This is a genomic window from Nonomuraea sp. NPDC023979, from assembly GCF_040639085.1.
GTDB classification, from domain to species: domain Bacteria; phylum Actinomycetota; class Actinomycetes; order Streptosporangiales; family Streptosporangiaceae; genus Nonomuraea; species Nonomuraea ceibae.
This window is the reverse complement of the sequence record NZ_JBEZZG010000025.1, coordinates 57,672-115,342: the sequence shown is the minus strand read 5'-3', so window position 1 is coordinate 115,342 and position 57,671 is coordinate 57,672. Positions and strand designations below refer to the sequence as shown.

General features: G+C 74.2%; 44 protein-coding genes (2 of these 44 cut by a window edge). 24 read left to right on the top strand and 20 right to left on the bottom strand.

The window, feature by feature from the left end; genetic code table 11:
- Together AB0G11_RS34015 and AB0G11_RS34010 are read left to right on the top strand one after the other, a co-directional pair.
- On the top strand, positions 1 to 3,198 hold the 3' portion of the coding sequence (locus tag AB0G11_RS34015; protein ID WP_357590808.1) for an SMC family ATPase. 561 nt of this gene lie to the left of the window's left edge; the window shows 3,198 of its 3,759 coding nt (coding positions 562-3,759); its start codon lies beyond the left edge, outside the window; it ends in the stop codon at positions 3,196 to 3,198.
- Between the two features lie 69 nt (positions 3,199 to 3,267).
- Positions 3,268 to 4,554, top strand: a complete 1,287-nt coding sequence (locus AB0G11_RS34010) for an MFS transporter (RefSeq protein WP_219519581.1) — start codon at positions 3,268 to 3,270, stop codon at positions 4,552 to 4,554.
- Between the two features lie 50 nt (positions 4,555 to 4,604).
- Here AB0G11_RS34010 and AB0G11_RS34005 read toward each other — a convergent pair whose 3' ends face one another.
- From AB0G11_RS34005 to AB0G11_RS33995, 3 genes are all read right to left on the bottom strand, one after another.
- The gene (locus AB0G11_RS34005; protein ID WP_357590806.1) at positions 4,605 to 7,604 is read right to left on the bottom strand and encodes a chromosome partitioning protein ParA; all 3,000 of its coding nucleotides are present in this window, start codon (positions 7,602 to 7,604) and stop codon (positions 4,605 to 4,607) included.
- A 93-nt stretch (positions 7,605 to 7,697) separates the two neighbouring features.
- Positions 7,698 to 9,359 carry a hypothetical protein gene (locus AB0G11_RS34000; RefSeq protein WP_357590804.1) on the bottom strand — a complete coding sequence of 554 codons (1,662 nt, stop codon included), beginning with the start codon at positions 9,357 to 9,359 and terminating at the stop codon, positions 7,698 to 7,700.
- Positions 9,360 to 9,808: 449 nt separating this feature from the next.
- Positions 9,809 to 11,008: a hypothetical protein gene (locus tag AB0G11_RS33995; protein WP_308126077.1), complete on the bottom strand. Its 1,200-nt coding sequence runs from the start codon at positions 11,006 to 11,008 to the stop codon at positions 9,809 to 9,811.
- 130 nt (positions 11,009 to 11,138) lie between these two features.
- On the opposite strand from AB0G11_RS33995, the gene AB0G11_RS33990 reads away from it, so the two are divergent.
- From AB0G11_RS33990 to AB0G11_RS33970, 5 genes are read left to right on the top strand one after another with little or no spacing between them, the layout of a single operon-like run.
- On the top strand, positions 11,139 to 13,268 hold the full coding sequence (locus AB0G11_RS33990) for a hypothetical protein (protein WP_357590802.1): 2,130 nt from the start codon (positions 11,139 to 11,141) through the stop codon (positions 13,266 to 13,268).
- Between the two features lie 13 nt (positions 13,269 to 13,281).
- Entirely contained in the window at positions 13,282 to 14,259 is a 978-nt protein-coding gene (locus tag AB0G11_RS33985) for a MoxR family ATPase (protein WP_246646357.1), read from the top strand.
- Positions 14,259 to 15,338 carry a DUF58 domain-containing protein gene (locus AB0G11_RS33980; protein ID WP_219511696.1) on the top strand — a complete coding sequence of 360 codons (1,080 nt, stop codon included), beginning with the start codon at positions 14,259 to 14,261 and terminating at the stop codon, positions 15,336 to 15,338. The genes AB0G11_RS33985 and AB0G11_RS33980 overlap by 1 nt, the downstream gene beginning before the upstream one ends.
- Positions 15,335 to 17,392, top strand: a complete 2,058-nt coding sequence (locus tag AB0G11_RS33975) for a DUF3488 and transglutaminase-like domain-containing protein (protein WP_357590800.1) — start codon at positions 15,335 to 15,337, stop codon at positions 17,390 to 17,392. The genes AB0G11_RS33980 and AB0G11_RS33975 overlap by 4 nt, the downstream gene beginning before the upstream one ends.
- 5 nt (positions 17,393 to 17,397) lie before the next feature.
- Positions 17,398 to 18,351, top strand: a complete 954-nt coding sequence (locus AB0G11_RS33970; RefSeq protein WP_357590798.1) for a winged helix DNA-binding domain-containing protein — start codon at positions 17,398 to 17,400, stop codon at positions 18,349 to 18,351.
- On the opposite strand, the gene AB0G11_RS33965 is transcribed toward AB0G11_RS33970, so the two are convergent.
- Both AB0G11_RS33965 and AB0G11_RS33960 read right to left on the bottom strand, forming a co-directional pair.
- Complete coding sequence (locus AB0G11_RS33965; RefSeq protein WP_219511702.1) at positions 18,348 to 19,931, bottom strand: serine/threonine-protein kinase; 1,584 nt, start codon at positions 19,929 to 19,931, stop codon at positions 18,348 to 18,350. The genes AB0G11_RS33970 and AB0G11_RS33965 overlap by 4 nt on opposite strands.
- A 46-nt stretch (positions 19,932 to 19,977) precedes the next feature.
- Complete coding sequence (locus tag AB0G11_RS33960) at positions 19,978 to 20,676, bottom strand: M50 family metallopeptidase (RefSeq protein ID WP_219511704.1); 699 nt, start codon at positions 20,674 to 20,676, stop codon at positions 19,978 to 19,980.
- A 34-nt stretch (positions 20,677 to 20,710) separates the two neighbouring features.
- On the opposite strand from AB0G11_RS33960, the gene AB0G11_RS33955 reads away from it, so the two are divergent.
- Genes AB0G11_RS33955 through AB0G11_RS33945 form a run of 3 tightly spaced genes read left to right on the top strand, consistent with a single transcriptional unit; the run spans position 20,711 to position 23,191 of the window.
- A complete protein-coding gene (locus tag AB0G11_RS33955; protein ID WP_357590796.1) occupies positions 20,711 to 21,589 on the top strand; it encodes an amidohydrolase family protein in 879 nt (292 codons plus the stop codon).
- Between the two features lie 7 nt (positions 21,590 to 21,596).
- On the top strand, positions 21,597 to 22,067 hold the full coding sequence (locus AB0G11_RS33950) for a nuclear transport factor 2 family protein (RefSeq protein ID WP_308126079.1): 471 nt from the start codon (positions 21,597 to 21,599) through the stop codon (positions 22,065 to 22,067).
- A gap of 8 nt (positions 22,068 to 22,075) precedes the next feature.
- On the top strand, positions 22,076 to 23,191 hold the full coding sequence (locus AB0G11_RS33945; RefSeq protein ID WP_219511708.1) for a magnesium and cobalt transport protein CorA: 1,116 nt from the start codon (positions 22,076 to 22,078) through the stop codon (positions 23,189 to 23,191).
- A gap of 24 nt (positions 23,192 to 23,215) precedes the next feature.
- Here the strand turns inward: AB0G11_RS33945 and AB0G11_RS33940 are convergent, their stop codons facing one another.
- Positions 23,216 to 23,968, bottom strand: coding sequence for an IclR family transcriptional regulator (locus AB0G11_RS33940; RefSeq protein ID WP_357590794.1), 753 nt, complete (start codon positions 23,966 to 23,968; stop codon positions 23,216 to 23,218).
- A gap of 86 nt (positions 23,969 to 24,054) precedes the next feature.
- On the opposite strand from AB0G11_RS33940, the gene AB0G11_RS33935 reads away from it, so the two are divergent.
- Positions 24,055 to 24,879 (top strand): fumarylacetoacetate hydrolase family protein, encoded by an 825-nt coding sequence (locus AB0G11_RS33935; protein WP_219511711.1) that lies wholly within the window; start codon positions 24,055 to 24,057, stop codon positions 24,877 to 24,879.
- Between the two features lie 43 nt (positions 24,880 to 24,922).
- Here the strand turns inward: AB0G11_RS33935 and AB0G11_RS33930 are convergent, their stop codons facing one another.
- Complete coding sequence (locus tag AB0G11_RS33930; RefSeq protein WP_357590792.1) at positions 24,923 to 26,119, bottom strand: MFS transporter; 1,197 nt, start codon at positions 26,117 to 26,119, stop codon at positions 24,923 to 24,925.
- 53 nt (positions 26,120 to 26,172) lie between these two features.
- Complete coding sequence (locus AB0G11_RS33925) at positions 26,173 to 28,392, bottom strand: thiamine pyrophosphate-dependent enzyme (RefSeq protein ID WP_357590790.1); 2,220 nt, start codon at positions 28,390 to 28,392, stop codon at positions 26,173 to 26,175.
- Between the two features lie 198 nt (positions 28,393 to 28,590).
- Between AB0G11_RS33925 and AB0G11_RS33920 the strand changes: the two genes are divergently transcribed.
- The gene (locus AB0G11_RS33920; RefSeq protein WP_357590789.1) at positions 28,591 to 29,934 is read left to right on the top strand and encodes a hypothetical protein; all 1,344 of its coding nucleotides are present in this window, start codon (positions 28,591 to 28,593) and stop codon (positions 29,932 to 29,934) included.
- Positions 29,935 to 30,010: 76 nt separating this feature from the next.
- On the opposite strand, the gene AB0G11_RS33915 is transcribed toward AB0G11_RS33920, so the two are convergent.
- Positions 30,011 to 30,607: a TetR/AcrR family transcriptional regulator gene (locus tag AB0G11_RS33915; protein ID WP_219511721.1), complete on the bottom strand. Its 597-nt coding sequence runs from the start codon at positions 30,605 to 30,607 to the stop codon at positions 30,011 to 30,013.
- A gap of 64 nt (positions 30,608 to 30,671) precedes the next feature.
- Between AB0G11_RS33915 and AB0G11_RS33910 the strand changes: the two genes are divergently transcribed.
- Genes AB0G11_RS33910 through AB0G11_RS33885 form a run of 6 tightly spaced genes read left to right on the top strand, consistent with a single transcriptional unit; the run spans position 30,672 to position 39,683 of the window.
- Positions 30,672 to 32,240 carry a carboxyl transferase domain-containing protein gene (locus tag AB0G11_RS33910; protein WP_357590787.1) on the top strand — a complete coding sequence of 523 codons (1,569 nt, stop codon included), beginning with the start codon at positions 30,672 to 30,674 and terminating at the stop codon, positions 32,238 to 32,240.
- A gap of 2 nt (positions 32,241 to 32,242) precedes the next feature.
- Positions 32,243 to 34,201, top strand: coding sequence for a biotin carboxylase N-terminal domain-containing protein (locus AB0G11_RS33905; RefSeq protein ID WP_357590785.1), 1,959 nt, complete (start codon positions 32,243 to 32,245; stop codon positions 34,199 to 34,201).
- The gene (locus AB0G11_RS33900) at positions 34,198 to 35,109 is read left to right on the top strand and encodes a hydroxymethylglutaryl-CoA lyase (protein ID WP_219511726.1); all 912 of its coding nucleotides are present in this window, start codon (positions 34,198 to 34,200) and stop codon (positions 35,107 to 35,109) included. Before AB0G11_RS33905 ends, AB0G11_RS33900 begins: the two co-directional genes overlap by 4 nt.
- Before the next feature lie 2 nt (positions 35,110 to 35,111).
- Positions 35,112 to 36,248: an acyl-CoA dehydrogenase family protein gene (locus tag AB0G11_RS33895; RefSeq protein WP_219511735.1), complete on the top strand. Its 1,137-nt coding sequence runs from the start codon at positions 35,112 to 35,114 to the stop codon at positions 36,246 to 36,248.
- A gap of 57 nt (positions 36,249 to 36,305) precedes the next feature.
- Positions 36,306 to 36,740 (top strand): GNAT family N-acetyltransferase, encoded by a 435-nt coding sequence (locus AB0G11_RS33890; RefSeq protein ID WP_219511737.1) that lies wholly within the window; start codon positions 36,306 to 36,308, stop codon positions 36,738 to 36,740.
- Between the two features lie 57 nt (positions 36,741 to 36,797).
- The gene (locus tag AB0G11_RS33885) at positions 36,798 to 39,683 is read left to right on the top strand and encodes an AAA family ATPase (protein WP_357590783.1); all 2,886 of its coding nucleotides are present in this window, start codon (positions 36,798 to 36,800) and stop codon (positions 39,681 to 39,683) included.
- Positions 39,684 to 39,704: 21 nt separating this feature from the next.
- Here AB0G11_RS33885 and AB0G11_RS33880 read toward each other — a convergent pair whose 3' ends face one another.
- From AB0G11_RS33880 to AB0G11_RS33865, 4 genes are all read right to left on the bottom strand, one after another.
- Entirely contained in the window at positions 39,705 to 42,098 is a 2,394-nt protein-coding gene (locus AB0G11_RS33880; protein WP_357590781.1) for a hypothetical protein, read from the bottom strand.
- A 71-nt stretch (positions 42,099 to 42,169) separates the two neighbouring features.
- Positions 42,170 to 43,111, bottom strand: coding sequence for a PfkB family carbohydrate kinase (locus tag AB0G11_RS33875; RefSeq protein ID WP_308126080.1), 942 nt, complete (start codon positions 43,109 to 43,111; stop codon positions 42,170 to 42,172).
- Positions 43,096 to 44,022 carry a pseudouridine-5'-phosphate glycosidase gene (locus tag AB0G11_RS33870; RefSeq protein WP_357590779.1) on the bottom strand — a complete coding sequence of 309 codons (927 nt, stop codon included), beginning with the start codon at positions 44,020 to 44,022 and terminating at the stop codon, positions 43,096 to 43,098. Before AB0G11_RS33870 ends, AB0G11_RS33875 begins: the two co-directional genes overlap by 16 nt.
- Positions 44,023 to 44,141: 119 nt before the next feature.
- The gene (locus AB0G11_RS33865; protein WP_357590777.1) at positions 44,142 to 45,065 is read right to left on the bottom strand and encodes a putative sulfate exporter family transporter; all 924 of its coding nucleotides are present in this window, start codon (positions 45,063 to 45,065) and stop codon (positions 44,142 to 44,144) included.
- 463 nt (positions 45,066 to 45,528) lie between these two features.
- Here AB0G11_RS33865 and AB0G11_RS33860 point away from each other — a divergent pair, with 463 nt between their 5' ends.
- The 4 genes from AB0G11_RS33860 (at position 45,529) to AB0G11_RS33845 (ending at position 50,709) form a co-directional block, all read left to right on the top strand.
- Entirely contained in the window at positions 45,529 to 46,419 is an 891-nt protein-coding gene (locus tag AB0G11_RS33860; RefSeq protein ID WP_357590775.1) for a LysR family transcriptional regulator, read from the top strand.
- Between the two features lie 544 nt (positions 46,420 to 46,963).
- Entirely contained in the window at positions 46,964 to 48,466 is a 1,503-nt protein-coding gene (locus AB0G11_RS33855) for an NAD(P)/FAD-dependent oxidoreductase (protein WP_357590773.1), read from the top strand.
- 180 nt (positions 48,467 to 48,646) lie between these two features.
- Positions 48,647 to 49,342, top strand: coding sequence for a response regulator transcription factor (locus tag AB0G11_RS33850; RefSeq protein WP_357590771.1), 696 nt, complete (start codon positions 48,647 to 48,649; stop codon positions 49,340 to 49,342).
- A complete protein-coding gene (locus tag AB0G11_RS33845) occupies positions 49,339 to 50,709 on the top strand; it encodes a HAMP domain-containing sensor histidine kinase (RefSeq protein WP_357590769.1) in 1,371 nt (456 codons plus the stop codon). The genes AB0G11_RS33850 and AB0G11_RS33845 overlap by 4 nt, the downstream gene beginning before the upstream one ends.
- 80 nt (positions 50,710 to 50,789) lie before the next feature.
- On the opposite strand, the gene AB0G11_RS33840 is transcribed toward AB0G11_RS33845, so the two are convergent.
- Positions 50,790 to 51,185 (bottom strand): hypothetical protein, encoded by a 396-nt coding sequence (locus AB0G11_RS33840; protein WP_357590767.1) that lies wholly within the window; start codon positions 51,183 to 51,185, stop codon positions 50,790 to 50,792.
- Positions 51,186 to 51,221: 36 nt separating this feature from the next.
- Here AB0G11_RS33840 and AB0G11_RS33835 point away from each other — a divergent pair, with 36 nt between their 5' ends.
- Entirely contained in the window at positions 51,222 to 51,692 is a 471-nt protein-coding gene (locus AB0G11_RS33835) for a MarR family transcriptional regulator (RefSeq protein ID WP_357590765.1), read from the top strand.
- 31 nt (positions 51,693 to 51,723) lie between these two features.
- Here the strand turns inward: AB0G11_RS33835 and AB0G11_RS33830 are convergent, their stop codons facing one another.
- The 5 genes from AB0G11_RS33830 to AB0G11_RS33810 form a co-directional block, all read right to left on the bottom strand.
- Positions 51,724 to 51,990, bottom strand: coding sequence for a hypothetical protein (locus AB0G11_RS33830; RefSeq protein WP_219507468.1), 267 nt, complete (start codon positions 51,988 to 51,990; stop codon positions 51,724 to 51,726).
- Positions 51,991 to 52,059: 69 nt separating this feature from the next.
- Entirely contained in the window at positions 52,060 to 52,911 is an 852-nt protein-coding gene (locus AB0G11_RS33825; RefSeq protein ID WP_219507467.1) for a helix-turn-helix transcriptional regulator, read from the bottom strand.
- 128 nt (positions 52,912 to 53,039) lie between these two features.
- Positions 53,040 to 53,249 (bottom strand): hypothetical protein, encoded by a 210-nt coding sequence (locus AB0G11_RS33820; protein WP_357590763.1) that lies wholly within the window; start codon positions 53,247 to 53,249, stop codon positions 53,040 to 53,042.
- A gap of 103 nt (positions 53,250 to 53,352) precedes the next feature.
- Positions 53,353 to 54,369, bottom strand: a complete 1,017-nt coding sequence (locus AB0G11_RS33815; protein WP_357590761.1) for a phosphotransferase family protein — start codon at positions 54,367 to 54,369, stop codon at positions 53,353 to 53,355.
- 61 nt (positions 54,370 to 54,430) lie between these two features.
- A complete protein-coding gene (locus AB0G11_RS33810; RefSeq protein WP_357590759.1) occupies positions 54,431 to 55,237 on the bottom strand; it encodes a GNAT family N-acetyltransferase in 807 nt (268 codons plus the stop codon).
- 67 nt (positions 55,238 to 55,304) lie between these two features.
- Between AB0G11_RS33810 and AB0G11_RS33805 the strand changes: the two genes are divergently transcribed.
- Entirely contained in the window at positions 55,305 to 56,180 is an 876-nt protein-coding gene (locus AB0G11_RS33805; RefSeq protein ID WP_357590757.1) for an ROK family protein, read from the top strand.
- Between the two features lie 33 nt (positions 56,181 to 56,213).
- Here AB0G11_RS33805 and AB0G11_RS33800 read toward each other — a convergent pair whose 3' ends face one another.
- On the bottom strand, positions 56,214 to 57,671 hold the 3' portion of the coding sequence (locus tag AB0G11_RS33800) for an acyclic terpene utilization AtuA family protein (protein WP_357590755.1). 261 nt of this gene lie beyond the right edge of the window; only the last 1,458 of its 1,719 coding nucleotides appear in the window; its start codon lies beyond the right edge, outside the window; the stop codon is at positions 56,214 to 56,216.

Here is a 57,671-nt window from a genome sequence, read left to right as displayed (position 1 = left end):
GCCGAGACCTGGCTGGCCGACCACCGCAAACGCGCCTGGCGCGACCAGCAGGACCTGCGCCGGCAGGTCGACTACGCCGTCCAACGCCTCGCCGAGGCCGCCACCGACCTGGCCCTCCCCTCGCCGTCCACCGAGGACCATGCGGCCCAGCTCGCCTCCTCCACCGGCGGCCACTCCGGGGCGTCCCCGGAGGACGCGGGCCGGGAGACGGCGCTGCCCGGACCCGAGGACGATCCGGTCGAGTGGGCCGGGGCGCTGCTGGCCGCCGCCCAGGCCGCCGTGCTGACCACCGCCGAACGGCATGCCGAGGCCGAACGGGCATGGCGTTCCGCGGGCGCGCGCTTCGAGGAGGCGTCCGCCCTCGCCGCCCGGCAACGCCGCCACGCCGAAGCCCTCACCCTGCGCCGCACCCTGGACGAACGCGCCGAGGAACGCGCCGAGCTCCAGGCGATCCTCGACGACGCCGCCCGCGCCGACCGCGTCGTCCCCCTGATCACCGCCGCCCGGCACCGCGCGGAGGCCGCCACCAAGGCCGCCACCCTGGCCGCCGACGCCCTGACCCGCGCCCACCCGCTCCTCCCACCCCCGAGCGCAACCCCCGCTGCGGGCAGCCATGCTGTCGCCGGGCCGCAGGTCGAGTGGCTTGCCGGGCTGGAGAGGCAGCGGCGGGCCGAGAGCGCCCGCCTGTCGGAGCTGCTCACCGAAGAGGCCCGCCTGCTGGTCGTACGCCGTGACCTGGGCAGGGTCGAAACCGAGCTGGCCACCCTCGAACGCGACGACGAGGCCACCATCGCCCGCCTGGCCGAGCTGCCGCACCTCCTTCAGCAGGCCGAGACGCAGCTCGCCCGCGCCCGCGCCGACGCCGCCCGGATCCCCGCCGTGGAGGCCGTACGGGATGCCGCCGCCGACCTGATCGAGGTCGACGGCAAGCTGGCCCGCGCGGCGGCGGAGCTCGACGACCTGGCCGAGCGGGAGGCCGAGGTGGCCGCCGCCGAGGCGGAGCTGCCCGCCCGGGTCGCCGAGGCCGCCGCGAGGCTCGACGGCGTACGGGCCGAGGCGGCGGCGATCCCGGCGGCCTCGGCGGCGCTCGACGCGGCGAGGGCGGCGCTGGCGGCGGCCCGGCGGCGTGACGCACTCGCGGCGGAGCTGGAGTCGGCGTCGGCGCACCACCAGACGCTGGTCGACCGGGCCCAGGGGCTGCGCGAACGATGGCTCGACATCCGGCAGGCGCGCATCGAGGGCATGGCGGCCGAGCTGGCCCGTGACCTGTCCGACGGGCTGCCGTGCGCCGTGTGCGGCTCCGACCATCACCCGCATCCGGCGTCCCCCACGGAGGCCGCCCCCTCGCCGGACGACGAGCTGGCCGCCGAACGCGAGCACGAGGCGGCGCTCGCCGACCGGGAGGCGGCCGAGCGGACGCTGGCGTCGCTGGAGTCCCGCCTGGCCGACGCCGAGGACGCCACCGGCGGGCTCGACGCCGCCGAGGCGGAGGCCGCGGCGGCACGGGCCGAGGACGAGCTGGCCCGCCTGCACGCGATCGCCGACCGCGAGCCCGCGCTGGCCGCCGAGCTGGAACGCATCGAGGCCGAACGCGACACGGTCAGGGACCGGGCCCGGGAGATCGGCGAGGCCCTGGCGGCGCACCGCTCCCACACCACCCACCTGCACGCCGAACGCACCCGCCTCCGCACCCGCCTGGCCACCATCCACCCACCCCTCGAACCCCCCGCGCCCATCCCCACCGAAACGACGGCGACCGACACCCACGACGGGCTCACCGTGCCTTCTTCGGAAGCGGAGGCGCACGAAGGGGCCGCGCCCTCTACGGAAGCCGAGGCGTACGAAGCGGTCGATTCGCCGACGCTCTCCTCGGAAGCAGAAGCAGAAGCAGAAGCAGAAGCGGAAGCGGAAGCGGAAGCGTTCGAAGGGGTCGAGCTCGATGCCGTGCGGGTGTTGGAGTGGGCCCAGGCGGAGTTGGGGCGGCTGCGGGCGGCCGCTGCGCGGGAGGGGGAGCTGGCCGGGGCGGTGGCCGGGCTGGCGCGGGAGCGGGAGGCGTTGCAGGAGGACGCCCGGCGGGTGGCCGCGAGGCTGGCGGCCGGCCGGACACGGCAGGAGGAGCTGAGCGCCGACGCGGCCAGGCTGGCGGCGCGGCTGGACGAGGCGCGCGGCGGCGACGAGACGATCACCGCCCGCCTGTCGAGGCTGAACGACGAGGCGGAGCTGCTGCGGGAGGGGTGGGAGGCGACGCGGGCGGCGGCCGTGGCGGAGGGGGAGCGGTCCCGGGCGGCCGAGGCGGCGGAGGAGGCGGCGCGCGAGGCGGGGTTCGCGGACGCGGCGGACGCGGAGGCGGCGGCGCGCGGCGCCGCCGAGCGCGAGGAGAAGGCCGAGACGCTGCGCCGGCTCGACGCGGAGCACGCCGCGGTGACGAGCACGCTGGAGGACCCGGAGCTGGTGGCCGCGGCGGCGCGGCCGGCGCCGGACCTGGCGGGGCTGGCGGCGGCGCGGGACGAGGCGGAGCGCGTCCACACGGAGCTGGCATCGGCCCGGGACCGCGCCGGGGCCAGGCACGCGCGGCTGCGGGAGCTGAAGGCGGAGCTGGAGGGCTGCGTGGCGCGGTGGCGGCCGGCGGCCGACCGGCACCGGCTGGCCGAGCGGATGGCGTCGCTGGCCATCGGCACGTCCAGCGACAACCAGTGGAGCATGAGCCTGTCCTCCTACGTGCTGGGTGAGCGGCTGCGGCAGGTGGCCGACGCGGCGAACGAGCGGCTCGACCACATGTCCGGCGGCCGCTACCTGCTGCGCCACGACCTGGCGAAGACCGCGGGGTCGCGGGCGCGCTCGGGCGGTGGGCTGGGGCTGCGGGTGTACGACGGGTGGACCGGGGTGGAGCGTGACCCGGCGACGCTGTCGGGCGGCGAGAGCTTCATCACCTCGCTGGCGCTGGCGCTGGGGCTCGCGGACGTGGTGACCGCAGAGGCGGGCGGCGCGGAGATCGGCACGCTCTTCGTCGACGAGGGGTTCGGCACCCTGGACGAGGACACGCTCGACGGCGTGCTCGACATCCTCGACGGGCTGCGGGACGGCGGCCGGGCGGTCGGCATCATCAGCCATGTGGCCGAGCTGCGCACCCGCATCCCCGCTCAGCTCAGGGTCGCCAAGACCCGCACCGGTTCGACGCTGTCCGTCGTGGGGGGATAGTCACGAATCAGCAGGTGGTAGCGTTCACGTACCACTTCACAAGATGTAAGACCACATAGTGAGACGTACATGACGCAATCCCCCCGAAGTGAGGCCCCCAGCCGGACCCGGATCGCGGCCGCCAGCCTGGCCGGCACCGCCATCGAGTTCTACGACTTCTACATCTACGGCACGGCGGCGGCGCTGGTGCTGAACACCGCGTTCTTCCCCGAGATGGATCCGCTGGCCGGGAGCCTGGCCGCGTTCTCGACGTTCGCGGTGGCGTTCATCTCCCGGCCGCTCGGGTCGGCGCTGTTCGGGCACTGGGGCGACCGGATCGGGCGCAAGTCCATGCTGGTCGTGTCGCTGCTGGTCATGGGGCTGTCCACGATCGTCATCGGGCTGCTGCCCGGCTACACGGCCATCGGCGTCGCCGCGCCGGTGCTGCTGGTGCTGCTGCGGTTCACGCAGGGCATCGGGCTCGGCGGCGAGTGGGGCGGCGCGGCGCTGCTGGCCACCGAGCACGCGCCGCCCGGCAAGCGCGGCCTGTACGCGATGTTCCCGCAGCTCGGGCCGTCGGTCGGGTTCATCGCGGCCAACGGCCTGTTCCTGATCCTCGGCGCGACGCTCACCGACGAGCAGTTCGGCTCGTGGGGGTGGCGGGTGCCGTTCGTGGCGAGCCTGCTGCTCGTGGTCGTCGGGCTGTACGTGCGGCTGAAGATCTCCGAGACGCCGGTCTTCCAGGCGGCGATGGACGAACGGCGGATCGCCAAGGTGCCGTTCGCCGGCCTCATGCGCCACCAGTGGCGGCGCGTCCTGCTCGGCGCCGGCGCGATGGTGATCGCGTACACGCTGTTCTACACGGCCACCACCTACTGCCTGGCGTACGGCACCGGCACGCTGGAGATCCCGCGCACGACCATGCTGGCGCTGACGATGATCGGCGTGGTGTTCATGGCGGCGGGCACCGTGGTGTCGTCGATCGTGTCGGACCGGCTCGGCCGCCGCCGCACGCTCATCACCGGCACGTCCGTGGCGATCGCGTGGGGGCTGGTGATGTTCCCGCTGATGGAGACCCGGTCGGTGCCGCTCGTCGGCGTGGCGCTGGCGGGCGCGCTGGCGCTCATGGGCCTGGTGTTCGGGCCGATGGGCGCCTACCTGCCGGAGCTGTTCCGCACCGAGTTCCGCTACAGCGGCGCCTCGGTCGCCTACAGCCTGGGCGGCGTGCTCGGCGGCGCGGTGCCGCCGCTGGTGGCGACCAGCATGCAGGCGAGCGGCGTCGGCGTGTTCGGCGTCGGCGTGTACGTCTCGGCGATGGCCGTGCTTAGCCTGCTCTGCCTGATCGCCCTGCCCGAGACCGGCGACGAGACCCTGTAGACCCCGGGAGACCCGGTCGCGTAGACCCCGGGAGACCCGGTCGCGGGCCGCTACACCGGCCCGCCGACCGGCTGGGCCGGCCGCTCCACGTAGGCGGCCAGCGCCCGCACCCGCTCGGCGTGCTCGTCGTGGCCGACGATCACCGGCGGCTCGTTGTACGGCATCGCGTCGGACGAGCGCCGCAGCTTGATGTACTGGCCGCAGGCGTCGATCGCGTACGGCTCCATGTCGTCCTGCAGCGCGCCGATCACCGTGATCCCGTACGTCTCGCCGATCCGCCGGAACAGCGCCACCGCCTCCCGGCGATGCTCCTTGCCCAGGTTGCGGCCCAGCTCGTCGAGCACCAGGCATAGGTGGCCGCCGCCGGAGGAGGCGATCGCCGCCGCGCACACCAGCTTGACCGCCTTCTCGTCCATGAGCGCGGTGTTGGCCCGCCGGTTGTACGGGACGAAGCCCTGCCCCTCGCCGCGCCGCCACTTCGGCGTCACCCGCCACTGCCAGCGCTGCTCCGGATCGGCCGGCGCGGGCGGCACCGGGAACTCCAGCGTCGCGCCGTAGCCGCCGTAGGAGGTGTCGAGCTTCTCGAACTCCTCCGCCACCCGCTGCAACCGCGCCTTGATCGCCGCCGTCAGCGCCGCCCGGTGCACCGCCGTCGACTGCGCCGCCTCCTCCGCGCCCTTGTCGGCCGCCGCCAGGTCACGCTGGCGGGACACGATCTGTGCCTCGATCTGCCGCCGCTGGTGCTTCTCGTACTCCTCCTGACCCCGCAGATAGGACGCCAAAGCACCGCACACCGCCGCGAACGTCGCCTGCTCGCGCGCCGTGCTGCCGCCCCGCTCGTCCAGCAGGAACCGCAGCTCCTCCGGGATCTCCGCGTCCTCCTCCGGGAACGTGTCACGCAACGCCTGGTCGAACTGCCGCTCCGCGGCCCGCCACCACTCGTCGGCGGTGCGGCCCCGCTCCTCCTCGGGCAGCGCCCGCACCCACTCGCCGGCCGTCTCGACGGTGCCGCCCCACTCGGCGGCCAGCGCGTCGAGCCGCAGCGCCTCCCGCTCGCCGCCGACCCGCGCCTCCTGCTCGCGGGCCTGCGCCCGCTCCGCCTCGTGCCGCTGCCGCCTGCCCTCCAGCCGCTCGATCTCCATGTCGCGGGTGCGGGCCCGGAAGTCGAGCGAGGACGCCTGCCGCTCGGCCTCGGCGACCTGCGGCGTCAGCTCCTCCAGCGCCGCCGTCAGCTCGCCCAGCCTGGCCCGCCGCTCCGCCAGCCGCCCTTCGAGCTCACCGAGCCGCACACCGGCCTTCGCCCCGTCGAGCCGCCGCTGCGCCTGCGCGACCGTCTCCTCCGCGTCGTGCACCGCCTGCGCGGCCGTCTCCTGTACGTCCATCGCCCGGTTCAGCCGCTGACCGGCGGCCTTGATGCGCGCCTCCCGGCCCGTCGCCACCCCGTCGAACGCCCCCACCACGCTCACCCCGGCGGCGCTGACCAGCACCGAACCGGGCAGACCGGACAGCGCCTCGGCGGCCTCGCCCAGCTTGGCGGCGTCGACGACCACCGCGTGCTCGCCCGGCCAGCCGCGCAGCTCGTCCACCCGCAGCGAGCCGCGGGCCTGCTCGGCCACGTCCAGCGCGTCCAGCAGGCCCGTCGCGCCCACGCCCGCCGCCGCCAGCGCGTCGAGCTGCGCGGCGGCCGGGCCGCCCTCGGCGTCGTCCAGCGCCGCCCGGGCCGAGGCCACCTCCTGGTCGGCCACGCCCAGCGCCTTGAGCGCCTCGTTCAGCCGCAGCCGCGCCGCCGCCAGCTCCCGCTCCGCCGCCGGCACGTCACGCCCGTCGGCGAAGCGCCGCGCCTCCTCCAGCGCCGGGATCATCCCGCGCAGCTCGTCGGCCGAGTTCTCCGCCACGGCCCGGTCGGCGTCGAGCTTGGCCGCCCGCGCCTGCAACGCCGCCAGCTCCCTGCGCGCCTCCGTCACGCCCCGGTCCAGCGAGTCGTCCTTCAGCGTCGCGATCTCCGCCTTCACCAGCGCGATCGCCTCCGCCGCCGCCTCGCCGGCCGCCCGATGCCGCGTCAGCTCACCGGCCAGCGCCTCGTCCTTCGCGGCGGCGTCGGCGAGCTTGCGCGCCTGACGACCCCGCCAGCACCGCAACGCCTCGGCCAGCCGTACGCGCGCCTGGTCGCGCCGGTCGAACGTGGCCAGCAACGCCTTCGACTCCGCCTCGAACTCCGCCAGCCGCTCACCCGCCAGCACCGCCCGCACCCGCTTGGCGTGCTCGTCGCGCCGCGCCTCCCGCTCCTGCTCCAGCTCGGCGTCCAGCCCCGTCAGCGCCGCGATCGCCTCGAACACCCGCTCCGGCGAGATCTCGTTCAGCGGCTGCGACAGCAGGTTCGTCGCCACCTTGCTGCGCACGCTCGTCGACAGGAACGACACGCACCGCACCCGGTCGCCGTACAGCACCTTCGTCAGGTCACGCGCCACCACGTCCCGCCGCCCCGCCGACCGCGGCAGCGAACCCCACAGCTCGTCGGCCCGCGCCACCCGCTCCGCCTCCGACGCCGCCGCGGCCAGATGCACCCCGGCCCGCCACCGGATCTCCAGATGCGGAGCCTCCTGGTTGACCCGCAACCAGACCGTCACCGGCCCGCTGGAGTCGTCCGGCACCTCGAACAGCTCCCCGTCGTCCCCCGTCGCCGCCACCGGCTCGGCCGGAGCCGCGAACTCCCGCATCCCCGGCGGCCCGAACACGCCCACGATGTAGCCGTGATCGGCGCTCGCCCACTGCCGCGCCCCGGCCCCGCTGGCCAGCTCCGCGTTGAACAGCAGCTCCGACACCGCCTTCGCCCCCGACGCGAACCGCCACTGCTCGTCACCCAGCAGCGCCGTGATCGAGGCGATGAACGAGGACTTGCCCGCCCCGTTGGAGTCCTTCGGGCCCGCCCCCGCCACCACGATCAGCGTTCCCGGCACCGTCGGCACCGGATGGGTCGACAGGCGGGAGATGTTGACCGCTTGCACAGCGACCAGCACGCGATCCCCGACGACGTTCTCCACCTGCGCCACTTCAGCTCCCCGTAACCTTCCATGCGTCCTGATCCGCGTTCTGATCTGCGTCCTGACCCACGGCCCCGCTCGTCCGGCGGGCCGTCCCGCTCGTCACCTGGCCGTCCTCCGAGCCCGTACGGCCGCCGCCAGCGGGGTGTCGGGGCCCGCGGCCAGGATCAGCTCCTCCTGCAGCCGCCGCCGCGCCGCCGGGGTGAGCCGGTGGAACTGCGGGCCAGGAACGTAACCGCCCGCCTCCTCACCGGCCTTCACCTGCGTCAGCAGCCCGGCGTGCCGCAACGTCCGCAACGCCGACTCCAGCTCGCCGATCGGCAACTGGGTGTGGCGGCGCAGCTCGTCCACCGGCGTCGGGTGCGGCGACAGCCACGAGTCCTCCGGCAGCAGGCCCTCGGCGCGCGGGATCGCCACCGAGTGCACCAGCACCAGCGTCAGCACCGCCCGCTCACTCTCCCCGAGCCCCTGCCCCGGCCCTTGGGCCCCGCTCCTGCCACCTCCGGCGTGCGCGGGCCGATCCGACCGCCGTCCGTCCACGCCCGGCTCCGACGGCTCGGCGTCGGCGGGCTGCTCCGCGGCGGGGGCGCGGTGCAGCGCGGCGATCTCGTCGTCATAGCCCGAGATCCAGCGCTCACGATGCTGGACCAGCACGCGACCCCGCCGGGCCAGCATCGCCGCCAGGGTGTGGCGCAACGCCGGGTCGCGCAGAGCGGCGAACCTCGCCTCCTGCACAGGCTCGGCGGCATGCTCCACCACCATGAACGCGGCCACCAGCTCGGCCCGCCGCCGCTCGTCATAGGCGTCCAGCAGATCGCCGAACTCGGCCACCCCCGCCTCCACCCGCCCCCCCGCCCCGGCAACCCCCTCCACCAGAGAGCCCTCCGCCCTAAGCCGCACGTCCTGCGCAGGCTGGGCGTCGGGCACGGGCTGGGCGTCCTGCGCGGGTTGCTCGTCCTGCGGAGGCTGCGGGTCCTGCGCGGGTTGTCCGGCCTGCGGAGGCTCAGCGTCCCGCCCGACCGGCGGGGACTGCCCGGCCCGCGGGGCCTGCGCGTCCCGGTCGGCCTGGACCGGGTGCTCGTCCTGCGGTTGTGTGTCCCGTACGGGCTGGTGGTCCTGTGGGGGGTGCCCGTCCTGCACCGCGTCCGGCTGCCCGGGCGGGGGCGGGTCGTGGGGCTCGGTCGTTTCGGGGGCGGCGTGACCCGGGGCGGGGGTGGACGGTGTCCGCGCTGGTGGGGCCGTCGATTGCGGAACCGCTATCGACGGCGGCGCAGGGCGGGCGGCGGCGACGAGGTCGGCGTCGGCTACGACCGTGAGGGCCCGGCGTTCCGGCTCGGGGATGCGGCGGACCAGCTCCTGGAGGACGGCGTGGGACTCCACCGGCCACAGGGCGCAGCGTGGCCCCAGGGAGACGATGCCGTCGGACATCGACACCCAGGCCGAGTCGTGCAGGCGGCGCAGCGCGCCGATCGCCCAGTTGCGCATCAGGTCGTCGGTGCGGCCGATCAGCGCGCGGTAGGTGTCGAGCACGCGCTCCAGCGGCGCCGGGTCGCCCGGCCACGGGTCGGTCGTGTGGTCGCTCCAGCAGCACTTGAGCACGGCGGCGAGGACGCGGCGGGTCTCACCGGAGCGCTCCACGGGCATGGGCGGGACCTGGTGCTCCTCCAGCAGCGACGGCGTGACCCCGTCGGGCCATACGGGGAGCGCCTGGCCGGTGGAGTCGGGCCTGGTCAGCCGGGTCATCCCGGCGGGGGCCGCCTCCATAGCGCCCAACGTCAGCGGTCCCTCGACCCTGGCCCGGGCGTGTGCCACCGCACCGGCTGTCACCTGCGACGCTGCCTTCAAGGCCGTGCCCCCAGCCCGGCGCCCCTCCCGAGGGAACGATCCGGCCGGCGCGCGGCGGCCGTCCTTGGAGGAGGGCCCGGACAGCGTACGGCCTCCGTCCGGGGAGGACGATCCGGGCGTCGTACGGCGCGCGTCCGACCGGGACGGGCCGGAGGCCGGAGGGCGCGCGTCCGACGGGGACGGGCCGGTGGACGGAGGGCCGGCCTCTTCGGGGGAAGGCGAGAGCGGCGTACGGCGCGCGTCCGCTGGGGACGGGCCGGACGCGGAAGGGCGGGCCTCGGCGGCGGTGGGCGCGGAAGGCGTGCGGTCCGCGGCCGGGGAGGGCGGGTCCGACGGTGGGTGGTCGGCAGGGGGCCGGGGCGGGGTGGTCATGGGGTGCGCTCCAGGTGGCCGTGGGAGAGCCAGGCGGGCTCGCGGGACGGGTCGATGGTGAGGCCGTCGGACCAGGCCAGCCGGTAGGGCAGTTCGGGACGCAGGTCGATGCTCGTCAGGTCGGCCAGCAGGCGCCGGGCCGAGGGCCAGTCGGAGTCGATGACGTCGGCCAGCGCGACCCGGGAGGCGCCGCCGAGCAGGGACTCGGCCAGGGCGGTCAGGCGTTCGGCGGCGGCCGTGGGTGAGGAGTCGAGCGAGCCTTCGGGGCCGGGGTCGGGCAGGGTGGAGCGCGGGGGAGTGGGCTGGGCGGGGGCGGGGCGCGGGGCCTCGTCGACGGCGCGGGCGATGGCGGCGGGGTCGTGCCAGGGCGCGGGGGCGTCGAAGAGGAAGCCGTCGAGCACGGCGGCGAGCCGCTCCCTGGACGCCGTCTGGGCGAAGGTGCGCCACGTCTCGGTGGGCAGGAGCGTGAGGTTGCGGGTGGTGCCGGCGGAGTCGGCGAGCCGGCCGGCGGCGCGGCGGGAGGCGTCGCTGTAGGAGTAGATGGCGGCGCGCAGGTCGGTGCAGACGCGGTCGAGCTCGGGCCAGCGGGTGAGGATGGTGCCGTGGAGGCTCTGGGCGCGGTGCGCGATCTCCTCGGTGCCCCACAGCTTGGGGGCCTGCTCGCGCAGCTCCTCGATGGTGCCGGTGGTGAGCGTGATCAGCTCCAGCGCCCACAGGCGGAAGGCGCGGGCGAGGTTGACGGCGCTCTGCCGGGCTTCCTCCATGGTGGTGCGCGGGTCGGCGACGTTGAGGTCTTCGAGGGCGAGCAGCCGGTGCATCTCCGACTGGCCGCCGTCGTCCATCATGCGCCTGATGAACATGAGCCCGACGACGCTGGTGAACGACGCGCGGTAGCGCAGCTGGTTGGGTTTGGGGAAGACCTCGCGGATGGCGCCGAGCCCCTTGAGGACGCGCAGCCGGTTGTCGAACTGGTCGGCCGGGTGGGCGCGGCAGGCGAAGCGCATCTGGTCGTGCGTGAGCCATTCCTCGCCGGCTTCGGCGAACGCGGCGAACAGCGTCTCGGCGATGTCGACGAGCGCGGGGTCGTCGACCACGGCCCCGCTGTCGCGGGCCAGGGCCGCGAACATGCGGCGGTAGGTCGACAGCACTGCCTCGTCGGTGAGCGCGGAGTCGAGGGTCAGGGGCTGCTCTGGCACGCGCACTAAGGTACGGCCTCGCGCCGACATTCCTTGCCCGCATGCGCGTGCTACCGGGGCACGCTAGGGTGACCCCTGATACATACGGGGGCAAACGCACAGTAATCAGTACGACGGAGTGAGTAATCGCATGCGCGTACTCCGAGGCGATCGGGCGACGGCTCTGATCGCGGGGGCGGCGGCGGTCATCCTGGCTGGGGCGGCGGCGTTCTTCGGTGTGGGCGTGTCGAGCGCCAACCCGAAGCTGGCCGACGTCGGAGCCTGGCTCTGGACCGCCGCGCGAGGCAAGATCGTGCACGTCAACGGCCTCTCGGGGGAGGTCGACGGCTATCTCGACGACAAGGCGGGCAAGCAGCTCAAGGTTGTCCAGGACGGCTCGCACGTGCTGCTGGTCGACGAGCGCACCGGCTACGTGAGCCGGATCGAGCCCAGCCAGCTCACCGTCACGCAGTCACGCGACTTCGGCGCGGCCGGCGTGCAGCTCGCGCTGTCGGGCGACACCGGTTACGCGGTGAACCCGAAGGGCGAGGTCCAGCGGATCGACCCGCTCACTCTCAACACCGTGGGCGCGCCGCTCGCGCTGCCCGGCCCGCTGGGCGCGGCCCGCATCGACGGCGCCGGCACGCTGTGGGTGCCCGTCACCGCCAAGGGCGAGGTGGTGCCGGTGTCCGGCGGCGTGGCCCGTACGCCGGTGAAGGTCGGCGAGCCCGGCGAGGAGCTGGCCGTCACCATCGCGGGCTCGGTCCCGCTGATCGTCAATACGCGCGCCGCCACGGCCACGCTCGTCGGCGCCGACGGCGGCGTGGGCGAAATCCTGTTGCCGAAGGAGGTCGCGCAGGCGGCCGAGGGCGGCGTGCTCACCCCGGCCGGCACCGAGGGCCCGCTGGTGCCGGTGCTGACGGCGGGCGACTCGGGGCTGCTCGTGGTGATCGACACCGCGTCCAACTCGGTGCTCACCACCCGGTTCGAGGCGTCCGACCCGGCCGCGCTCGGCGTGCCGCAGGTGCTCGGCTCCAAGGTGTACGTGCCGGACCGCAGCAGCGGCGCCCTGATCGTCTGGGACAGCGCGGACGGCGGCCGGCCCACCACCCTCCAGGTGGCGCAGGGCCCCGGCGAGGTGGACGTGTTCGTCAAGGACGGGCTGCTCTGGGCCAATGACGAGAACGGCGACAAGGCCATCGTCATCGACCCGGAAGGCCGCAAGCACGACATCGACAAGGACGACTCCGACGTCCCGGGCCCGACGAACACGCCCAGGCCCAAGACGCCGAAGCCGGAGCCCACGCAGACCCAGGAGCAGGAGCAGCCCGCCACGTCCGAGCCGGACCCGCGTCCCACCCGGACGGAGGAGGTGGAGGCCGAGCCGGACCCGGAGCCGACCCGTACGAGGACCAGGAAGCCGGTCGCGACGCCCACGCCGACCCCCACGCCGTCCGCGACGCCGCCCGGCAAGCCGGGGGCCGTGACCGCCAGGACCGGGCCGGGCCGGGTGGACATCAGTTTCAGCCCGTCCGCGGGCGGCGAGGTGGAGCGCTACACGCTGAAGGTGGACGGCGGCGACGGCAGCGTCACGCCGCAGCAGGTGGACGCGGGCGGGCCGTTCCGGTTCGAGTTCACCGGGGGCGACTGCGCGGGCGAGTACACGTTCACCGTCGTCGCGCACTGGTCCGGCGGCGAGGTCGCGTCCGACCCGAGCGCCGGGGTCAAGCCGTGCGTGGCGCCTGGCCCGCCGTCGGGCTTCGCCGCCAAGGCCAAGAACCGGGGCGCCGACCTGAGCTGGAGCGCCCCGGAGAACGCCGGCCAGGACGTCACGTACGTGCTGTCGGGCGCGGCGGACAAGGACGGCATCAGCGGCACCTCGTACGGGGTCGAGGGCCTGAAGAACAACCAGAAGCACACGTTCACGCTGAAGGCGAAGAACGCGGCGGGGGAGAGCCAGGAGGCCGTCACCGCCGAGGTGGACCTGGCCTACCCGAGGCACGCCTACCAGAACGCCTACAACGACGAGACCAACACCAAGATCAATTCGTGTGCCACAGGGAACTGCCAGATCGGCCAGATCGACCGGGGGAAGTACCTCAGCCTGACCGTGATCTGCCAGGTCAAGGGCATGTCGGTCAGCGAGAAGCAGTCCGGGGAGACCAGCGACATCTGGAACAGGATCGAGTGGAACGGCGGCGTCGGCTACATCAGCGACACCCTGATGAAGACGCCGCGCGGCGGCTTCCCGGCGGCCCCGCTCTACGAGTGCACCGACTGAGAAGGGGACTCGGTTGACGCATTACAGCCATGAGCAGCCCGCGCAGCTCGCCGGCCAGTTCGCGCAGCGCTTCCAGCTGCTCGCGACCAACATCGAGCACGTCATCCGCGGCAAGCGCGAGGCCGTCGAGCTGGCGCTGATCTGCCTGTTCGCCGAGGGGCACCTGCTCATCGAGGACGTGCCGGGCACCGGCAAGACGACGCTGGCCCGGTCGATCGCGGCCAGCGTGGACGCCGAGTGGCGGCGCGTCCAGTTCACGCCCGACCTGCTGCCCAGCGACATCACCGGCGTGTCGATCTTCAACCAGGCGCACCAGAAGTTCGAGTTCCACCAGGGGCCGGTGTTCGCCAACATCGTGCTCGCCGACGAGATCAACCGCGCCTCGCCGAAGACGCAGGCGGCGCTGCTGGAGGTCATGGAGGAGCGCCGCGTCACCGTGGACGCCGAGCCGCACCCGGTGCCCCGGCCGTTCCTGGTGGTCGCCACGCAGAACCCGGTCGACATGGACGGCACCTACCCGCTGCCCGAGGCCCAGCTCGACCGCTTCCTCATGCAGATCTCCGTCGGCTACCCCGACCACGCGTCGGAGGTGCAGGTGCTCAAGGGCATGCCCACCGGCCCGCAGGTCGAACGGCTGCCGGTCGTCGCCCGCGCCTCCGACGTCGCCGGGATGATCGACTTCGCGACCCGCATCCACGTCGCCGACCCGGTCTACGACTACATCGTGGCGCTCTGCGCGGCCACCCGCACCAGCCCGCACCTGCGGCTCGGGGCGAGCCCGCGCGGCAGCCTGGCCCTGCTGCGGGCCGCCCGGGTCAAGGCCGCCGCCGCCGGACGCCACTACGTGGTGCCCGAGGACGTCAAGGCGCTGGCCGTGCCCGTGCTGGCCCACCGGCTGATCCGCACGCCCGAGGCCGAGCTGCGCGAGGTCACCGCCGCCGGAGTGCTCGGCGAGCTGCTCGCCGGGATGCCCGTGCCCCAGGCGGCCTAGTGCTGACGCCGCTCGGCTGGGGGACGCTCGCCGGCTCGGCCGCGCTGTACGCGGCCGGGTTCGCGCTCGGCTACCCGGAGCCCGTCGTGCTCGCCACCGGCGGCCTGCTCGCGCTGGCCGCCGCGCTCGCCTGGACCGCGCCCAGGCCCAGGCTGGAGGTGCGGCGCGAGGTGACGCCGCTGAAGGTGCCGCGCGGCGAGGCCGCCGTCGCCGTTCTGCACGTGCGCAACCTCGGCGGGCGGGGCCTGAGCGGGCTGCGCGCCCACGACCGGATCGGCGCGTCCGAGCACGCCGTGGACCTGCCCCGGCTGCCCAGGGGCGGCGCCAGGACCGTCTCGTACCCGCTGCCCACGCAGGTGCGCGGCGACATCCCGATCGGCCCGCTGACGCTCGTGCGGGCCGACCCGCTGGGGCTCACGCGCCGCGTCAGGGAGTACGGCGAGGCCGCGAGGCTCCTGGTCCGCCCGCGCACGGCCGCCCTCACGGTGCCGCCGTCCGGCAGGGCGCACCACCTGGAGGGCCCGGCCAGCGACAACGCGCCCAGCGGCACCGTCACCTTCCACACGCTGCGCGAGTACGTCGTCGGCGACGACCTGCGACACGTCCACTGGCGCTCCAGCGCCCGCACCGGCACGCTCATGGTCCGCCAGCTCATCGACGCCAGCCTGCCCACGACCACGGTCGTCCTCGACACCCGCGACCTCACCGAGCTCGCCGTGGACGCCGCGGCCTCGGCGGCCGTCGCGGCGGCCGGGGCGGGGTTCCCCGTCCGGGTCGTCACCGGCGACGGGCCGGTGGCCGAGACCAAGTCCGACGGCGAGCTGCTGCTCGACCGGCTCGCCCTGGTCGGCCCCGGCACGACGGGCGTCACGGAGGCGATGCGGCTGGCGCGCGGCGGCGGTTCGCTCGTCCTCGTCACCGCCGACCCCGCCGAGGCGGGCCGCGTCGCCGGTGTCCGCCGCCGCTTCGACCGCGTCATCTGCGTGTACGTGGGCGCGGGAGCCGTCAGCGCGCCCGGCGTCACCGTGATCCCGCTGGCCGAGCTCGACGCGCTGCCGCTGCTGTGGGGGGCCAGATGACCCCGGCGACCCCGACGACCTGGCACCGGCTCGCCGGTCTCGCGCTCGTCGCCGCCCTCGCCGGGACCGCCGGGTGGGGGTTCCACCGGGTGTTCGCCGGCACCGGGCTGATCCTCGCGCTCGTGCCCGCTGCCGTCGCTCCCGCGCTGGTCGCGGCCCTCACCCGGGCCCGGCCGCTCTGGCTGGCGCTGCTGCTCGACGTGGTGCTGTGGTTCGCCGGGACGATCCCGCTCTACGGCGGCCCGGCCCCCGGGGTGTTCGCGGACGTGGCCAACGCCTGGCAGGGACTGCTCACCACGCTGCTGCCCGCCCCGCCGGAGCCGCGCCTGCTCGTGCTGGCGCACACGCTCGTCTGGGCCGCCGCCGTCATCGGCGCCGAGGTGCTCAACCGCACCCGCACCCGCCTGGCCGCCGCCCTCCCGGCCCTGGTCGTGTACGGGGTCGCGCTGCTGCTGGGCGTGGACGGCGAAGGCTCCAACCTGCCGGTGGCCGGCGCCCTCTTCGTCCTCGTCGTCGCCCTCGCGCTGGTCAGGGAGGGACGCCCGGCGTTCTGGCTGCTCGCGGGCGTGCCCGCCGGGGCCGCGCTGGCCGCGCTCGCCCTGGTCGCCGGGCCCCTGCTGCCCATCGCCGCCGAGCCGTACAACCCGCGCGAGAACGCCGAGCTGCCGCCGCCCCGCCGCGTCGACAGCGTCAGCCCGCTCGACCGCGTGTCGGCGTGGCTGCAGATGCCCGACCGCGACCTGTTCACCGTCAAGGCCGACAAACCGCTCAACTGGCGGCTGGCCGTGCTCGACCGCTACGACGGGGTGCGGTGGACGTCCGCCGCCCGCTTCCAGCCGACGGGCGGCCGGGTGCCCGAGGGCGAGTGGGACGGCCCGGCGGAGACCGTACGGCAGAGCGTCACGTTCAGCGGGCTGCCGGGCACCTGGCTGCCCGCGGCCGAGCGGCCGGTCGAGGTCACGGGGGTGCGCGAGCTGGCCGTCGACCCCGGCAGCGGCGCGCTGATCGCCGAGGTGAAGCCGGGCAAGGGCTTCGCCTACCAGGTGACCTCGCGGGTGGCCAAGCCGTCCAAGCAGGACCTGCTCGACGCCGCGCCCGTCGCCGACGCGTCGCTGACCGCCTTTCCCGCGGGGCCGCAGCGCAAGCTGTTCACGGAGCTGGCGCAGGAGGCGACCAAGGGCGCGGACGCGCCGATCAAGCAGGCGTACCGGCTGCAGAGCTACCTGCGGGCCAACGCCGGGTACGACGTCAAGGCGCCGCCGGGGCACTCGCTCAAGGGGCTGGAGTTCTTCCTGGAGACGACGCACCGGGGGACGTCGGAGCAGTTCGCGTCGGCGTTCGCGCTCATGGCCAGGACGCTCGGGCTGCCGTCGCGGGTGGTGGTGGGCTTCCGTCCCGGCGAGGCCGGTCCTGACGGTGTTTATCACGTTAAATCGGGACATGTGATGGCGTGGGCGGAGATCAAGTTCGACAAGCTCGGCTGGCGGCCCTTCTACCCCACACCCGGCCGGAGCGGCTCCAAGGACGACCACGACGTGGTGTCGTCCGCCATCCAGGAGAGCGAGAAGCTCGCGGGCGAGTTCACCCAGGGCGGCACCAGCAAGCCCAAGCAGTCGCGCACGACCCGTACGGGGACCGGCGACGCGTCCGAAGGCGGCCTCCCGCTCTGGCTGATCGCCCCGGCGGTCCTCGCCGTGCTGCTGGTGGCGTACCTGGGGGTGGCGGCGGCGCGGCCGTGGTGGCGCAGGCGCGCCCGCCGCAACGCCCCCGCACCGGGGCAGCGGGTGCTCGGCGCGTGGCGGCAGACCTGCGACGACCTGGGGCTGCGCGACGCGCGTACGCTGACCGCCGAGGAGGTCGTGGCCCGCTCCGGCGCCGTCAGCCCCGACCTCCGGCCGCTGGCCGACATCACCAACTTCGCCCGCTACGCCCCCGAGGACGTCGGGTCCGCCGCCGCCGACGAGGCCTGGCGGCGCAGCGACGCCGTACGCCTGGCCGTACGCGCCCGCACCCCCGTCACCGCCCGCCTCCGCGACCGGCTCCTTCTACGATGACCGGCATGCGCAGCGTGGAAGCCCAGCTCCTGCACCGCCCGCCGGGACTCGGCGCCGGCGACGTCGTCCGTCACCTGCTCGCCGTGCAGGCCCAGGACATCGTCTCCGCCCTGCTGGCCTTCCGCGCCCGCTCGGCGACCCTCACCCGCGCGGACGTCGAGGCCGCCTGGCACTCCAGGGAGATCGTCAGGACGTGGGGGCCGCGCGGCACCCTCCACTTCGTCCACCGCGACGACCTGCCCTGGGTCCACGCGCTCACCCGCAACGACACCGCCGCGCGGCGCCGCCTGGCCCAGGAAGGCGTCACCGGCGACGACCTCCTCCCGCTGATCGGCCGCGCGCTCGCCGGCCAGGGCCCGCTCACCAAGGCCGACCTCGCCGAACGCCTGGCGGGCCGGGCGAGCGGCCAGGGCATCGTCCACCTGGTCGCGCTCGCCGCCCACCACGGCCTCGCCGTCCTGGGCCCGCCGCGCGGCGGCAAGCCCACGTACGTGCACGCCGCCGACTGGCTCGGCGCGCCCGTCATCCCAGAGCCGGACCGCGACCGCGCCCTCGCCGAGCTGGGCCTGCGCTACCGCCGCGCCCACCACCCGGCCGGGCCCGAGGACCTGGCCGCCTGGTCGGGCCTGCCCCTCGGCGACGCCCGCGCCGCCTGGCGCGCCCCCGCGCCCGCCGCCCCCGCCCCGCAAGAGCCGGTGGTACGCCTCGCGCCCGCCTTCGACGAGTATCTGCTGGGCTGGAAGAGCCGCGACCCGATCCTCGCGCCCGAGCACGCCCGCGCCGTCTTCCCCGGCGGCGGCGTCCTGCGCCCCGTCGTCATCGCCGGCGGCCGGATCGCGGGCACCTGGACGCGCAAGGCCGCCGCCGTCACGGTCACCCCGTTCGCCGACCTCGTCGACCCGGGCTCCCTCGATGCGGAGATCGCCGACGTCCGCCGCTTCCTGGGCGCGGCGGGCTAGCTCGCCGGGCGGGCGCCCCTGATGCAGGCGGGCTTGGACCAGGCGACCGTGCTGCTCTCCGCGATGTCCAGCGGGACGCCGACCACGAAGCAGTAGCCCTGGTCCGGGTCGAGGCCGCCGATGCGGGCCGAGGTGGCGCCCGCCTCCACCGGGGTGAGCGGCTGGCCGCCCTTCTCCACCGGCGAACGCTGCACCACCACCGGGTAGCGGCGGGCCTTGGCGGTCAGCGCCCACGACAGCTCGACCAGCGCGCCCCGGTCCGAGGTGACCTTCACCTGGCGGGGGGCCAGCGCGGCGACACTGCGCCGGTCGATCGTGGGAGCCTCCGACTGTGACTGGGGCTCCGACGTGCCGGACCGGGCCGTGGGCAGCGTGGCCGGAGGGTCGGCGCGTTGCAGGGAGAGCCACACGGCCAGGACCGTGCCCGCCACGGCCACCGCCGTGACGCTCGCGGTCACCGCCACCTTGACGCCCAGCCGCGAGGTCCGCTGCGGGGGAGGGGGCTCGTACCCGGCGGGACGGGTGACGCGCGGGGCCGCCGACTGCTGCCACGCCGTCGCGCCCCCGGCCCCGCTCCCGGTCCCGGTTCCGCCCGGCGCCCCCGGACCCGCACCGGGCGGCGGACCGTACGACGCGGGCTGCGGGACGGTGGGCTGCGGGACGACGGCATGGGGGGCGGCGGCCTGAGGGACCGCGACCTGAGAGGCGGCAGGCTGAGGGGCGGCGGGCTCGCCGAGGAGGTCCGTCACCGGCAGCCCGAGCTCCGCCTGCACCTGCCGCAGCCGCTGCCCGAACTCGCGCGCCGACCCGTAACGCAGCTCCGGCTGCTTGGCCATCGCGCGCAGCACCGTCCGCGTCACCACGGGCGGCACGTCGGGCCGGTCGATCGGCGGCGGCTCCGCGCTCAGCACCCGGTACATCAGCGGCGCGATCGACGGGTCGGTCGGGCTGTGGAAGGCGGGCTGCCCGGCCAGCAGGTGGTAGAGGGTCGAGCCGAGCGAGTAGACGTCGGTGGACACCGAGTGCGGCTGCCCGGTCAGCACCTCGGGCGCGGCGTGCAGCGGCGTGAACGCCTGGGAGGTCGCGGAGATCTCCGCCGAGTCGACGACCCGCGCCACGCCGAAGTCGGCCACGGCCGGCTCCCCGTAGCGGGAGATGAGGATGTTCTGCGGCTTGATGTCGCCGTGCAGGACGCCCGCCTCGTGCACGGCGGCGAGCGCGCCGGCGAGCTTGACGCCGGTGCGCAGCACCTCGGCCACCGGGAACGGGCCCTCGTTGCGGAGCTTGTCGCGCAGCGAGCCGTTCTCGAAGAAGTCCATGGCGATGTACGGCTTGCCGGAGCGGGTCACGCCGGTGTCGAAGACCGTCACCACGTTGGGGTGGCCGGTGAGGCGGCCGGTGAGCTGGAGCTCGCGCTGGAAGCGGCGCATCGTGCGCTGGTCGACGCGGTCGACCGACAGCACCTTCAGCGCCACGACCCGGTCGAGGCGCTCCTGGTAGGCGCGGTAGACGACGGCGAACCCGCCCTGGCCGGCCTGATCGAGTACCCGGTAACCGGGCGCGTCCTCGACTGGCAGCACAACTTCCCCCCTGTCACGGGAGAGTTTAGTGTGAAATTTCGGGACGTCAGAGTGGATTCATCAAGTAGCCGCCGGCCACCACCGACGCCCCCGCCACCAGGAGGAAGAAGAACACGTAGAACCCGCCGGGCAGGAACGTCAGCCGCGCGAGCTGGTCGGCGTCGGAGTCGCGCGCCTGCCGCCTGCGCCGCTTGCGCTGCAGCTCCACGATCGGCCGCACCCCGCCGAACAGCAGGAACCACGACACCCCCAGCGCCACGCCCTGCTGCACCCCGGCCGGCGCGTACATGACCAGCGCGAACACCGCCCCGCCCGTCACCAGCAGGATGAGCGCCCCGTACAGGTTGCGGACGAGCAGCAGCATGCACACCAGGAACGCGAGCATCCCCCAGACGAGCAGCGTGATGCGGCCCTGCTCGGTCAGCCAGGCGGCGGCCAGCCCGAGCAGCGACGGCGCGAGGTAGCCGGCCAGCGCGGTGAGCACCATGCCGGGCCCGGTGGGCCGCCCCCTGGTCAGCGTCACGCCGGAGGTGTCGGAGTGGAGCCGGATGCCCTCCAGCTTGCGCCGGGTGAGCAGCGCCATCACGGCGTGCCCGCCCTCGTGGGCGATGGTGATCAGCCCCCGGGACAGGCGCCAGGGCGCGGTGAAGGTGACGATCGCGAGTGCCGCCAGCCCGGAGACGGCCACGATCCACGGATCGGGGGCGTCCTGGACCTGGATCAGCTGAGCCCAGAGCTTGTCCATCGAGGAAAAACCCTATCCATGTATGGTCACGACTGTGCTCACAGAACATGATTCTGCGGTTCCGGGGTGGTGGCGGGCGCTCGGCCTGCCCGGCCTGGTGGACCTGCACGTGCACTTCCTGCCCGAGCGGATGGAGCGCCGGGTGTGGCACCACTTCACCCACGGCGGCCCGCTGATGGGGGACGGCTGGCGGATCACGTACGCCTGGCCGGTGGCCGAGCGGGTGGCCCGGCTGCGCGAGCTGGGCCTGCTCGCCTTCCCCGCGCTGGCGTACGCGCACCGCCCCGGCATGGCGGCCGACCTCAACGGCTGGACGCTCGGCTTCGCCCGCCGCACGCCCGGCTGCGTCCCGTCCGCGACCTTCTATCCCGAGCCGGGCGCCGAGGCGTACGTGCGGCGGGCGCTGGAGGAGGGGGCGCGGATCTTCAAGGTGCACCTCCAGGTCGGCGGCTTCGACCCGCGCGCCCCCGAGCTGGAGGCGATCTGGGGGCTGCTGGCCGAGGCCGGGGTCCCGGTGGTCGTGCACGCCAGCGCCGTCCCGGTGCCCGGCGGCCACCTCGGCGCCGGGCCGATCGGCGACGTGCTGCGCCGCCATCCCCGGCTGCGGGTGGTGATCGCGCACCTCGGCATGCCGGACTACGCGGCGTTCTTCGAGCTGGCCGGGCGCTACGAGCGGGTGGCGCTGGACACCACGATGGCGCTGACGGACTTCGCGGAGTTGGGCATGCCGTTTCCTCGAAGACTTCTCCCGGCCCTGCGTGATTTCGGAATCGCTGGGAAGATTGTCCTCGGCAGTGATTTCCCGACCATCCCCCATCCGTACGCCCACCAGCTCCAGGCCCTCGACCGGCTCGACCTAGGCGACGACTGGCTGAGAGCCGTGTGCTGGAGCAACGGCCTGGCCATGATCTGATATCAGGGTGAACGATCCGCACGTGGCGCTGATCAGCGCTTTCTACGAGGCTCTGGGCCGCGCCGACTACGCGGCCATGCGACGGTGCTACCACCCGGACGTGAGCTTCGGTGACCCGATCTTCCAGGAGGTGGAGGGCCGCGAGCGCGTGATGGCGATGTGGCGCCTGCAGCTCGGCGTGCGCGACGGCCTGGCGTCCACCTACCGTGACGTGCGGGCCGACGAGTTCTCCGGCAGCGCCCACTGGACCGCCCGCTACACCTTCCACCGCACCGGGCGGCTGGTGGTCAACGAGATCGACGCGCTGTTCCGGTTCGAGGACGACCTGATCGTCCGGCATCATGACGAGTTCGACTTCAAGCGCTGGTCCAGGATGGCGCTGGGGCGGCCGCACGGCCTGCTGTTCGGCTGGACCCCCATGTGGCGCAAGACCATCAGGGACCGGGCCCAGCAGGAGCTCGACAACCTGCAGACCTAGGAGGTGGCATGGCGAAGGTGAAGGGGTTCAGACGCGGCGGGGGCCGCGAGGAGGCGCCCGAGCACTCCATGGACCCGCGAGCCGGGGAGGAGCCGCCCTACCAGCCCACGGTCATCAACAACACGATCTACCGCGACGGGCGGATCGTCGCCTGCCCGGCCTCGCTCGCCGACGCGTTCGCCCACCTCAAGGAGAACCCCGGCGACATGGCCTGGATCGGCCTGTACCGCCCGAAAGAGTGGGAGCTGGTCAAGCTCGCCGAGGAGTTCGAGCTGCACGAGCTGGCGCTGGAGGACGCCATCGTCGGCTCCCAGCGGCCCAAGGCCGACCGCTACGGCGACACCCTGTTCGTGGTGCTGCGCGCCGCCCGCTACCTCGACGACGTCGAGGAGGTCGCGTTCGGCGAGCTGCACGTCTTCGTCGGCCCCGACGTGGTGATCACCGTACGGCACGCCGAGGCGCCCGACCTCCAGGCCGTGCGCAAGCGCATGGAGTCCGACCCCGACCTGCTCCGGCAGGGCCCCCAGGCCGTGCTGTACGCCATCCTCGACGCGGTCGTCGACGGCTACGCCCCCGTGGTGGCCGGGCTGCAGACCGACATCGAGGAGATCGAGGCGCAGGTCTTCGGCGGCGACCCGGCCGTCTCACGCCGCGTCTACGAGCTGTCCGGCGAGGTCATCGAGTTCCAGCGGGCCACCGCGCCGCTGTCGCGGATCATCGACGGCCTCATCGCCGGGGCCGACAAGTACGGCCTCGACGACGAGCTGCGCAGCTACCTGGGCGACGTGAGCGACCACGCCATCACCGTCAACGAGCGCCTCGGCTCGTTCAAGCAGCAGCTCCAGAACATCCTGCTGGTCAACTCGACCCTGGTGAGCCAGGCGCAGAACGAGGAGATGGCCAGGATGACCCAGGTCAGCATCCAACAGGGCGAGGAGGTCAAGAAGATCTCCGCCTGGGCGGCCATCCTGTTCGCCCCGACGGTGGTGGGCGGCGTCTACGGGATGAACTTCGACGTCATGCCGGAGACGCACTGGGCGTTCGGCTACCCGTTCGCGATGGCGCTCATGGTCGCGAGCTGCGTGACCCTCTACGTGATCTTCAAGAAGCGCGACTGGCTGTGAGCGCCACGGCGGCGTCGCGGCTGATCAGTCGGGGAAGGCCGTGAGCGCGCGCTGGGCCTCGGCCACCGTGCCCGCCAGCTCGGCCGCGAACACCGGCACCCGGTCGGCGGCGAACCGCGTGGTCGGCACCGAGATCGACAGCGCCGCCACCGCCGTCCCGTTGCCGTTGCGCAGGACCGCGCCGATCGCCGACACGCCCTGCTCGGTGCCCTCGACGTTGAGCGCGTAGCCGCGCGCCCTGATCTCGTCGAGCTCCCGCAGCAGGGCGGCGCGCTCGGGTGCCGGCAGGTCCGGGTAGAGGCCGAGGACGTCGTCGCGGGGCAGCGTGGCCAGCAGGGCCTTGCCGCCGGACGCGCCCCGGGCGGGCAGGATCGTGCCCCTCCTGTCGCCCACGTGCAGGATCTGCGACGACTCCACGCTGTCGAGGAAACGCGCCTCCGTGCCGATCCTGACCATGAGGTTCACCGTCTCCTGCGTCCGCGCGCACAGCGCCTCCATCGCGGGCCGCACCAGGGCGCGCAGCTCGCGCAGCGCCGAGTCGCCGGGGTGCGCCTGCCGGGAGGTGAGGAAGGGCCCGGGCAGATAGGTGTGATGCTCGTCCTGGACGGCGAAGTCGCGATAGACCAGCATGGCCAGCAGGCGGTGCGCGGTGGAGCGGGCGATGCCCAGCTCCCTGGCCACGTCGCTGACCTTGAGCCGCCCCTGGTCGCGCAGCATGTGCAGGATCAGCAGCACGTTGTCGACAGAGCCCAGCGGGTAGGCGGGCCTGTTCTTCATACCAGAATGCTAGTGCGGGACCCGGAATCCGGGGCCTAGCGTTGGGCCCGTTCGAGGGACTGCCCCACGATCGGGAGGGAACCTGCGTGAAGCTCGCCACCCTGCGCCTGCCGCGTCGTACCGCCGCCGTGCGGATCGACGGCGATCTCGCCGTCGAGGTCGGCTCGCCCGACGTCGGCGCGCTGCTCGCGCACCACGACTGGCGCGAGCGGGCGTCGGCCGCCGACGGCGCCCGTCACCCGCTGACCACCGCCGACCTGGCGCCCGTCGTGCCACAGCCCGGCAAGATCATCTGTGTCGGGCTGAACTACCGCGCGCACATCCTGGAGATGGGCCGCGAGCTGCCCGCGTATCCGACGCTGTTCGCCAAGTTCGCCGACGCGCTGATCGGCCCGTACGACGACATCGAGTTGCCGGCCGTCTCCGACGCGGTCGACTGGGAGGCCGAGCTCGCCGTCGTCATCGGCGCGGACGTCCGCCACGCCACGCCCGAGCAGGCCGGGGCCGCGATCGCCGGCTACGCGGTGTTCAACGACGTGAGCGTGCGCGACTACCAGAACCGCACGGCGCAGTGGCTGCAGGGCAAGACGTTCGAGGCCACCACGCCCTTCGGCCCCTACCTGGTCACGCCCGACGAGCTGGAGGAGGGCGGGCTGGCCATGCAGTGCGAGGTCGACGGGGAGGTGGTGCAGCAGGCCGACACCGCCGACCTGGTGTTCCCGCCTGCCGAGCTGATCGCGTACATCTCGGGGATCGTCACGCTGCGGCCGGGCGACGTGATCGCGACCGGCACGCCCGGCGGCGTGGGCCACGCCCGCAGGCCGCCGCGCTACCTGGGCGACGGCAGCAAGCTCGTGACCCGCATCGCCGGCCTCGGCGAGCAGGTCAACACCGCGCGCCGCCTCGGCTGACCCGGCGAGCCGGCGGCTACGCGGCCGCCGGTGGGGTGACGCGCTAGGGAACCGGGTCGCGGTCGCGGACGAAGCAGAGCAGGACCGCGCCCGCCAGCGGTCCCGCCGCCAGGGCCGCGAACGCCGCGCCGAACGAGTCGGTGGCCTGGAACACCGCGCCGATCACCACCGGCACGGTGACGCTGCCGAGCTGCCACAGCGCGTTCGCGGCCCCGGCCGCCGTGCCCGCCAGCCGGACGCCCGCCAGGTCGGGGACCATCGCCACCAGGAGCGGGCTGTAGAGGTAGGCGCCCAGCCCCAGGAAGGGCGCCGCCACCAGGAACTCCGCCGGCGTGCGCAACTGCCCGAACACCAGCAGCGCGACCACGAAGTACAGCAGCACGCCGATGGCCGGCCGCCTGCGCCCCTTGCCCATCAGGTCGGTGGCCAGCCCGACGAGCGGCTTGCACACCACGGCCACGACCGCGAACATCACGACCACGGTGCCCGCCGTGACCGGGTCGACGCCACTGCCCTTGATCATGAGCGTGTTGGACCAGGTGACGAACCCGTACGTGCCCCACAGCGCGCCGAACCCGGCCAGCCCGAGCAGCAGCAGGTCACGGTCGGCCAGCAGCGGCCGAGGGTCCGGCCGCACCGCCCGCCCCGCCTGTCCCGCCGCCCCGTCGCGCAGGAACAGCGCGCACGCCACCGCCACCGCCATCGAGACGATCCCGAACAGCCGGTAGGAGAGCTGCCAGTCGTACGCCCCGATCAGGCGCGGCACCACCGCGTTGGCGATCACCGTGCCGAGGGAGGTCGCCGTCAGGTACACGCCCACGGCTGTCCCGCGCTCCCGGCCGGGGAACCAGGTAGCGACGAGCTTCAGCCCCGCCGAGTAGTCGGCCCCGGCGAACAGCCCGATCAGCCCCTGGAGCGCGATCCCCGCGCCCGCCGACCGGCTCGACCCGAACGCCAGCATGCCGCCGCCGGTCACGAGCAGCGACCCCGACAGCACGGCCCGCGCCCCGACCCGGTCGGTCAGCGCCCCGCCCGCCACGTTGGAGATCACGTAACCGGCGTAGTAGGCGGTCGCGAACACGCCCAGCCCGGCCAGCGACACCCCCAGCCCCTCGCCCACCGCCACCGCCGCCGGCCCCCAGGCGGACCGGTCGAGCGACGTCATGGTGAACGACGCCCAGCACAGCAAGAGCACCACCCACCGATACCCGGGGGCGCGCGACAGCGAGCGGGCGATCACGCTGAGTCATTCTGCTATACCCGCAGGTCACAGGAGAGCGGCCGGCCCGGCGATCAGCTGAGGAGCTTGCGGGCCGCCTGTTCGATCTCCTCCTCCGACAGCAGGACGTGCCGGGCCGCGTCGCCGAGCGGGATGAAGCTGTCGGACGAGGTCACGCGGGCGATCTTGCCCTCGAACCCGGCGTCGAGCAGCTCGGCCACGATGCCCTCCGACACGCCGCCGGTGTGCCGGGTCTCGTCGGCGATGAGCACCTTGCCCGTCAGCTCCGCCGCCCGCAGCAGGTCCTCCACCGGCAGCGGGGCCAGCCAGCGCAGGTCGAGCACCCGGCAGCTGAACCCCTCCTGCGTGAGCCGCACCGCCGCCCGCAGGCTCATCCGCAGCCCGTTGCCGAACGTGACGATCGTCAGGTCGCGCCCCTCGCCGTAGGAGCGGGCCCGGCCGATCGGCACGTGCGTCTCCGCCCAGCGCGACGGCGGCGCGTACGGGGCGAGCCAGCCGCCGTCGCCCTCGTCGAACAGGTCCTTGGTGTGGTAGAGCGCGATCGGCTCCAGGAAGACGCAGACCGATCCCTGGGTACGGGCCGCCGCCAGGCAGGTGCGCAGCATCGAGGCGGCGTCGTCGGGGCGCGACGGGGAGGCGATGACGAGCCCCGGGATGTCGCGCAGCGCGCCCACGGCGTTGTCGTTGTGGAAGTGGCCGCCGAACCCCTTCTGGTAGGCGTAGCCGGCCACCCGCACCACGAGCGGGTTCGGGAAGGCGCCCTGGGAGAAGAACGACAGCGTGGCCGCCTCGCCCCGGATCTGGTCGATGGCGTTGTGCAGGTAGGCCAGGTACTGGATCTCCGGCACCGGCAGCAGCTTCGACACCCCGGCGCCGAGCGCCAGCCCGAGCACGGCCTGCTCGTCCAGGTGCGTGTCGAACACCCGGGTGTGGCCGAAGCGCTTCTGCAGCCCCCGGGTGACGCCGTAGACGCCGCCCTTCTTGGCCACGTCCTCGCCGAAGACCATCATCTCCGGGTAGACGGCCAGCGCGTCGGCGAGCGTGCGGTTGATCGCCTGGCAGAGCGTCACGCCGCCCTCGGACTCCGGCAGCGTCCCGGCGAACGCCTTCTCCCGGATCGACGCCTCCGCCGCCACCGGGCTGATCTTCGCGATCATGTCGGCCTGGCGGGGGGCGATCGGCGCCATGATGTCGCGGGCGGAGCCGAGCCGCGGGGTGCGGGTGGTCTCCAGCGCGATCCGCAGCACGTGCTCGCGCGACAGCTCGTAGCGCGACAGCAGCTCCTCGGGGGTGGCCTGGCCGGCCTCGACGAGCAGCCTGGCCGTGGCCACCAGCGGGTCGCGTTCCAGGTCGGCGCGGATGTCCCGCTGCGTGCGGTAGGCCAGCTCGACGTCGGAGCCCGCGTGCCCCATCAGCCGCACGGTGGACAGGTGCAGGAACGCGGGGGAGCGGTGGGTGCGCACGTGCTCGGCCGCCTGCCGCGCCACGTCGTACGCCTGCGCCAGGTCGCAGCCGTCGGCGCCGAAGTACGTGATGCCGGGGCGCCGGGCGGCGGCCTCCACCCAGCCCTTGGGGGTGCGGACGCTGATGCCGATGCCGTTGTCCTCGCACACGAACAGGATCGGCAGCGGCTGCCCCTGGAAGGTGGCGTAGGCGGCGGTGTTGAACGCCGTCAGCGCCGAGGCGTGGTTGGCCGAGGCGTCGCCGAAGCTGCACACGGTGATCGCGTCGTCCGGCCACGCCGAGGGGGCGCCGAGCGCGCGGGCCCGCTCGATGGCGAACGCCACGCCGACGGCCCGGGGCAGGTGGCTGGCGATGGTGGACGTCTGGGGGATGACCGCCAGGTCGGGGTGGCCGAACACCTTGTGCCGCCCGCCCGCGATCGGCTCGTCGGCCGAGGCGGTCAGGCCCAGCAGCACGTCGCGGATGCCCTGCTCGGGCAGCCGCCCGGCCTGCTCCGACCGGGTCAGATAGAAGGCGCCGGAGCGGTAGTGGAGCAGGGCGGGGTCGCCGGGCCGCAGGGCCGCGGCGACGGCCGCGTTGCCCTCGTGACCGGCCGAGCCGATCGTGTAGAAGCCCTCGTCCTGCTCGCGCAGCCAGCGGGCCGCGATGTCGAGCAACCGGCTGTCGACCTGCCGCTTGTAGAGCCTGCGGCACTCCGCGCCGGTGAGCGTGGTGCCGTCGCGGACGGGGTCGGCGGGATCTCGCGCCGCGCCGCCCTCAAGAGCCGTAACCGCCTGGATGAAATGAGTCTCAACAGTGTCGCGCGCCACAAAGCCGATTATGTCTGTCCGCGTGGCGTCCGTCTGCCAGTCGGCGTGGACAGGTGCTGGACCGGTCCGATTGACCCCTTTCTATAACAGCTTGTCAGAATTCTGAACTTGGGGCGTCCGATCCTCGTCTACTGGTAGAAGCACGTGGCACCCTCAATGCCGCGTTGAAACCCCTGGGGTATCCAGAAAGGAACCCGAATGTTACAACGCACCCGCGTGGCCGCCGTCGCGCTCGCGGTCGGCGCCGGGGCTCTGGCCCTGACCCCGACGGCGTCGGCGGTGGCCGAAACCACGGCGGAGACCATCTCCCGGGTCGACGTCAGCCCGTCCCCCGTGGTGATCTTCGACAAGCCCGTCAAGGCGACGTTCACGTTCACCACCAAGGGCGCAGGAAAGGCCGAGTTCCAGCTCAAGGCCCCCGGCGACGCGGGCGTCTTCACGCCCGTCGAGGTCAAGCCGTCGCCCCACGGCCAGGAGACCAGGTGGACGGCCACCAAGGAGTTCACCGCCGCCAACGCCGGCGTCTGGAACTTCCTCGCCATCGCCGGCGACGCCTCCGCCAAGGGCACCTTCCAGGTGAAGAAGGCGCTCGACACCAAGGTGGTGGAGTTCGACGCCGACCCCGACCTGGTCGAGAAGGGTGACCGGCTCAGGGTCTCGGGCAAGCTCGAGGCCGAGGGCAAGGCGTACGGCGGGCAGAAGGTCACCATCACCTTCCGCGCCCGCGGCACCGACGCCTACCGGCACGTCACCACCGTCACCACCCGCCGCAGCGGCTGGTTCTCCGCCCACGTCCGGGCCGGGGCGACCGGCTGGTGGCGGGCGGAGTTCGGCGGCAACGCCGAGGCCAGGTCCTCCGTCAGCGACACCGACCGCGTCTCCGTACGGTGGCGCGACCGGGACAGCCGCATCACCGGCTTCAACGCCTACCACGAGCCCGTCACCCGCGGTGACCGGCTCAGCTTCACCGGCACCCTCCAGGTGGAGGGCTGGCGCGACCTGCCGGGCGAGCGCGTGTCCATCATGTTCAAGGAGCACGGCTCCAGCCACTGGCGGCGCGTCACCAGCGACGTGACCGACAGGGACGGCCGCTTCTGGGCACGGGCCACCGCGTACGACTCCGGCTGGTGGCGCGCCGAGTTCGACGGTGCCCGCGGCGTGGACGGCTCGGTCAGCGGCACCGACTGGGTCCGCGTCGTCGAGCCCACCCCGCCGCCGGCGGTCAAGGCCGACACCCGCGTCATCTCCTTCAACGCCTACCCGGAGCCGGTCAAGCGCGGCAAGCACCTGAGGTTCCGGGCCAAGCTGCAGGTCGACGACGAGGGCGACTGGGACGGCTACAAGGGCAAGGTGCGGCTGTACTTCAAGCCCTCCGGGTCCGCGAAGTACTCCTACGTCAAGTCCACCTGGTCCAACAGCAGCGGCAAGATCTACACCAAGGTCAAGGCCTGGAAGTCGGGCCGCTGGAAGTTCGTCTACCAGGGCGACGACGACACCTACGGTGACACCAGCGGTTCGGACTACGTCCGCGTGAAGCGCTGACCGTCCGGCCCGCCTGACCGGCAGGCGCGAGGCCCGGGACCGCCGCGGTCCCGGGCCTCGTCCTTTGCCCATAGTGTTAACGAGCGTTAACAGCGGCCTCCAGCGCCGCCCCGGCCATGGCGTGCAGCAGCGGGCGCATGGCCTCGCCCGGCAGCTCCCCGGCGCTGTGCGGCGTGGAGTTGAGCAGGCCGAACACCGCGTGCGTGGCGGCGCGCAGCCGGGCGGCCGGGCAGGCCGGGTGCAGCTCGGCCAGCACCGTCACCCACTCCTCCACGTACAGCCGCTGCAGCCGCCTGATCTGCCGCCGCTCCCGCTCGGGCACGTTGCCCAGCTCCCTGTCGTGCACGGTGATCAGCGCCGGCTGCTCGATGGCGAAGGTGATCTGCACGTGCAGCAGCGCGTCGAGCGTCTCGGCCGGGCCGGTCGAGGAGGTGACGACGGCCGCCGCCGACTCGCGCAGCCGGGAGCTGACGTCGAGCAGCATCTCCGCCAGCAGCGCCTCCTTGCCCGCGAAGTGCCGGTAGAGCGCCGGGCCCGAGACGCCCACCGCGGCGCCGATGTCCTCGATCGGCACGCCGTGGAACCCGCGTGCCGCGAACAGCTCTGCGGCGGCCCGGAGGATTTCCGCGCGCCTGTTTCCCCGATTGCGGGTAGGGGTCGGAGCAGTCGTCACGTCTCACATGCTAGACGATTACGTTAATGGTGACTAACATCGCGGCCATGACGAGAGGGGACACATGAGCGACTGGCCGGTGCTCAAGTCGGCCGCCGCCCCGGGGGCCGAGGCGTACAAGAGCAACGCCGAGCGCAACGAGCGGCTCGCGGCCGAGCTGCGCGAGCGCCTCGCCGCCGCCGCGCTGGGCGGCCCCGAGCGATCGCGGCAGCGTCACGTCTCGCGCGGCAAGCTGCTGCCGCGCGACCGCGTCGACGGCCTGCTCGACCCCGGATCGCGCTTCCTGGAGCTGTCGCCGCTGGCGGCCAACGGCCTCTACGACGACCAGGCGCCCGCCGCCGGGATCATCACCGGCGTCGGCCGCGTCTCCGGTCGCGAGTGCGTGATCGTGGCCAACGACGCCACGGTCAAGGGCGGCACCTACTACCCGCTGACCGTCAAGAAGCACCTGCGGGCCCAGGAGGTGGCGCTGCACAACCGGCTGCCGTGCCTCTACCTCGTCGACTCCGGCGGCGCCTTCCTGCCCAAGCAGGACGAGGTGTTCCCCGACCGCGAGCACTTCGGCCGCATCTTCTACAACCAGGCCACGATGTCGGCGCGCGGCATCCCGCAGATCGCCGCCGTGCTCGGCTCCTGCACCGCAGGCGGCGCGTACGTGCCGGCGATGAGCGACGAGGCGGTGATCGTGCGCGGCCAGGGCACGATCTTCCTCGGCGGCCCGCCGCTGGTGAAGGCCGCCACCGGCGAGGAGGTCAGCGCCGAGGAGCTGGGCGGCGGCGACCTGCACGCGCGCGTCAGCGGCGTCACCGACCACCTCGCCGAGGACGACGCGCACGCGCTGGCCATCGTCCGCGACATCGTCGCCACGCTCGGCCCGCGCGCCGAGCGGCCCTGGGACACCGTCGCCCCCGAGCCGCCGCGCCACGACCCGCGCGACCTGTACGGGCTGATCCCCGCCGACACGCGGCAGCCGTACGACGTGCGCGAGGTCATCGCGCGGCTGGTCGACGGGTCGCGCTTCCTGGAGTTCAAGGCCGAGTACGGCACCACGCTCGTCACCGGGTTCGCCCATCTGCACGGGCACCCGGTCGGGATCGTCGCCAACAACGGCATCCTGTTCAGCGAGTCGGCGATGAAGGGCGCGCACTTCATCGAGCTGTGCGACCAGCGGCGCATTCCGCTGGTGTTCCTGCAGAACATCAGCGGCTTCATGGTCGGCAAGGCGTACGAGGCGGGCGGCATCGCCAAGCACGGCGCCAAGATGGTCACGGCCGTGTCGTGCGCGCGGGTGCCCAAGTTCACCGTGGTGATCGGCGGGTCGTTCGGGGCGGGCAACTACGCGATGGCCGGGCGCGCCTACTCGCCCCGGTTCCTGTGGATGTGGCCCAACGCGCGCATCTCCGTCATGGGTGGCGAGCAGGCCGCGAACGTGCTGACCACCGTGGGCGACGCCGACGCCGACGCGATCCGGGCCCAGTACGAGCACCAGGGCAACCCCTACTACTCCACCGCCAGGCTGTGGGACGACGGGGTGATCGACCCGGTCGACACCCGCACCGTGCTCGGGCTGGCGCTCTCCGCGGCGGCCAACGCGCCGCTCGACCCCATCGGCTACGGCGTCTACCGGATGTGATCATGGCTGACTCGCTGTTCTCTCGCGTGCTCGTCGCGAACCGGGGGGAGATCGCGCTACGGATCATCCGCACCCTCCGGAAGCTCGGCATCGGCTCCGTCGCGGTGCACACCGCCTCGGACCGGGACGCCCCGCACGTCCACGCCGCCGACATGGCCCTCCAGGTCCCGAAATATCTGGACATGGAGGCGATCGTGGAGGCCGCCCGCGCCACCGGCGCCGAGGCCGTCCACCCCGGCTACGGCTTCCTCGCCGAGAACGCCGCCTTCGCCCGCCTGTGCGCCTCGGCCGGGATCGTCTTCGTCGGCCCGCCGCCGGAGGCCATCGAGGCGATGGGCGACAAGATCCGCGCCAAGGCCACCGTGTCGGCCGCCGGGGTCCCCGTCGTCCCCGGCGCCGCGGAGCCGCACGACTCCCTCCTGGACTGGCCGCACTTCCCGGCGCTCATCAAGCCGTCGGCCGGCGGCGGCGGCAAGGGCATGGTCCTGGTCCGCTCGGCCGCCGAGCTGCCCGACGCCCTGGAGTCGGCCCGCCGCACGGCCACCGCCGCGTTCGGCGACGGCACGCTGCTCATCGAGCGTTACGTGGCCAACCCGCGCCACATCGAGATCCAGGTCTTCGCCGACGCCCACGGCGGCGTCGTCCACCTCGGCGAGCGCGAGTGCAGCCTGCAACGGCGGCACCAGAAGATCATCGAGGAGTCGCCGTCCCCCTTCGTCGGCCCCGGCCTGCGCGCCCGCATGGGCGCCGCCGCCGTCGAGGCCGCCCGCGCCGTCTCCTACACCGGCGCCGGCACCGTCGAGTTCATCGTCGACGGCACCACCGGCGACTACCACTTCATGGAGATGAACACCCGCCTCCAGGTCGAGCACCCCGTCACCGAGATGGTGACCGGGCTCGACCTGGTCGAGCTGCAGCTCCGCGCCGCCGCCGGCCAGCCGCTCCCGCTCACGCAGGACGACGTGCGTCTCCAGGGCCACGCGGTCGAGGCCCGCCTGTACGCCGAGGACCCGGCGCGCGGCTTCCTGCCCACCGGCGGCCGGATCCTCGCCCTGCGCACCCCCGAGGGGGTGTCCGTACGCGTCGACTCCGGCATCAGCGAGGGCGGCGTCGTCGGCACCGAGTTCGACCCGATGCTCGCCAAGGTCATCGCCTGGGCCCCGGACCGGGAGCAGGCGCTGCGGAGCCTGGACCGGGCGCTGGCCGGCACTGTCGTGCTCGGCGTCACCACGAACGTGCCCTTCCTGCGGTCGCTGCTCGCCCACCGCGCCGTACGCGACGGCGACCTCGACACCGGCCTCGTCGAACGCGCCCTGCCCGAGCTGGACCTCGACGCCCCCACGCCCCCCGAGGTGGCGGTCGCGGCGGCGCTGGCCTTCCATGACCGGCCGCGCGGCGCCGACCCGTGGGACGTCGCCGACGGCTGGCGGGTCGGCGAGCCCGCGTGGACCACCTGGCGCGTCGAGGCGCGCGACGGCGTCCACACCGTCCGGGTCAGCGGGCTGCCGCACGAGTCCGCGTACGTCCGCACCGGCGACGACGGCCCGGCCCAGCACGCGGTCCTCCGCGCCGACGGCTCCGGCCTGGAAGTGACCGCCGGCGGCCGGACCACCCGGTACGAACAGGCCCGCGACGGCGACACGCTCTGGCTCGGCCGCGACGGCGCCGCCTGGGCGCTGACCCGGCACCGCGTCGGCGACCCCGGCGACCGGCCCGGAGCCGCGCTGGCGGGCGACGGCGTGGTGCGCAGCCCCATGCCGGGCACCGTCCTGGTGGTCAAGGCGCAGCCCGGCGACCGGGTCGCCGAGGGCCAGCCGCTGCTGATCGTGGAGGCGATGAAGATGGAGCACACCGTCACCGCGCCCCGCGACGGCGTCGTCGCCGAGCTGCCCGTGCGCGCGGGCCAGCCGGTCGACATGGACGCCGTCCTGGCCGTGGTCGCCGAGGAGGAGGAGCGATGAGCCCCGCCTACCCGATCGAGGGCCTGCCGAGGCAGGTCACCGTGTACGAGGTCGGCCCGCGCGACGGGCTGCAGAACGAGTCCGCGATCGTGCCCGTCGAGGTCAAGGCCGAGTTCGTGGACCGGCTCGCCGACGCCGGGCACAAGGTCATCGAGACGACCAGCTTCGTGCACCCCCGCTGGGTGCCGCAGCTCGCCGACGCCGAGGAACTGCTCGGCAAGCTGCGCCGCAGGCCCGGCGTCCGCTACCCGGTGCTGGTCCCCAACGAGCGCGGCCTGGAACGGGCGCTCGCCCACGGCGTCGAGGAGATCGCCGTGTTCGCCAGCGCCACCGAGACGTTCGCGGCCAAGAACCTCAACCGCGGCCTGGAGAGCCAGTTCGAGATGTTCGAGCCGGTCGTCGCCACCGCCGTCGAGAACGGGGTGCGGGTGCGCGCCTACGTCTCGATGTGCTTCGGCGACCCGTGGGAGGGCCCGACGCCCGTCAGCCAGGTGGTCGCCGTCGGCGAGCGGCTGCTCGGCCTCGGCTGCTACCAGCTCTCGCTCGGCGACACGATCGGCGTCGGCACCCCTGGCCACGTCGCCGCGCTCATCGAGGCGTTCGGCTCTCCGGACCGGCTCGCCGTGCACTTCCACGACACCTACGGCCAGGCGCTGGGCAACACGCTGGCCGCCCTGCGCGCCGGCGTCACGACCGTCGACGCCTCCACCGGCGGCATCGGCGGCTGCCCCTACGCCGAGTCCGCCACCGGCAACCTCGCCACCGAGGACCTGGTCTGGATGCTGCGCGGGCTCGGCATCGAAACCGGCCTCGACCTGGACAAACTCGTCTCCACCAGCACCTGGCTGGCCCAGCGGCTGGGCCGGCCCAGCCCGTCGCGCGTCGTCCAGGCCCTCTCGAAAGGCTGACCATGCTGACCCCTGAACACGAAGAGCTGCGCAAGACCGTCGAGGCGTTCGCGCGCGACGTCGTCGCCCCGGTGATCGGCGACTACTACGAGCGGGAGGAGTTCCCGTACGAGATCGTCCGTCAGATGGGCGCGATGGGGCTGTTCGGGCTGCCGATTCCGGAGGAGCACGGCGGCATGGGCGGCGACTACTTCGCGCTCTGCCTGGCGCTGGAGGAGCTGGCCAGGGTCGACTCCAGCGTGTCGATCACGCTGGAGGCGGCCGTGTCGCTGGGCGCGATGCCGATCTACCGGTTCGGCAGCCCCGAGCAGCGCGAGCGCTGGCTGCCGAAGCTCGCCTCGGGCGAGATGCTGGGCGCGTTCGGCCTGACCGAGCCGGGCGGCGGCTCCGACGTGGCCGGCGGCATGCGCACCACCGCCGTGCTCGACGGCGACGAATGGGTGATCAACGGGACGAAGGCGTTCATCACCAACTCCGGCACCGACATCACCGGCGTCGTCGGCGTGGCCGCCATCACCGGCGAGCGGGAGATCTCCACGATCCTCGTGCCGAGCGGCACCCCCGGCTTCACCGTCTCCAAGAAGTACTCCAAGGTCGGCTGGAACGCCTCCGACACCCGCGAGCTGTCCTTCTCCGACTGCCGGGTGCCCGCCGCCAACCTGCTCGGCGAGCGCGGCCGGGGCTACGCCCAGTTCCTGCAGACGCTCGACGAGGGCCGCGTCGCCATCGCCGCGCTCAGCGTCGGCCTCGCGCAGGGGTGCGTGGACGAGTGCCTGAAGTACGTGCGCGAACGGCGCGCGTTCGGCCACCCGATCGGCCACTACCAGGCCATCCAGTTCAAGATCGCCGACATGGAGGCCCGGGCCCACACCGCCCGCCTGGCCTACTACCACGCGGCCGAGAAGATGCTGGCCGGGGTGCCGTTCAAGAAGGAGGCGGCGATCGCCAAGCTCGTCTCCTCCAACGCCGCCATGGACAACTCCCGCGACGCCACGCAGATCTTCGGCGGCTACGGGTTCATGAACGAGTTCCCCGTCGGCCGCTTCTACCGCGACGCCAAGATCCTGGAGATCGGCGAGGGCACCAGCGAGGTCCAGCGGATGCTCATCGCCAGGCAGCTCGGCCTCGGCGACCTGTGAGACGGCGCTGACGTGGGGATTGGACGGGGCGTCGAGCAGGATCTAGGGTCACACGGCATGACGGCTGACGATCTTCTCATCCGGAGAGTCGAGGAGGCGGACGCGGACGAGGTGTTCGCGCTCGCGCGCGAGTTCGGGCTGACGTTCCGGCCCGAGCGCGACGCCTTCGACCGCGCGCTGCCCGCGCTGCTGCGCGACGACGACACGATGGTGCTGGCGGCCGTCGTCGACGGGCGGGTGCACGGCTACCTGCTGGGGTACGTGCACCTGACGCTGTTCGCCAACGGGCCCGTCGCCTGGGTCGAGGAGGCGATGGTGCGCAGCGGGAGCCGCAGGCAGGGCATCGGGCGGTCGCTGCTGGAGGAGTTCGAGACGTGGGCCAGGTCCCGCCAGGCCCGTTACGTGGCGATGGCGACCAGGCGGGCGCCGGAGTTCTACCACGCCCTCGGCTACGAAGCTTCCGCCACCTTCTACCGCAAGGTGCTCAAATGACGTGAAACCCAAGGTCCTAGAGGTAAAGCTGTCATAGCGGGATGGCATGCTTGGGGTGTGAGCATCCACACCGTGAGCCCCCAGTTCGTCGGGCGCGCCCGCGAGCTGGCCGCGCTACGCGGCGCGCTCGACGAGGCACGCGCCGGCGGGGCCTGCACCGTGCTCGTCGGCGGCGAGGCGGGGGTCGGCAAGACGCGGCTGGTCGGCGAGTTCACCGCCTCGGCCGGCGACGCCCTGACCCTCGTCGGCGGATGCATGGAGCTCGGCACCGAGGGCCTGCCGTTCGCCCCCTTCACCGCCGTCCTGCGCGACCTGGTCCGGCGGCTGGGCCGCGACGAGGTCGCCGCCCTCGTCCCCGGCGGTGACACGCGCGGGCTGGCCCGCCTGCTGCCCGAGTTCGGCCAGCCGGGCCCCGAAGGTCGCGAGGCCCGCGCCCGGCTGTTCGAGCAGGTGCTCGGGCTGCTGGAGCGCCTGGCCGAGGACCGCCCGGTCGTGCTCGTCGTCGAGGACGCCCACTGGGCCGACCGCTCCACCCGCGACCTGCTCTCCTTCCTGGTGCGCTACCAGCGCGGCGAGGCCCGCCTGCTCATCGTCGTCACCTACCGCTCCGACGAGCTGCACCGCGCCCACCCGCTCCGCCCGCTGCTCGCCGAGCTGGCCCGCGTCGGCTGGGTGACCCGGCTGGAGCTCGGCAGGCTCACCCGCAGGGAGGTCCTGGAGCAGGCCGCCGGCATCCTGGAGCGCCGCCCGTCGCCCGCCGACATGGACATGATCTACAGCCGCAGCGAGGGCAACCCGCTGTTCGTCGAGGCGCTGCTCGGCGACCCCGGCGGCGACACGCTCCCCGAGTCGCTGCGCGACCTGCTCCTGGCCAGCGTCGAACGGCTGCCCGACGAGACCCAGGAGCTGCTGCGGGTGGCCAGCGCGGGCGGCCAGCGCATCGAGCACGACCTGCTCGCCGCCGTCGCCAGCCTCGACGAGACCGCGCTCTCGGGCGCGCTGCGGCCCGCCGTCGCCGGCAACGTCCTCGTCGTCGACGGCGAGGGCTACGCCTTCCGCCACGCGCTCATCCGCGAGGCCCTGCACGACGACCTGCTGCCCGGCGAGCACACCCGCCTGCACACCCGCTACGCCGAGGCGATCAGCCGCGACCTGTCCATGCTGCCCGCGCCGCGCGGCGCCATCGAGCTCGCCCACCACTGGCACGCCGCCCGCGACAACACCTGGGCCCTCATCAGCGCCTGGGGAGCGGCCGCCGCCGCCCGCACCGCCACCGCCTTCGACGAGCAGCTCCGCATGCTGTCACGCGTGCTGGAGCTGTGGGACCGGGTGCCCGACGCCGCCGAGCGCATCGGCGCCCCGCACGCCGAGGTGCTCCGCCTCACCTCCGTCGCCGCCTACCAGGCCGGCGAGTTCGAGCGCGGCGCCGCCCTGGCCTCGGCCGCGCTGGAGGAGATCGACCGGCAGGCCGAGCCCGACACCGCCGCCCGGCTGCTGCGCCACCGCGGCCTCATCCGCTTCAGCCTGAGCCGCCCCGGCTACGTCGACGACCTGCGCGAGGCGGCCGGGCTGGTGCCCGCCGACCCGCCCACCAGGCTGCGCGGCCAGGTGCTGGAGACGCTGTCCCGGATGCTGACCAGGCCCGACCAACTGGAGGAGAAGATCTCGACCGCCCGCCAGGCCATCGAGATCGCCCGCCAGGTGGGCGACGACTCCACCCACGCCCACGCGCTCATCGACCTCACCTGGGCCCAGTGCCGCTACACCGACGCCGAGGGCCCCATCGCCGGGTTCGCCGAGGCGCGGCGCATCGCCGACCGGGCCGGCGCGTACTTCGCGGTGATGCGAGGCACCATCTCCGAGTCCGACGCGCTGGAGGGCGCCGGTCGCCACGAGCAGGCCGCCCAGGTGGCCCGCGAGGGCATCGCGATCGCCGAGCAGTACGGCCTGGCGCGCTCCTCCGGCACCTTCCAGGCGATCAACCTGGCCGAGCCGCTGTTCTCGCTCGGCCGCTGGGACGAGGCGCTCGAAGTCATCGAGCACGCCCTCGCCCTGCTGCCGCCCGCCCCGCACCAGGCCAGCCTCCAGGGCCTGGCCGCCGACATCGCGCTGGCCCGAGGGCAGGCCGACCGGGCCGAGGCGCTGGTGGCCTCCTCCCGCAAGGTGCTCTCACGCGGCGCGTTCCGCTCCCAGTCGGTGCTGCCGCACGCCTGCCGCGAGATCGAGCTGCTGGAGGCCCGGGGCCGCCTCGACGAGGCACGCGAGGCCGCCGCGCGGGCGCTGCGCGAGCACGACCTGATGGACGACTCCCGCTACTCCTGGCACCTGCTCCTCACGCTCGCCCAGCTCGGCGGCCCGTTCCTGCCCGAGCTGCGCTCGACCGCCGGATGGGTCGCCGTCGAGGGCCGCCTCCAGCGGGCCCAGCGCCAGACCTTCCTCGCCCTCACCGGCCCCGCCCCCGGAGACGACGCCGAGGACACCGGCGCCTGGCGCCTGGCCGCCTGGCAGGCCGCCGCGTCCGCCTGGGCGGAGCTGAAGCAGCCCTACGCCGAGGCCAGGGCGTCGCTGGGGGCCGCGCACGCCGCGCAGGCGCTCGGCGACCGGCAGGAGGCCACCGCCCGGCACGCCCGCGCCCGTGATCTCGCCGAGCGGCTGGCGGCGGTGCCGCTGCTGGACCAGCTCGACGCGTTCGCCCGCCGCGCCCGGCTGGCCGTCGCCGACGGCGCCGCCCCCCAGGGGCAGCCGCTCGGCCTGACGGCCCGCGAGCTGGAGGTGCTGGAGCAGGTCACGCGCGGACGCAGCAACCGGGAGATCGCCGCGGAGCTGTTCATCTCGATCAAGACGGTCAGCGTGCACGTCTCCAACATCCTGGGCAAGCTCGGCGCCTCCACCCGGGGAGAGGCCGCCGCCAAGGCCCACGCGATGCGCCTGTTCGACAGGTGACGCGGCTCGCGGGGGCCCGGCTCAGCCGGTGAGCTGGGCCTCCAGCCTGTAGCCGTCGACCGTCACGTACACCTGGTCGCCAGGACGGGCGTTCAGGCGCATGAGCACCGGCTGGAGCGAGTCGAACACCGGCTGGTGGCCCTGCCACACGAGCACGATGGCGTTGTCGCCGGGACCGGTGACCGACAGCAGCGTGCCCGGCCGCATGCCGAGCTGCGCCGCGTAGCCCTCCGGGACCGGCACCGGGCCGCCGCGCAGGTGCTCGGGCGTGACCTCGATGCGCTGCCAGCGGCGCGGGTCCGACGACGGGCTCGGCAGCGGGGGCGGCGGCGTCGACGGGGCGCCCGCCAGGCCGCCGCCGGGCAGCACCGGCGAACGGCCGCCCGACAGCGCCGAGAGCGTCGCCAGGGCCGCCGACGGGTCGATCGACCCGGCCGGGGCCGGCGGGATGGGCTGGCCGCCGCGATGGTGGTGGCCGTTCGCTCCCGGGGTACGGCGCGGCAGCGGCTGCGCCGGGGCCGAGGCCGCCGCGACCGGGTCGGCCGACTCCGACGGCAGCGCGTCCAGCCACGCCTTCGCCGAATGGGTGCGGATGCCGAGCTCCGCCAGCAGCTCCACCGGGTCGGCGTCCGGCGGGGCCGACGCCAGGAGCTGCCGGGTGCGGGCCTGGAGGCCGTGGATGTCGCCGACGACGAGCCAGCCGTCCTGCAGCCTGCGGTCGGGCATGAGCGTCACCAGCACCCGCCACAGCGGCGTGCGCAGGCTCGGCACCGTCACCGGGTGCGCCGGGTCGGCGCCGATCAGCTGATCCTGCGTCGCCGCCGCGCCCAGCCACTCCGTCAGGCGGAACATGTGCCCGGTCACCGGGGCCGACTCCGACGAGCGCAGCCAGTGCAGCACCCGCTCCTCGGCGGTGCGCTGCGCCTGGGACAGCACTTCACGCTCGACCAGCATCTTGTGCGCCAGCGTGCGCAGGCTGACCGGGTCCTCGGCGAACAGCCGGTGTACGGCGACGGCGAGTTCGAGCTTGTTGAGGCCGCGGAACAGGCCGTCCACGACCCGCACCATGGCGTGGTCGGTGTCGGAGAGCGCTGGGGTCTCCCGCGGGCGCGGCGCCCCCGGGGCGGCCGGCGCGCCCTGCGGGGGGCGGGACGCGGTGGGGCGCTGGGGGAGCGGGGTCCCGTTCTCGTTCACGGCGGGGAAGGAGCCGGTGCCGCGCTGGGGAGCGCTCTCCCCCACGGCGGGGAAGGACCCCGTACCGGGACCGCCCGGGAACGCCGGGCTGCCAGGGAGCGGCGTGCCCGGCTGCGCGGGGCCGCCCGCTTGCGGCGGGCCGCCCGCGGGGCTGTCCGGCTGCGGCGCCCCGCTCCCGGGCGCGCCCGGTTGCGTCGGCCCAGCCGCCGGGAAGGGGCCGCTGGTGGGGCTGCCCGGGAACTGGTCGCCGCCCACGGCGGGGAACGGGCCGCTGCCGGGGCCGGCCGGTGCGTTGCCGCTCGTGGCGGGGAAGGAGCCGGTGTTGCGGTCGGAGGAGCCGCCGTCGGGCGGGAAGGTCGCGCCCGGGGGGACGGCGCCGGGGGCGGCGGGCGCGGGGAACGGGCCGGTGCCCGTGGGGCCGCCTCCGGGCGGGAAGCCCGGCGCGGACGGGCCGCCCGGGTAGGCGGCGCCTCCCTGCGGGGTGGCCTCCCCCTGGGCGGCGAGAGGCGCGGGCGTCTGCGCGGGGGGCGGGCCGGACGGGCGCTGTCCCGGGTACGGCCCGGGGACGGGGCCGCCGGGGACCGGACCGCCAGGTACGGGACTGCCCGGGACCAAGCCGCCGGGGACGGGCCCGCTGGGAACGGAGCCGCCAGGGGTTCCCGGTGCGGGGCCGACGGCGGGTTGCGGGCCGGTGGCGGGGTGCGGGCCGACGGCGGGCTGCGGGCCGGTGGCGTCGCGGCGCTGCTGGACCGGGCGGGTGATCTCGGGCGACTGGACGGCGCGGGCCGCCGACTCGGGCTGGGCCGCCAGGTGGCCGAGCACCTCGCGGAACACCGTGCCCATCACCGCTTCGGGCGTCGCCGACGGCGTCTTCAGGTCGGCGGGCGACAGGCGGCGCAGCCGGTGCCAGCCGCCCAGCCCGGCGATGGCCGTACGGGCGGGTTCGGGCCAGCCGGAGAGCCCCGGGTCGACGGGGTGCAGCGTCAGCGCGGGCAGCAGATCGCCCAGCGGCAGGTAGTCCCAGCGGGACGAGGCGAGCAGCGCCAGCCGGTCACAGATCCAGTCGAGCCCGGCCGTGCCCAGGGCTCTGGTCAGCGCCTGCGAGGACCACCAGGCGGCGGGCAGGCGCGGGTCGGCCAGGGCCTCCGCCACCTGCTGCGGCCGGCTCCAGCGCAGGGCAGGGACCAGGTCGCTCAGGCAGATCGATGACTCGACTTCCATCGGCGGACCTTATCCTCCCCAGTGAACCACGTGGCGCATGTGACTGTTGGTGCAGCCTACGCGGCAAGCTATCAATCGGTGTGAATAGGGTAAAGACGCTTCACGTCCAAACCGTACCGTGGCCGACCGCCTACCAGGGCCACGCACTCCGCCCCCGCACGGCATCCCGCCTCCAGAGCGGCCCTTTCGCCCGCGCCGTCGAGCGTGGCCGCGAGGAACCCGGCGGCGAACGCGTCGCCCGCGCCGGTGGAGTCGATCGTCTCGGTGTCGGCCGGGCCCGCCTCGGCGACGACCTGCCCGCCCGTGGCCACGAGGGCGCCCTGGGACCCCAGCTTCACCACGGCGGTCCCGTACCTCTCGCTGAGCACCTCGGCGGCGCGCTCGGGAGTGGCGGCGCCGCTGAGGAGGAGAGCTTCGTCACGGTTCGGGAAGATCAGGTGGGCCAGTGCCGACTCGTGCAGGAAGCGTTCGACGCCGAACTCGCGCAGCGGGTTCGTGGAGGCGGGGTCTACGCTGATGGCGACGCCGGCGGCGGCCGCCTTGGCCATGGCGAGCCTGGCCAGGCCCAGGCCGGGCTCGCTGAACAGCAGGTAGCCCGACACGTGCAGGCGCCCGACGCCGTCGAGCAGGGAGTCGTCCCAGTCGGCCTCGGAGATCAGGCCGCCCGCGCCCCGGTTCGTCAGCATGGAACGTTCGCCGGACTTGTCCACCATGGCGATGACGACGGCCGTCGGGTTGTCGGCGTCGATCCGGACGTACGGGCGGACGCCCGCCTTGGCCAGCTCGGCGATGTGCCATTCGCTGCTGTCGTAGCCGCAGCGGGCCAGCAGGCCCACGTCGGCTCCCAGGGTGGCGGCCCAGGCGGCCGTGTTGGCGCCGGAGCCGCCGGGGCGGAGCACGATGTCGGCGGCGATCTCGGAGGCCGACATGACGGGGGCGCCGTGCAGCGCCACCACGTCGGTCACCACGTCGCCGATGACCAGGAGCCCCTTGTGGCTCACGATCGCGACCACGCCAGGGCGATGCGTGACGCCAGTGCCGTGTTGCCGCGTACGGCGGCCAGGTTCGCCTCCAGGGACGCGCCGGACGTGCCGCGCACGAGGTAGCCGAGGAGGAACGGGGTGATCGCCTGACCCGTGACGCCGCCGGCCTCCGCGGCCGCCAGCGCCTCGGCCAGCACGCGGTCGTGCAGCTCCGGGTCGAGCTGCTGGTCGACGGGCACCGGGTTGGCGACGATGAGCGCGGTCTCCTGGCCGCCGAACGCGTCCTGGCCGCGCATGATCGCGGCGGCGTCCTCCGGCGACTCGATCCGCCACTCCACCGGCTGGCCCGACGAGTGCAGGTAGAAGCCGGGGAACGTCTCCGTCCGGTAGCCGGCCACGGTCACGCCGCGCGTCTCCAGGCGCTGCAGGGTCGCGGGCACGTCCAGGATCGACTTGACCCCGGCGCACACCACGGTGATGCGGGTGCGGGCCAGCGTGTCGAGGTCGGCCGACTCGTCCTGCTCCTCGGTCCAGCCGCGGTGCACGCCGCCGAGCCCGCCCGTGGCGAACACCCGGATGCCGGCCCGCGCCGCCAGGAACGACGTCGCCGACACGGTCGTCGCGCCGCTCGCCTTGAGCGCCGCCGCCACCGGCAGGTCACGCTGGCCCAGCTTGCGCAGCCCCGACTCGGTGGCGATGCGCTCCAGCTCCACCTCGGTCAGCCCGACCCTGGCCACGCCGTCGAGCACCGCGATCGTCGCCGGCACCGCGCCGGCCGACCGGACGATCTCCTCCAGCTCCCGGGCGACCTCCAGGTTGCGCGGCTGCGGCAGCCCGTGGGAGATGATCGTGGACTCCAGCGCCACCACCGGCGACCCGGCGGCCAGGGCCTGGGCGACCTCGTCGGAAGGCTGAAGAAGGGAGTCGGCGGTGGCGCGCATGGTGGGTTTCTTGCTCCTCGGGTGGGTCCAGGCAGTGCCTAGGGTGAACGGCGTCCTTTGCAGACTTTGTTCCAAACTGAGCACGTTACGGCCGGACCGCTCGCACGTCCACTCGGAGATCAGATCAGCAGCGCCACACCCGCCAGCGAGACGCCCCCGACAAGCGCGGTGGCGATCCCGCCCAGCAGCACGGCCCGCCCGCCCTGGAGCAGTCTCCGCACGTCGATCCCGGTGCCCAGCCCGAACAGGGCGGCCGCCATCAGCATATTCGTCACCGAGGGCAGCTCCCGCGTCACGTCGTCCGGCACGACCCCGGTGGCCCGCACCAGCACCATCGCGAGGAATCCGGCCACGAACAACGGCACCACCGGCGGCCTCCTCCCCGCCCGGGGCCCGGAGCGCACGGACCGGCGAGCGGCGAGCGCCACCAGCGGCGCGAGCAGGATCACCCGGCCGAGCTTGACCGTGACCGCCACCGCCAGCACGCCTGTCGCCGCGCCGATCGCGGCGACCTGCGCCACCTCGTGCACCGCCGCGCCCGTCCAGATCGCGAGCTGCTCCCGCGACAGCCCCAGCCACGAGGCCACCAGCGGCACGACCACGATGGCCGCGCTCCCGTACAGCACCACCACGCTCAGCGCGCTCGCCGCCTCGTCGTCGTCGCCCCCCGCGCTGTCGCGCATGGCCGCGATCGCCGCCGCCCCGCAGATCGACACCCCGGTCCCCACCAGCAGCGACGTCCCCGGGCTCACGCCCAGGCGGCGGCCGATCAACGGCGTGAGCACGAACGTCACGCCCGTCGCCACCACCACGACCGCCATCGCCCGCCACCCCGTCGCCAGCAGCTGCGGCACCGAGATCTGCAGCCCCAGCAGCACGATCGCCACCCGCAGCACCCGCCGGGACACGAAGTGCAGCCCCGCCCGCGACGCGGCGCCCACCCCTCCCGCCGCGGCCAGCCCCGCCCCCGCCACCACCGCGACGACGGCCGCGCTGAACGCCGGCACCACCGCGTTCACCCCCATCGCCACCCCGGTCCCCACCGCCGCGACCCCCACCCCCGGCCCCAGCGTCCGGACCCGCGACCACCCCTCGGACAGGCGGCCCCCACGCGACCGGACCGCCCCCTCGGCCCGCGCCCGCCCCTGGCCGGCCGCCCCACCACCCGGCCGCGCCGACCCCGCGGACCACCGGCGCGACCGGGCCCTCCGGCCCAAGCGCGATCCGTCCGATGCCCAGCTCGCCCGCGACCCGTCCGGCGACCAGCTCGTACGCGGCCCTTCCGACTGCCGGCTCCTACGCGGTCCTTCCGGCTGCCGGTGCGCGCGGGAGGAGGGCGGGACGCCGGGCGACGGCAGGCGGACGGTTCGCGGGCGGTCGGGAACGGGATGTGACGAACCCCGGCGGGGGAAGCGGAAACGGCGGCTGAGCGGCATGGTCCCAGTCTTCGGCGGGCCGGCGGGCGCCGGTAGCCGTGGCTTGGGTGGGAGGTCATAGCCTGGGGCTATGAGTGAGCTGCCGGACCTCGCGTCGCTGAAACTGCTGGTCGACGTCGGAGAACTCGGCAGCCTGGGCCGCGCCGCCAAGGCGGCGGGCATCGCCCAACCCTCCGCGAGCAAGCGCATCGCCCACCTCGAACGCCGTCTCGGCCTCCCGCTCCTGGAGCGGACGCCGCGCGGGTCCACGCTCACCGCCGAGGGTCGCATGGTGGCGGGATGGGCCGCCGAGCTGGTGTCCGCCGCCCAGGAGCTCGTACGGGCCGCGCAGGCCGTCCGGCACGGGGCGGCGGCCCACCTGCGGGTCGCGGCGAGCATGACCATCGCCGAGTACCTGGTCCCGCGCTGGCTCGGCGAACTCCAGAACCGCGAACCCGGCGTGCCCGTCGGCCTCGACGTGGTCAACTCCGCCGACGTGGCCGCGCGGGTGCTGGGCGAGGAGGTCGAGCTCGGCTTCGTCGAGGGGCCGAACGTGCCGGACGGGCTGGCCAGCCGCGTCGTCGGCACCGACCGGCTCGTGGTCGTCGTCGCGCCCGGCCACCCCTGGACCCGCCGCCGCACCGCGCTGCGAGGACCCGAGCTCGCGGGCACGCCGCTCGTCGTGCGCGAACGCGGGTCCGGCACCCGCGAGACGCTCGACCGGGCCTTCCGCGAACTGCGCCAGGCCAGCCCCCGGCTGGAGCTCGGCTCGAACTCCGCCGTCAAGGGCGCCGCCCAGGCCGGTGCCGCGCCCGCCGTCCTCAGCGGCTACGCCGTCGAGGCCGAAGTCGCCACCGGCCGCCTCGTCGAGGTCCCCCTGGCGGGGATCAACCTCGTCCGCACCCTGCGCGCCGTCTGGCGCCAAGGCCGCCCCCTGACCCACCCGGCCGCCACCCTCCTCGCCATCTCCAGCCGCCCCTGACCCACCCCGCCCGACCCGCTGGCCACCCACCCCCGCCTCTGTCCCCCAGCCCCGACCCCCAGCCCCGACCCCGCCGCCCACCCGGCCCCGACCCCGCCGCCCAGGCCGGCTGGCCTTCGGCGTACCGGTCTGCCCCGACCGGACCCGGAGGTCGGGGCCGGGGCCAGGGGCGGCCCCCAACCCTCGGCCCCGGCCCCCGTCCCGGCCCGCGCCCCACCAGCCCGCTCCTCGGCTCGGCCCGGGCTGCGGCTCCACCGCTCCGTGGGGACGGGCGCCGCAGGGGCCCGCCGGGGTCGCCCGGGCGGCCGGCGGTGGCGCGTGCGCGTGGCGCGGTCGCCGGAGGCGTCGGGCGGGGCGTCTGGGTGGGAGGTTGCGGCGCATCCGGATGGTCAGCCTCCGGTGGCCTTCCCACGGCAGGTGCTCGGGGTGGACAAACCGCTGGGGTGGCCTTTCAACGGCAGGTGCCGCGGGTGGGGCGGTTACACGGGCTGGGCGGGGTTGGGAGGGCGTGTCTCTGGGAGGTGGTGCGGGATATGGTGCCGGGATGGGTGCGTATGACGTGGTTGTGGCCGGTGGGGGTCACAATGGGCTGGTCGCGGCGGCCTACCTGGCGGGGGCCGGGCGGCGGGTGCTGGTGCTGGAGCGGCAGGACCACGCGGGCGGCCTGGCGATCTCCGCGCGGCCGTTTCCGGGCGTGGACGTACGCCTGTCGCGCTACTCGTACCTGGTCAGCCTCCTCCCGACGAAGATCGTCAAGGACCTGGGTCTCGGCCTTGAGCTGCGCAGGCGGCGGTATGCCTCGTACACCCCCAAGGGGGACACCGGGCTGCTCGTGGACGGCGGGGACGCCGAGCGGACGAGGCGGTCGTTCCTGGAGGTGACGGGCGGGGAGGCCGACCACACCGCATGGCAGGACTTCTACGGAATGGTGGCCCGTACCGCCCAGGTGCTCGCGCCCACGCTGCTGGAGCCGTTGCGCACGGCGGCGGAGGTCGAGCGCATGGTGGGGGCGCGGGCGTGGGGTGAGCTGTTCGCGCGGCCCATCGGGGAGACGGTGGACGAGCGGTTCGGCGACGACACGGTGCGCGGGGTGGTGCTGACGGACGCGCTGATCGGGACGTTCGCCGATCCGGCCACCGACCTGCTGGCGAACCGGTGCTTCCTCTATCACGTGATCGGCGACGGCACGGGGGAGTGGAACGTGCCGGTCGGCGGCATGGGCGCGGTCTCGGGCGCGCTGGAGGACGCGGCCCGGCGCGCGGGCGCGGAGATCAGGACGGGCGCCGAGGTCGTCGGCATCTCGCCGTCGGGGGAGGTCACGTTCCGTACGGAGGGCGCCGAGCACACGGTGACCGGCGGGCACGTCCTGGCGAACCTGCCCCCGGCCGTGCTGGACAAGGCGCTCGGCAGGACGCCCGAGCAGCCGGAGGGCGCCCAGCTCAAGGTGAACATGGTGCTCAGCCGGCTGCCCAGGCTCAAGGACGGGACGGTCGACCCGGTCGCGGCCTTCAGCGGGACGTTCCACATCAACGAGGGCCGCGACCAGCTCGCCCGGGCGTACGCGCAGGCGGCGGCGGGCGTGATCCCGGAGCTGCCGCCGGCCGAGGTGTACTGCCACTCGCTCACGGACCCGTCGATCCTCGGGCCGGAGCTGCGGGGGAGGGCGGAGACGCTGACGCTGTTCGGCCTCCACATGCCCGCCCGCCTTTTCCGGGAAAATCCGGACAAGGCCAGGGAGGATGCCCTGCGCGCCACGTTCGCGTCGATCAACACGGTCCTGGCCGAGCCCATCGAGGACTGCCTCCTGCGCGCCCCCGACGGCACGCCGTGCGTCGAGGCCAAGACGCCGGTGGACCTGGAGAACGAGGCCGGGCTGCCCGGCGGCCACATCTTCCACCGCGACCTGAGCTGGCCGTACGGGGACGAGGGCGGCTGGGGCGTCGAGACCGGGCACGAGCGGATCCTGCTGTGCGGCGCGGGCGCCCGCCGGGGCGGCGGCGTCAGCGGCATCCCCGGCCACAACGCGGCGATGGCCCTCCTCGGCTGACCGCCTCCGCCGGTCGCCCTGTCCGCCCGCCCTGTCCGCCCGCCCGCGTCCGCCCGTACGACTGGACAGGGCCGGACAGGGTGGGCCGGTCGGGCAGGGGCCGGACGGCGGGCCGGGCGGGGTGGTCGGGCGGGTGGTCGCGTTCATCGCCTTCTCAGATTGCTCCTCTAGCGTGGTGGCATGAGTGAGCCCGCACGGTTGCTGGTGGTGGACGACGAGCCCGCGTTGCGCGAGGCGCTGCAGTCGAGCCTGGAGTTCGAGGGCTACCGGGTCGTCACCGCCGACGACGGGCAGGCGGCGCTGGAGGAGCTGGCCCGGCAGCCGTACGACGCGGTGCTGCTCGACGTGATGATGCCGCGGCTCGACGGGCTGACCGCCTGCCGCCGGCTGCGCGGGAGCGGCAACCACGTCCCGGTGCTCATGCTGACCGCCCGCGACGCCGTCGGCGACCGGGTGTCGGGGCTGGACGCGGGTGCCGACGACTACCTGGTCAAGCCGTTCGAGCTGGACGAGCTGCTGGCCCGGGTGCGGGCGCTGCTGCGGCGCGGCGCGCTGAGCGCGGGCGAGCCGGAGCAGACGCTGGCCTTCGGCGACCTGCGCATGGACCCGGCGACCCGCGAGGTGACGCGGGGCGCGCGGCGGCTGGACCTCACCAGGACCGAGTACCTGCTGATGGAGCTGTTCCTGGCCCACCCCCGCCAGGTGCTGACGCGGGACCAGATCCTGGCCGAGGTGTGGGGGTTCGACTTCGAGCCGACGTCCAACTCGCTCGACGTGTACGTGATGTACCTGCGGCGCAAGACCGAGGCCGGCGGCGAGCCCCGGGTGATCCACACCGTGCGCGGCGTCGGCTACGTGCTCAGAGGCTCCTCGTGAGAAAGCGCAGCCTGCGCGCCCGCCTGACGCTCCTGGTGGCCGCGGCGGTGGCGATCGCGGTGGGCGTCTCGGCCGTCGGCACCTGGTATTTCGTCCGCAGGGAGCTGTCGTGGCAGCTCAACCAGTCGCTGCGGGAGACCGGCGAGCGCGTCCCCTTCGAACGCATGCAGAAGGCGACCCGCGAGTGCTCCGCCGAGCCGGTGAGCGCGACCGGCTACGGCAAGTACCCGCCGTTCCCCGAGCCGATGCAGATCGTCTTCCCCGACGGCACCCGCTGCGTCATGGGCAACACCGCGATCAAGGTCACCCGCCGGGAGGAGGAGATCGCGAGCGGCTACCACGACCAGGAGCTCGTCTACGACGGCTACGCCGACGACGGCACCCCGCTGCGCGTGCTGGTCAGGAACGTCGACCGCGACGCCGCGTTCGTCATCGCCCGCCCCACCCACGAGCTGCAGAGCACGCTGCGCAGCGTGTCGATCCTGCTGGCGGCCGTGGCCGCGCTCGGCGTGCTCGTCGCGGCCACGGCGGGGCTGCTCGTCTCGCGCGCCGCGCTGCGCCCGGTGGGCCGGCTGACCAGGGCGGTCGAGCACATCGCGCAGACCGAGGACCTCGACACCCGCATCCCGATCGACGGCAGCGACGAGATCGCCCGGCTGAGCGCGTCGTTCAACGCGATGACCGCCGCGCTGGCCGGGTCGCGCGACCGCCAGCGGCAGCTCGTCGCCGACGCCGGGCACGAGCTGCGCACGCCGCTCACCACCCTGCGCACCAACATCGACCTGCTGCTGCGCAGCGAGCAGACGGGCCGCAGCCTCGACCCGGGCGCCAAGGAGCGGCTGCTGGTCAACGTCAAGGCGCAGTTCGCCGAGCTGTCCACGCTGGTGGGCGACCTGCTGCAGCTCGCCAGGGGCGACACCGACCACGAGCCGCACGCCGAGCTGCCGCTGCACGACGTCGTCACGGCCGCCGCCGGGCGGGCCAGGCTGCGCGGCGCCGAGGTCAGCACCGACCTGAGCCCCTGGTATGTGGTCGGCGGCGCCGCGTCGTTGGAACGTGCCGTGCTCAACCTCATCGACAACGCCGCCAAGTTCAGTCCCGGCGGCCGGGTGGAGGTCGTGCTGCGCGACGGCGTGCTGGCCGTGCGGGACCGGGGGCCGGGCATCGCGGAGGAGGAGCTGCCGCACGTGTTCGAGCGGTTCTGGCGCTCGCCGTCGGCTCGCTCGCTGCCTGGTTCGGGGCTGGGCCTGGCGATCGTCGCGCAGGCCGTGGCCGAGGTGGGCGGAGAGGTACGGCTCGGGAACGCGCCGGACGGCGGCGTGATCGCGACCCTCGAACTGCCGGGCCGCGCCACCCCGAGCAGCTGACGACCGGCCGCGCAGTCCGTACGGGCCGGTCACACGGCGGGCCGGTCACACGGCGGGGCGGTCGCACGGCGGGGCGGTCGTCAGGCGGACACCGGGGCGCGTCGTTGCGCGACGGTGGAGCAGGCGGCGGCGAGCAGCCAGATCACCGGCCCCGACAGCCCGCCCACCGCGTCCACGTGCCCGGGCCGGACCATCACGGCGAGGAACGCCGCGTCGACCGCGCCGAGCACGAGCAGGTTGAGCCAGTGGCCGCGGCGGCTGTTGAGGCGGTTCATGGTGAGGGCGACGCCGATGGCCTGGAGCCCGAACACGGCGGCGCACGCGAAGAACATGAGGCTCTCGGCCGCCGCCTCGTCCGCGGGGGAGCCGCCGGACAGGATCATGCCCGCCCCCAGCCCGACGTGCAGCACCCCCCACAGCACGTACAGCGCGGTGGCGGCGGCGGGCCACCTTGCAGGTGCGATAAAGTAGTTCACGCCGTGAAAGATACACGATGGAAACCAAGGGCGGACATGGCCACTGACCGAGACGACGCGGCCCGCGCGCTGAACGCGATCCGCGAGCTCCACGCCACGCACGACGCCCTGCTGGAGGCGGTCGCGGGGCGCTACGGGCTCAACCGCAACGACCTGCGCTGCCTTGAGATCCTGCACCGGGAGGGCGCGATGCCCGCCCAGCGGCTGGCCGCGCTGAGCAACCTGAGCCCGGCGGCCATCACCAAGATCGCCGACCGGCTCGTCGCCGCGGGATACGCGGTCAGACGGCAGAGCGCCACCGATCGGCGCTCGCAGGTCATCGGGGTGTCGGACGGCCACGCCGAGTTGCGCGCCACGACATGGGAACGGGTCCACGCCGACGCCGTCGCCGTGCTGGAGGACGTTCCCGCCGCCCGGCTCCGCGACCTCCTCCTGCTGCTCGGCCGGCTCGCCGACGTCAACCGCGAGCACGCGCGACGGCTGTCGTCCGACCCGCCCGAGGAGTGAGCGGAGAGAGTGGGGCAGGCGGCCGGGAGGGCTAGGCGGGGAGGGCGGCCAGGAGGTAGGCGAGGCGGGCGGCGGCGGCCTCCACGTCGTCGGCCGTGCCGAGCCGGTAGCCCCACGACGTGACGAAGCTGCCGTCGTCGGAGCAGGTGACGTTCTCGGCCAGCGTGGCGGAGAAACGGTTGCGCACGCACACGAACGCCGGGTCGCTCGCCAGGGACAGGCTCTGGACGGACAGGTCGGCGTGACGACCCGCGAACCTCGCGAACTGCTCCAGGCAGAGCGCGGTGTCAAGCATCATGCGTCACCTCCGCATCGTCTCGCGCCAGAATTGCACGATCTTGAGGAGGAGGGCAAGCAATTGCGAGGATTAATGTGGGGATTGTTTGCGGTATTCGTTAAGAATCCGGATGATGGTGTCCCGCCCGGCTTCGCCGAACTCCGCGACTTTCGCGTAATCGTCGAAGGCGCGAACGTAGAACGCCACGTCGTCGGGATCGCGCAGCACCAGATCCTTCGTCATGGTGGCGACGCCCACCATGGCCTCGTTGTAGATCCAGAAGCCGTTGACCGGCGCCGACGGCAGCTCCTGGGTGAACGGGATCACGCCGAACTGCACGTTCGGCAGTGAGCTGACCGCGAGCAGCCGGTCGACCTGGCCGAGCATCACGTCGTGCGGGGCCAGCCGGGTGTGCAGCACCGCCTCCGGCACCACGAACCTGAACGTGCGCGTGCGGTCGTAGAGGATCTCCTGGCGCTGCATCCGCACCCGTACCGCCGCGTCGATCTGGTCGGCCGCGCTGTAGAGGCGCCTGACCTTGCGGAACACGTGGCGGGCGTACTCGGAGGTCTGCAGCAGGCCGGCCAGGATGCCCGGCTCGAACACCCGGAACAGCTTGGTGCGCGCCTCCAGGTCGCGCACGTCCTCCTGGAGGGCGGCCAGGCCGCTGCGGTGGCGCTGCTTCCAGCCGTCGTGCCGTTCCAGCAGGGCGATGGCCTGGGCGATCAGCTCGTCCGTGACCTCGGGTGGCGCCTTCACCGCCTGCGCCCACACCACGACGTCGTCCTCGGACGGGGTCTGCCGGGCGTTCTCCAGGCGGGAGACCTTGGACGGCTGCCAGCGCAGCCGTTCGGCCAGCTCCTTGCCCGTGAGGCGGGCCGCCTCACGCAATTGCCTGAGCTGCCCGCCGAGGTCGGCGCGCGCCTGTTGAAACGACGTCACGACGCAAGAGGCTAGCCCCGGGCCGGTGGATCATGCCAGGCCCAGTCGCGCAATCGTGACCAGCCGGTCGCGGGGGGTGGTCACTTTCCCGATGTCCCGAGGCCGCGCACGACCGGGCAGGGCGGGGGTCAGGCAGGCAGGACCCGGCGGGCGATCTCGGTGATGAGCTCGCGGGGCACCTCGACCGCGGTCTCGCCGTCGAGCACGTCCCGCAGGTCGGCCAGGGCCTCGGCGTCGGTGACCTGGAGCCCCTGGATGACGATGGTGCCTCGGTCGGTCTCGTACAGGGTCGGGCAGGCGCCGGCGTCCGACGTGGAACCCAGGAACCGCATCCGCATGACGATCCTTCCCCGAACAACTGCAATTGCGCGCAATTGTAGGGGACAACTTCCTACTTGTGATCCTTTTTCGGAAAAATCGGGATATTGGGCTATGTGGGGGTTATGTCGAAATCGAGTCGCGCATGATGTGCCCGGCCCGTTCGAACAGCGACAGCGTGGTGGCGTGCAGCAGATCGCCGATGTCCTTGGGCGCCTTGCCGGCGAACGCGCGGGCGTGGGTGCCCTCCAGCACGATGCCGAGCTTGAAGCAGGCCATCACCGCGTACCAGTCGATCGCCGACAGGTCGCGGTCGGACAGCGCCGCGTAGCAGTCGACGATCTCCCGGGGCGAGGCCAGCCCTGGCACCAGCCCCGCGGCCTGCGGCCACATCGCTACCAGCCAGCCGAGGTCGACCAGCGGGTCGCCGATCGTGCACATCTCCCAGTCGACGATCGCCGCCACCCGGGGCCCGTCGTGGGCGAACATCAGGTTGGCGAAGTGGTAGTCGCCGTGCATGATCCCCGGCGTGAACGACGCGGGCCGGTTGGCCTCCAGCCACGCCGCCGTCTCGGCCAGCCCGGGAATCCGCGGCCCCGGGTAGCCGTCGAGCTCCCCGTAGGAGTCGAGCTCCCGCATCCAGCGCGGCACCTGCCGCTCCAGGAACCCCTCCGGCCGGCCGAACCCCGGCAGCACCCCCGGGTCGATGCGCCCGAGCTCGGCCAGCGCCGAGGCGGCCTCCAGGCCCATCCGGTGCCGGATCGCCGGGTCGGAGGCGTGCGGCTCGGGCAGCCCGGTCGACGGGTTGAACCCGTCGACCGGCTCCATCAGGTAGAACACCGGCTCTTCCGCCGTCTGCGCGGCGACCAGCCGGGGCGCCGCGACGGGCGTGTCACGCAGCGCCGCCAGCACCCGCGCCTCGCGCCGCAGCACCTCGTTGCTCTTGGCGCGGGCGTGCTGCGGGGGCCTGCGCAGGATGTACGGGCGGCCGCCGCGCTCGAAGCGGGCCATGACGTTCTGGGTGCCGCCGGGCACCGGCGCCAGGCCGGTGATCGGCCCTTCGGGCAGGCCCTGCGCGTCCATCCAGGCGCCGAGGCCGGCGAGGTCGACGGCGTTGACGTCGATGTGGGTGGCGGACATGACGGCCCTTCGACAGAACGATATTCTGGTGATCGACCCTACGAGAGCGCCGATCCGCCGGTCAACCCAGCGCCTGCATGAACGGCAGGAACTGCCGCGCGCGGTCACCCGGCAGGTCGCCGCCGCGCACCATGAGCGACACCTGCCAGGGGGCGCCGATGCCGTGCTCGGCCGCCCAGCCGGCCAGGTCCTCCTTGGCCAGGTCGAGGTCCAGCCGCACCTCGCCGCCCACGTCGAGGGCCAGGTCGCCGATCAGCGCCCGCGCGGTCTCCTCGTCCCCCGCCACGACGGGGCCGATGACCACGTTGTCGTCGTTGCGCCAGCAGTGCCCGAAGCCGCCCTCGGCGATCCGCACCCGCTCGCCGAAGCTGAACATCCTGCGCAGCAGCGGCGACCGGTCGGTGCCGAACGCGTCGGCGTCGAGCGCCAGGATCGTCTCCAGGTCGGCCTCCGTCGCCGGGCGCGTCCGGCCGGAGTGCTCGCCGCCGAAGACGCCGGTCCGCTTGGCGACGTGCCCGACCGTGCGGAAGCCGAGCCGCTCGTACAGGGGGCGGCCGTTCTCGGTGGCGTGCAGCGACACGATCCGGTCGCCCGCCTGGGCGATCACGTGCTCCATCAGGCGGCGGGCCAGCCCCTGCCGGCCGTAGCGGGAAGCGGTCAGCACCATGCTGATCACCGCGTGGTCGTCGCCGTAGCGGGTCAGGATCGTGGTCGAGGCCAGGCCGTCGCCGTCGGGCGCGTCGATCCCGTAGACCTCGCCGACCTCGAACAGCAGCGTCCACTTGTGCCGCTCGGGCAGCCAGCCCCGGTCCTTGGCCAGCCGGCCGCAGGCGTCCAGGTCGTCGAGGGTCAGACGGCGTACGTGCATGGCCGCCATCCTCCTGTACGGCACCCCGGCGGCTCAAAGTGTTTTCCGTCACCGCGACCATGGAGGGATGCAATGCGTTATAGCGGTAGATGTCGGCGGCACCACCATCAAAGGTGGACTTGTCGCTCGTGACGGCACAATCCTCCATCATGAGCGCCGTCCCACCCCGCGCGCCGACGGCCCGGACCGCGTCGTCGCCGCCGTCTCCGCCCTCATCGCCGACCTCGCCGCCCGCCCGGGCGCCGCGCCCGAGGCCGTCGGCCTGGCCGTGCCCGGCCTCGTCACGCCCACCCACGCCGTCTACTCGGCCGCGATCGGCTGGCGCGACGTCCCGGCGGGCGCCTTCACCACCCTGGACCTCCCGCTCGCCCTGGGCCACGACGTCCGCTCCGCCGGGGACGCCGAGCTGGCCTACGGCGTCACCGAGCGGACGCCCGGCCACGTGCTGTACGTGCCGATCGGCACCGGCATCGCCGGCGCGCTGGTGCTGAACGGCTCCCTGTACGGCGGCGCGTCCGGCTGGGCCGGGCAGCTCGGGCACATCCCGGTACGCCCCGCCGGGCCGTCCTGCGCGTGCGGCCAGCGCGGCTGCCTGACCCTGTACGCGTCGGCGTCGGCCATCGCCGCCCGGTGCGGCGAGTCGTCGGCGGCCGACGTGGTGCGCCGCGCGGCCGAGGGCGACCCCGTGGCGGCCGAGGTCTGGGACGACGCCCTGGCGGCCCTGGCCACCGCCCTGGCCACCTGCACGCTGCTGCTGGACCCGGCGCTGATCGTCATCGGCGGCGGCCTCTCGCGCGCCGGTGACGCCCTCCTGGGCCCGCTGCGCGAGCACCTGGCGGGCCGGCTGACCTTCCGCCGCCCGCCCCGCGTGCGCGCCTCGGCGCTCGGCGTGGACGCGGGGCTCCTCGGCGCGGCCCTGCTCGGCTTCCGCGCCCTCGCCTGACCGTGCCGCCGCTCACTCCAGGAGGGCCGCCGCTCACTCCAGGAGGGCCGCCGGGATCTCCACCTCCTGGGCGCGCAGCTCCTCGCCCAGTGCCTTGGCCTGTGGGTCGGGCCGGGCGCTGGCCGCGACACCCCTGCCCAGCAGGCCGTGCACGACGAAGTTCAGCGCGTTCAGGTTGGGCAGCTCGTAGCGGTCCACCCGGTGGGCGGCCAGCTCCGGCAGCAGCTCCTTCAGCCGCCCGACGGTCAGATGGGCCGCCAGCCAGGCGTACTGCGCGGCCGTGGTGGTCCACACGCCCAGGTTCGCGTTGCCGCCCTTGTCGCCCGACCGCGCCCCGGCCACCCGCCCCAGCGGGACCCGTACCGGCTCCCCACCGGCCACCGGCGCGTCCGGGACGGCCGGGACGGGCCGCTCGGGCGGGTCGGCGAAGGGCAGGTCGGGGAAGGGCGGGGGCGGGCCGTCCGGGGGCAGCAGCTCGCCGTCCACGCGGACCTCCGGCGTGACCGCCGACGCCGGGACCAGCACCGGCCAGTAGACGCCGTACGGCGACGCCGCGCCGGGCGGGGAGAGCGCGTGGAAGCCCGGGTAGCTGGCCAGGCCCGTCTCCACCACGGCGGAGGAGAACGCCCGGCCCGCCCGGCCCGGGTCGGGGTCCATGACCGTGATGCGCAGCAGCCCGTCCGCCCGGGAGACCTCCACCCGCTCGAACGACTCCTTGGGTACCCGCGCCCAGATGGCCTCCTCGGCGACCCGGGCCTTGGCCTCCTGGTCCAGGCCGGTCAGCACGAGCGTCATCGTGTTGCGGTAGCCCGCCGGGTAGGTGACCGCGACCTTGAGCGTGCCGGGCGGCGGATCGCCGCGCACGCCGCTGATGCGCACGCGGTCGGGGCCGTCGCCGGACAGCGTGATCGTGTCGAAGCGGGCCACCACGTCGGGCCCCGGGTAGGCGGGCCCGGCGATCTCGTACAGGAGCTGCGCCGTCACCGTGCCGACCGACACCAGGCCGCCCGTGCCGGGATGCTTGGTGATCACGCTGGAGCCGTCGGCGTGCAGCTCGGCCAGCGGGAAGCCGCAGTGCGCCAGGTCGGGCACGTCGCGGAAGAACGCGTAGTTGCCGCCGGTGGCCTGGCAGCCGCACTCGATGACGTGGCCGGCGACCACCGAGCCCGCCAGCGCGTCCAGGTCGCCGGGCCGCCACCCGTAGCGCCAGATGCCCGGCCCCGTGACCAGGGCGGCGTCGGTGACCCGGCCGGTCACCACCACGTCCGCGCCCGCCGACAGCGCGGCGGCGATGGGCCGGCCGCCCAGGTAGGCGTTGGCGGTCAGCGGCGTGGCGGTCAGCCGTTCGCCGGTGTCGGCGTTGACCAGGTCGAGGTCCGTCCCGGTCAGGTCGTCGCCGGTCACGCAGGCGACGCTGGGCGACAGGCCGAGCCGGGCGGCCAGCTCGTGCACGGCCTCCGCGCAGCCCGCCGGGTCGAGGCCGCCGGCGTT

Excerpts from the sequence above, each read along its gene's own strand:
- AB0G11_RS33870 (WP_357590779.1), bottom strand. The coding sequence starts at position 44,022 with ATGCGCGCCACCGCCGACTCCCTTCTTCAGCCTTCCGACGAGGTCGCC.
- AB0G11_RS33850 (WP_357590771.1), top strand. The coding sequence starts at position 48,647 with ATGAGTGAGCCCGCACGGTTGCTGGTGGTGGACGACGAGCCCGCGTTG.
- AB0G11_RS33810 (WP_357590759.1), bottom strand. The coding sequence starts at position 55,237 with ATGCACGTACGCCGTCTGACCCTCGACGACCTGGACGCCTGCGGCCGG.
- AB0G11_RS33910 (WP_357590787.1), top strand. The coding sequence starts at position 30,672 with ATGAGCGACTGGCCGGTGCTCAAGTCGGCCGCCGCCCCGGGGGCCGAG.
- AB0G11_RS33880 (WP_357590781.1), bottom strand. The coding sequence starts at position 42,098 with ATGGAAGTCGAGTCATCGATCTGCCTGAGCGACCTGGTCCCTGCCCTG.
- AB0G11_RS33990 (WP_357590802.1), top strand. The coding sequence starts at position 11,139 with ATGCGCGTACTCCGAGGCGATCGGGCGACGGCTCTGATCGCGGGGGCG.
- AB0G11_RS33920 (WP_357590789.1), top strand. The coding sequence starts at position 28,591 with ATGTTACAACGCACCCGCGTGGCCGCCGTCGCGCTCGCGGTCGGCGCC.
- AB0G11_RS33860 (WP_357590775.1), top strand. The coding sequence starts at position 45,529 with ATGAGTGAGCTGCCGGACCTCGCGTCGCTGAAACTGCTGGTCGACGTC.
- AB0G11_RS33830 (WP_219507468.1), bottom strand. The coding sequence starts at position 51,990 with ATGATGCTTGACACCGCGCTCTGCCTGGAGCAGTTCGCGAGGTTCGCG.
- AB0G11_RS33895 (WP_219511735.1), top strand. The coding sequence starts at position 35,112 with ATGCTGACCCCTGAACACGAAGAGCTGCGCAAGACCGTCGAGGCGTTC.
- AB0G11_RS34000 (WP_357590804.1), bottom strand. The coding sequence starts at position 9,359 with ATGGAGGCGGCCCCCGCCGGGATGACCCGGCTGACCAGGCCCGACTCC.
- AB0G11_RS33905 (WP_357590785.1), top strand. The coding sequence starts at position 32,243 with ATGGCTGACTCGCTGTTCTCTCGCGTGCTCGTCGCGAACCGGGGGGAG.
- AB0G11_RS33940 (WP_357590794.1), bottom strand. The coding sequence starts at position 23,968 with ATGAAGAACAGGCCCGCCTACCCGCTGGGCTCTGTCGACAACGTGCTG.
- AB0G11_RS33975 (WP_357590800.1), top strand. The coding sequence starts at position 15,335 with ATGACCCCGGCGACCCCGACGACCTGGCACCGGCTCGCCGGTCTCGCG.
- AB0G11_RS33890 (WP_219511737.1), top strand. The coding sequence starts at position 36,306 with ATGACGGCTGACGATCTTCTCATCCGGAGAGTCGAGGAGGCGGACGCG.
- AB0G11_RS33855 (WP_357590773.1), top strand. The coding sequence starts at position 46,964 with ATGGGTGCGTATGACGTGGTTGTGGCCGGTGGGGGTCACAATGGGCTG.
- AB0G11_RS33960 (WP_219511704.1), bottom strand. The coding sequence starts at position 20,676 with ATGGACAAGCTCTGGGCTCAGCTGATCCAGGTCCAGGACGCCCCCGAT.
- AB0G11_RS33900 (WP_219511726.1), top strand. The coding sequence starts at position 34,198 with ATGAGCCCCGCCTACCCGATCGAGGGCCTGCCGAGGCAGGTCACCGTG.
- AB0G11_RS33815 (WP_357590761.1), bottom strand. The coding sequence starts at position 54,369 with ATGTCCGCCACCCACATCGACGTCAACGCCGTCGACCTCGCCGGCCTC.
- AB0G11_RS33820 (WP_357590763.1), bottom strand. The coding sequence starts at position 53,249 with ATGCGGATGCGGTTCCTGGGTTCCACGTCGGACGCCGGCGCCTGCCCG.
- AB0G11_RS33945 (WP_219511708.1), top strand. The coding sequence starts at position 22,076 with ATGGCGAAGGTGAAGGGGTTCAGACGCGGCGGGGGCCGCGAGGAGGCG.
- AB0G11_RS34010 (WP_219519581.1), top strand. The coding sequence starts at position 3,268 with ATGACGCAATCCCCCCGAAGTGAGGCCCCCAGCCGGACCCGGATCGCG.
- AB0G11_RS33835 (WP_357590765.1), top strand. The coding sequence starts at position 51,222 with ATGGCCACTGACCGAGACGACGCGGCCCGCGCGCTGAACGCGATCCGC.
- AB0G11_RS33970 (WP_357590798.1), top strand. The coding sequence starts at position 17,398 with ATGCGCAGCGTGGAAGCCCAGCTCCTGCACCGCCCGCCGGGACTCGGC.
- AB0G11_RS33805 (WP_357590757.1), top strand. The coding sequence starts at position 55,305 with ATGCAATGCGTTATAGCGGTAGATGTCGGCGGCACCACCATCAAAGGT.